General features: G+C 44.0%; 45 protein-coding genes (2 of these 45 cut by a window edge). 21 read left to right on the top strand and 24 right to left on the bottom strand.

What is annotated here, in order from left to right; genetic code table 11:
* Window positions 1–351, bottom strand: partial view of a LysE family translocator gene (locus MD536_RS11335; RefSeq protein WP_239599177.1) — the 5' portion only. 288 nt of this gene lie to the left of the window's left edge; the window shows 351 of its 639 coding nt (coding positions 1–351); it begins with the start codon at window positions 349–351; its stop codon lies off the left edge, out of view.
* Between the two features lie 238 nt (window positions 352–589).
* Between MD536_RS11335 and MD536_RS11330 the strand changes: the two genes are divergently transcribed.
* The gene (locus MD536_RS11330; protein ID WP_239599175.1) at window positions 590–1,252 is read left to right on the top strand and encodes a hypothetical protein; all 663 of its coding nucleotides are present in this window, start codon (window positions 590–592) and stop codon (window positions 1,250–1,252) included.
* 73 nt (window positions 1,253–1,325) lie between these two features.
* The gene (gene corA / locus MD536_RS11325; RefSeq protein WP_239599172.1) at window positions 1,326–2,456 is read left to right on the top strand and encodes a magnesium/cobalt transporter CorA; all 1,131 of its coding nucleotides are present in this window, start codon (window positions 1,326–1,328) and stop codon (window positions 2,454–2,456) included.
* Between the two features lie 4 nt (window positions 2,457–2,460).
* Here the strand turns inward: corA and MD536_RS11320 are convergent, their stop codons facing one another.
* Both MD536_RS11320 and MD536_RS11315 read right to left on the bottom strand, forming a co-directional pair.
* Entirely contained in the window at window positions 2,461–4,002 is a 1,542-nt protein-coding gene (locus MD536_RS11320; RefSeq protein ID WP_239599170.1) for a GH3 family acyl-acid amido synthetase, read from the bottom strand.
* 38 nt (window positions 4,003–4,040) lie between these two features.
* Complete coding sequence (locus MD536_RS11315) at window positions 4,041–5,129, bottom strand: glycosyltransferase family 2 protein (RefSeq protein ID WP_239599168.1); 1,089 nt, start codon at window positions 5,127–5,129, stop codon at window positions 4,041–4,043.
* 53 nt (window positions 5,130–5,182) lie between these two features.
* On the opposite strand from MD536_RS11315, the gene MD536_RS11310 reads away from it, so the two are divergent.
* From MD536_RS11310 to MD536_RS11295, 4 genes are read left to right on the top strand one after another with little or no spacing between them, the layout of a single operon-like run.
* Complete coding sequence (locus tag MD536_RS11310) at window positions 5,183–5,962, top strand: inositol monophosphatase family protein (protein WP_239599166.1); 780 nt, start codon at window positions 5,183–5,185, stop codon at window positions 5,960–5,962.
* A gap of 6 nt (window positions 5,963–5,968) precedes the next feature.
* Window positions 5,969–7,003 (top strand): thiamine-phosphate kinase, encoded by a 1,035-nt coding sequence (gene thiL, locus MD536_RS11305; RefSeq protein WP_239599164.1) that lies wholly within the window; start codon window positions 5,969–5,971, stop codon window positions 7,001–7,003.
* Window positions 7,004–7,024: 21 nt separating this feature from the next.
* On the top strand, window positions 7,025–8,530 hold the full coding sequence (locus tag MD536_RS11300; protein WP_239599162.1) for a S41 family peptidase: 1,506 nt from the start codon (window positions 7,025–7,027) through the stop codon (window positions 8,528–8,530).
* Window positions 8,531–8,587: 57 nt separating this feature from the next.
* Window positions 8,588–11,860: a T9SS type B sorting domain-containing protein gene (locus MD536_RS11295; RefSeq protein ID WP_239599160.1), complete on the top strand. Its 3,273-nt coding sequence runs from the start codon at window positions 8,588–8,590 to the stop codon at window positions 11,858–11,860.
* Window position 11,861: 1 nt separating this feature from the next.
* Here the strand turns inward: MD536_RS11295 and MD536_RS11290 are convergent, their stop codons facing one another.
* From MD536_RS11290 to MD536_RS11275, 4 genes are read right to left on the bottom strand one after another with little or no spacing between them, the layout of a single operon-like run.
* A complete protein-coding gene (locus tag MD536_RS11290; protein ID WP_239599159.1) occupies window positions 11,862–12,338 on the bottom strand; it encodes a Dps family protein in 477 nt (158 codons plus the stop codon).
* A gap of 12 nt (window positions 12,339–12,350) precedes the next feature.
* Window positions 12,351–13,475, bottom strand: coding sequence for an N-acetylglucosamine-6-phosphate deacetylase (gene nagA, locus MD536_RS11285; RefSeq protein WP_239599157.1), 1,125 nt, complete (start codon window positions 13,473–13,475; stop codon window positions 12,351–12,353).
* Complete coding sequence (locus MD536_RS11280) at window positions 13,456–14,319, bottom strand: nitrilase family protein (protein WP_239599143.1); 864 nt, start codon at window positions 14,317–14,319, stop codon at window positions 13,456–13,458. Before MD536_RS11280 ends, nagA begins: the two co-directional genes overlap by 20 nt.
* Before the next feature lie 13 nt (window positions 14,320–14,332).
* Window positions 14,333–14,824, bottom strand: coding sequence for a regulatory protein RecX (locus tag MD536_RS11275; RefSeq protein ID WP_239599141.1), 492 nt, complete (start codon window positions 14,822–14,824; stop codon window positions 14,333–14,335).
* A 152-nt stretch (window positions 14,825–14,976) separates the two neighbouring features.
* Here MD536_RS11275 and dnaN point away from each other — a divergent pair, with 152 nt between their 5' ends.
* From dnaN to kdsB, 4 genes are all read left to right on the top strand, one after another.
* Window positions 14,977–16,092, top strand: a complete 1,116-nt coding sequence (gene dnaN, locus MD536_RS11270; RefSeq protein ID WP_234866402.1) for a DNA polymerase III subunit beta — start codon at window positions 14,977–14,979, stop codon at window positions 16,090–16,092.
* Between the two features lie 15 nt (window positions 16,093–16,107).
* Window positions 16,108–16,509: a putative signal transducing protein gene (locus MD536_RS11265; RefSeq protein WP_239599139.1), complete on the top strand. Its 402-nt coding sequence runs from the start codon at window positions 16,108–16,110 to the stop codon at window positions 16,507–16,509.
* Between the two features lie 97 nt (window positions 16,510–16,606).
* On the top strand, window positions 16,607–17,425 hold the full coding sequence (locus tag MD536_RS11260; protein WP_239599137.1) for a sterol desaturase family protein: 819 nt from the start codon (window positions 16,607–16,609) through the stop codon (window positions 17,423–17,425).
* A gap of 28 nt (window positions 17,426–17,453) precedes the next feature.
* Window positions 17,454–18,191 (top strand): 3-deoxy-manno-octulosonate cytidylyltransferase, encoded by a 738-nt coding sequence (gene kdsB / locus MD536_RS11255; RefSeq protein ID WP_239599135.1) that lies wholly within the window; start codon window positions 17,454–17,456, stop codon window positions 18,189–18,191.
* Window positions 18,192–18,209: 18 nt separating this feature from the next.
* Here kdsB and MD536_RS11250 read toward each other — a convergent pair whose 3' ends face one another.
* Entirely contained in the window at window positions 18,210–18,716 is a 507-nt protein-coding gene (locus MD536_RS11250; protein WP_239599134.1) for a DUF2480 family protein, read from the bottom strand.
* 100 nt (window positions 18,717–18,816) lie between these two features.
* Window positions 18,817–20,928 carry a peptidylprolyl isomerase gene (locus tag MD536_RS11245; protein ID WP_239599132.1) on the bottom strand — a complete coding sequence of 704 codons (2,112 nt, stop codon included), beginning with the start codon at window positions 20,926–20,928 and terminating at the stop codon, window positions 18,817–18,819.
* Between the two features lie 657 nt (window positions 20,929–21,585).
* Between MD536_RS11245 and nadA the strand changes: the two genes are divergently transcribed.
* Together nadA and MD536_RS11235 are read left to right on the top strand one after the other, a co-directional pair.
* A complete protein-coding gene (gene nadA, locus MD536_RS11240; protein WP_239599130.1) occupies window positions 21,586–22,602 on the top strand; it encodes a quinolinate synthase NadA in 1,017 nt (338 codons plus the stop codon).
* Window positions 22,603–22,761: 159 nt separating this feature from the next.
* Window positions 22,762–23,892 carry a DEAD/DEAH box helicase gene (locus tag MD536_RS11235; protein ID WP_239599127.1) on the top strand — a complete coding sequence of 377 codons (1,131 nt, stop codon included), beginning with the start codon at window positions 22,762–22,764 and terminating at the stop codon, window positions 23,890–23,892.
* 69 nt (window positions 23,893–23,961) lie between these two features.
* On the opposite strand, the gene mnmG is transcribed toward MD536_RS11235, so the two are convergent.
* Both mnmG and ybeY read right to left on the bottom strand, forming a co-directional pair.
* A complete protein-coding gene (gene mnmG / locus MD536_RS11230; RefSeq protein ID WP_239599125.1) occupies window positions 23,962–25,830 on the bottom strand; it encodes a tRNA uridine-5-carboxymethylaminomethyl(34) synthesis enzyme MnmG in 1,869 nt (622 codons plus the stop codon).
* A gap of 551 nt (window positions 25,831–26,381) precedes the next feature.
* Window positions 26,382–26,825, bottom strand: a complete 444-nt coding sequence (gene ybeY, locus MD536_RS11225; RefSeq protein ID WP_239599123.1) for an rRNA maturation RNase YbeY — start codon at window positions 26,823–26,825, stop codon at window positions 26,382–26,384.
* 25 nt (window positions 26,826–26,850) lie between these two features.
* Here ybeY and MD536_RS11220 point away from each other — a divergent pair, with 25 nt between their 5' ends.
* From MD536_RS11220 to MD536_RS11210, 3 genes are read left to right on the top strand one after another with little or no spacing between them, the layout of a single operon-like run.
* Window positions 26,851–27,105 (top strand): FeoA family protein, encoded by a 255-nt coding sequence (locus MD536_RS11220; protein WP_239599095.1) that lies wholly within the window; start codon window positions 26,851–26,853, stop codon window positions 27,103–27,105.
* A gap of 8 nt (window positions 27,106–27,113) precedes the next feature.
* Window positions 27,114–27,683 (top strand): nicotinate (nicotinamide) nucleotide adenylyltransferase, encoded by a 570-nt coding sequence (gene nadD / locus MD536_RS11215; RefSeq protein ID WP_239599093.1) that lies wholly within the window; start codon window positions 27,114–27,116, stop codon window positions 27,681–27,683.
* A gap of 24 nt (window positions 27,684–27,707) precedes the next feature.
* Window positions 27,708–28,577, top strand: coding sequence for a serine hydrolase (locus tag MD536_RS11210; protein WP_239599091.1), 870 nt, complete (start codon window positions 27,708–27,710; stop codon window positions 28,575–28,577).
* Between the two features lie 30 nt (window positions 28,578–28,607).
* Here MD536_RS11210 and MD536_RS11205 read toward each other — a convergent pair whose 3' ends face one another.
* Complete coding sequence (locus MD536_RS11205; RefSeq protein WP_239599089.1) at window positions 28,608–29,975, bottom strand: deoxyguanosinetriphosphate triphosphohydrolase; 1,368 nt, start codon at window positions 29,973–29,975, stop codon at window positions 28,608–28,610.
* A 62-nt stretch (window positions 29,976–30,037) separates the two neighbouring features.
* Between MD536_RS11205 and MD536_RS11200 the strand changes: the two genes are divergently transcribed.
* From MD536_RS11200 to chrA, 3 genes are read left to right on the top strand one after another with little or no spacing between them, the layout of a single operon-like run.
* Complete coding sequence (locus MD536_RS11200) at window positions 30,038–33,274, top strand: UvrD-helicase domain-containing protein (protein WP_239599087.1); 3,237 nt, start codon at window positions 30,038–30,040, stop codon at window positions 33,272–33,274.
* A gap of 16 nt (window positions 33,275–33,290) precedes the next feature.
* A complete protein-coding gene (locus MD536_RS11195) occupies window positions 33,291–36,197 on the top strand; it encodes a PD-(D/E)XK nuclease family protein (RefSeq protein ID WP_239599085.1) in 2,907 nt (968 codons plus the stop codon).
* Between the two features lie 14 nt (window positions 36,198–36,211).
* Window positions 36,212–37,459: a chromate efflux transporter gene (chrA, locus tag MD536_RS11190; protein WP_239599083.1), complete on the top strand. Its 1,248-nt coding sequence runs from the start codon at window positions 36,212–36,214 to the stop codon at window positions 37,457–37,459.
* 74 nt (window positions 37,460–37,533) lie between these two features.
* On the opposite strand, the gene MD536_RS11185 is transcribed toward chrA, so the two are convergent.
* The 12 genes from MD536_RS11185 to MD536_RS11130 form a co-directional block, all read right to left on the bottom strand.
* Complete coding sequence (locus MD536_RS11185; RefSeq protein ID WP_239599081.1) at window positions 37,534–39,144, bottom strand: tetratricopeptide repeat protein; 1,611 nt, start codon at window positions 39,142–39,144, stop codon at window positions 37,534–37,536.
* Window positions 39,145–39,163: 19 nt separating this feature from the next.
* Window positions 39,164–40,003: a universal stress protein gene (locus MD536_RS11180; RefSeq protein WP_239599078.1), complete on the bottom strand. Its 840-nt coding sequence runs from the start codon at window positions 40,001–40,003 to the stop codon at window positions 39,164–39,166.
* Between the two features lie 7 nt (window positions 40,004–40,010).
* Window positions 40,011–41,387, bottom strand: a complete 1,377-nt coding sequence (locus MD536_RS11175) for an HAD-IB family phosphatase (protein WP_239599076.1) — start codon at window positions 41,385–41,387, stop codon at window positions 40,011–40,013.
* Between the two features lie 87 nt (window positions 41,388–41,474).
* The gene (locus tag MD536_RS11170; protein WP_239599074.1) at window positions 41,475–42,857 is read right to left on the bottom strand and encodes a HAMP domain-containing sensor histidine kinase; all 1,383 of its coding nucleotides are present in this window, start codon (window positions 42,855–42,857) and stop codon (window positions 41,475–41,477) included.
* Between the two features lies 1 nt (window position 42,858).
* On the bottom strand, window positions 42,859–43,548 hold the full coding sequence (locus MD536_RS11165; protein WP_239599073.1) for a response regulator transcription factor: 690 nt from the start codon (window positions 43,546–43,548) through the stop codon (window positions 42,859–42,861).
* 93 nt (window positions 43,549–43,641) lie between these two features.
* Window positions 43,642–44,991 carry a TIGR00341 family protein gene (locus MD536_RS11160; protein ID WP_239599065.1) on the bottom strand — a complete coding sequence of 450 codons (1,350 nt, stop codon included), beginning with the start codon at window positions 44,989–44,991 and terminating at the stop codon, window positions 43,642–43,644.
* A gap of 67 nt (window positions 44,992–45,058) precedes the next feature.
* Window positions 45,059–46,837, bottom strand: a complete 1,779-nt coding sequence (locus tag MD536_RS11155; RefSeq protein WP_239599064.1) for a chloride channel protein — start codon at window positions 46,835–46,837, stop codon at window positions 45,059–45,061.
* 45 nt (window positions 46,838–46,882) lie between these two features.
* Complete coding sequence (locus MD536_RS11150; RefSeq protein ID WP_239599062.1) at window positions 46,883–48,001, bottom strand: methionine aminotransferase; 1,119 nt, start codon at window positions 47,999–48,001, stop codon at window positions 46,883–46,885.
* Between the two features lie 173 nt (window positions 48,002–48,174).
* Window positions 48,175–49,098 (bottom strand): helix-turn-helix domain-containing protein, encoded by a 924-nt coding sequence (locus MD536_RS11145; protein ID WP_239599061.1) that lies wholly within the window; start codon window positions 49,096–49,098, stop codon window positions 48,175–48,177.
* A gap of 21 nt (window positions 49,099–49,119) precedes the next feature.
* Window positions 49,120–49,512 carry a RidA family protein gene (locus tag MD536_RS11140; RefSeq protein ID WP_239599059.1) on the bottom strand — a complete coding sequence of 131 codons (393 nt, stop codon included), beginning with the start codon at window positions 49,510–49,512 and terminating at the stop codon, window positions 49,120–49,122.
* Window positions 49,513–49,620: 108 nt separating this feature from the next.
* The gene (locus tag MD536_RS11135) at window positions 49,621–50,703 is read right to left on the bottom strand and encodes a mannose-1-phosphate guanylyltransferase (RefSeq protein ID WP_239599057.1); all 1,083 of its coding nucleotides are present in this window, start codon (window positions 50,701–50,703) and stop codon (window positions 49,621–49,623) included.
* Window positions 50,703–51,671, bottom strand: a complete 969-nt coding sequence (locus MD536_RS11130) for a KpsF/GutQ family sugar-phosphate isomerase (RefSeq protein WP_239599055.1) — start codon at window positions 51,669–51,671, stop codon at window positions 50,703–50,705. Before MD536_RS11130 ends, MD536_RS11135 begins: the two co-directional genes overlap by 1 nt.
* 180 nt (window positions 51,672–51,851) lie before the next feature.
* On the opposite strand from MD536_RS11130, the gene recQ reads away from it, so the two are divergent.
* The 3 genes from recQ to MD536_RS11115 all read left to right on the top strand — a co-directional run.
* Window positions 51,852–54,152 (top strand): DNA helicase RecQ, encoded by a 2,301-nt coding sequence (gene recQ / locus MD536_RS11125; protein ID WP_239599053.1) that lies wholly within the window; start codon window positions 51,852–51,854, stop codon window positions 54,150–54,152.
* Window positions 54,153–54,225: 73 nt separating this feature from the next.
* A complete protein-coding gene (locus MD536_RS11120) occupies window positions 54,226–56,895 on the top strand; it encodes an FG-GAP-like repeat-containing protein (protein ID WP_239599051.1) in 2,670 nt (889 codons plus the stop codon).
* Between the two features lie 50 nt (window positions 56,896–56,945).
* On the top strand, window positions 56,946–57,671 hold the beginning of the coding sequence (locus MD536_RS11115) for an outer membrane protein assembly factor BamB family protein (protein ID WP_239599050.1). Its footprint extends 1,428 nt past the window's final position; 726 of the gene's 2,154 nt are visible here — the first part of the coding sequence; its start codon is at window positions 56,946–56,948; its stop codon lies off the right edge, out of view.

Genomic DNA, 57,671 nt, shown 5'->3' with positions numbered 1-57,671 from the left:
AGTAAAAATCTTGGCCATGTCTCTTTTACGAAAACGTTGCTCCTCGCCATTTGCCTGCTGAGCCAGTTGCACTTTTTTAAGAAAAAGATAAAAAAGCCCCATGCCGATCAGAAATATACTGCCTATATAGCCAATAGCCTGTTTGTATTGAAGGAGCGCTTTCACCCACTCTGAAAACGCATTACTGATAACGATCAACAGGATATCACTGAGCCATACCCCCGCCACAAAACTGAACCCACCCTCTCTCCCATTGTTCAAACTTTGTTTGATAATGGTAAAAATGACAGGTCCGACGGATAATGCCAGAATGCTCCCCAGTGCCAATCCTTTAATCAGTGCGTCAATCATTGCGAATTCAGAAACGTAAAATTACTTGATCCTGTTACATTGCTCGAAACTTTATCCAAATACTAGGATATATTAAAAATTTGTATTTGCTTTGTTTCTGGGTTTATTTTACCCAGTAACCCCAGTAGGGAAATCCTATTTTGATTTTGGCATCCTGAGACAGTCGCTATCCGTTGAATACCCATCCTTCCAATAGCCTTGAGAGCTATTCTATTAAACACTCTAAACTTGTAATTTTATGCGACTATTTCCTGCTTTCATGCGCGGCGCTATTGCCCTGTTTGCCCTAACGGCTTCTATGTTATTTATTAGTTCTTGTCAGAAATCCGCAGAGCCGGATAACGGAACGGAAAGAACAAATTCTTTTGCAACTATGGAAGGGGTCGTTGGAACCGCATCCAACACAGCCAGTGCAATTACCTTCTGTAAAACCCGGGATTTTTGCCTGTGGGCCGGACAAACCATTATTACAGGAAAAGTAGTTATCGGAAATGACGACAACAATCTGTATGTAGTTATCAATTCTTTGGAAGGATTTCAGGATGTTTCTGAAAACGTGAAAATCTGGGTTGGTGACAACCTGGTGGATCTTCCTCAAACCAATAAAGGAACTCCGATCCCTGGTCAGTTTCCTTATAAGTTAAAAGTGGATCCTTCCTATACATGGTACACCGTTACTATTCCTTTCTCCTCAATCAAAACCTCTGGTAAACTGGATTGCAGTGGTAAAGGCTTGTATGTATATGTTCATGTAGACGCAATTGCAAAAAAGAAAGGCGAAACTGCATGGGGAGGAAACTGCCTTGCTGACGGACCTATCAGAACCCAGGGTCGCTGGTATTACAATATGACTTACAGCACCGGTTGTTGTGACGAGTGCACCTGCAAAGATGTAAACTGATAACGCACGATATATTGTATTTTTAAAGCGGCTCGCATGGCGGGTCGCTTTTTTATTTTGAAATCCTTGTTTCATGATACGCAAGACCATTGAAACCGCCATTACCAAGCCAACTAAAAAATACCTGCGTTATCTCGGGATTAAAAACCTGTTTGGAACAGACCGAACCAAACAGATCCTGAAAATAAATCCTACTGTGCTACCGCACCGGGAAGAAGCCCGGGAGGTTAGAACATATGTATACGATTACAATGCGCAGGCTATGGAAGAGCATGAGTTCAACAGTGTTGAACCCTGCTTCCAGTTCCTGAAAAGCAATCGAATTAGCTGGATCAATGTGGATGGAATCAGGAAATCTGATGTCGAAGCAATCTGTCAACATTTTGATATCCATCAGCTATTAATTGAAGACATTCTCAGCATTCAGCAGCGCCCCAAAATGGACGAAGTGGACAATGTACTTTTCTGTTTGCTAAACATGCTTTATTTCAATGAAATCAAAGGAACAGTAGAACAAGAACAGATCAGCATCGTACTGGGAAAGGATTTTGTTATCAGCTTCCAGGAGGATGCATCCCGGGATGTATTTAATCCCTTACGCGATAAACTCCGCATGAGCAATTCCAAGATCCGCCAGCGCTCGGCAGACTATCTCTGTTATTCTATGCTGGATATGATCGTGGACAATTACTTCATTGTAATGGAAAAACTGGGAGAACGGATTGAAGACCTGGAAGAGCAGGTAATTGCAAGTACCAATAACCGGGCACTGGCAAGAATCAGTTCGCTCAGAAAAGAACTGATAGTTCTGAAGCGGAATATTGCTCCGGTTCGGGACCTGGTGAATGGTATCATCCGGAGTGAAAGTGATTTATTGGATGACCGCACCACCAAATATTTCAAAGATGTTTACGATCATATCATGCAGGCCAATGACCTCTGCGAAAACTACCGCGATGTGATGGTGAACATGCAGGATCTCTACATTAACAATGTAAATCTGAAAATGAATGAGGTGATGAAAGTAATGGCGATTGTGACCTGTTTACTGGCGCCCGCAACCGTAATTGGAGGTATTTTCGGTATGAACTTCGACCGCATCCCCTACCTGCATCATGAAAATGGTTTTTACATTGCCGTAGTGCTGATGCTAATCGTCCCAATTTATATGTTGTGGCTTTTCCGCAAACGCGGCTGGTTCTAACCTCTCACTTCTCACGTCTGACGTCTGACGTCTCACTTACAAATAATTGCCAGTCCTGCAACATTTGTCCCTTCAGCACCCGGGGAAATTTATGTTGTCCGCCAACCTTTCCTTTCGATTTCATGAAATCAAGAAAACGATCTTCCGGTAATACATCCAGCAATACTTCTTTAAGGGCGCTTTTTCTTTCTACTGCATAATCGTCGTTGAGATCCTTTAAATACTGATCAATCTTGACCCGCAGCAGTTCTGCATCCACATGATCATCGGATGCCACATACCAGTGATGTGCAAAAAATGTTCCGTGCGGAACACCCGCCACCGTAAACTCCGGAATGGAAACATTCAGGTCCTCTGCCGCCATTTTTAGTGCCCGGTTCATGTTGTCTACGCTTAAATGCTCTCCAACCAGGCTGAGGAAGTGTTTGGTCCGGCCGGTAATTACAATTTCACAACGATCGACATCTGTAAACCGGATGGTATCTCCAATCAGGTAGCGCCAGGCTCCGGCTGCTGTGCTAAGCAGGATTGCATAATTCTTTCCCGCTTCCACCTCATGGATCATATAGGCCTTGTGATTAGGCAAGAGATTACCCTCTGAATCGAAATTGTCATCATCAAATGGTACAAACTCAAAAAAGATATGATCATTGATGCTAAGCTTCATTCCCTTTGCAAACTGCCGGTCCTGGTATGCAATAAACCCTTCTGATGCCAGGTAGGTTTCGATATACGTGAGGGGCTTTGCCAACAGTTTTTCAAATCCCTTTTTATAGGGTTCAAAAGAGACCCCACCATGTACAAAAAAGGAGAGGTTGGGCCAGATATCATGGATCGTTTTCAGCTTATACCGCTCTACGATTTTTTCCATGCACATCTGGATCCAGGCGGGTACTCCCACCACAAAACTGATATCCCAGTCCGGTGCATTTTCAACAATCTCTTCAATCTTGTCGTTCCAGTCGGTCATCTTGGCGATCTTCTTGCCTGGCTTATAAAAAGGGGTGAACCAGAAGGGAACTTTTTTGGCGGTGATGCCACTCAAATCACCAGCATAATATCCCTGTGCTTTCTGCAACTGGGTGCTGCCCCCCAGCATAAGCCAGCCTTTGCGCAAATTGCCAAAGGGGATATTATTATAATGTCTTAATGAAAACAACTGTTTGATCATGATGATCCGGTTTCCAGCCAGCAGATCTTCTGTGATCGGAATATATTTACTGGCCGATTCAGATGTGCCGGATGAAAGCGCATAATATTTGATCTTGCCCGGCCAGCAGATATCCTGCTTTCCTTCCAGCGTCTTATGCCACCATTCTTTATAGATGGAATTATAATCGTGACTCGGTACGATCTGCTGAAACTTCTTACCCGGATGTTTGCTGAGCAGGATCTCATCAAACCGGTAATGCTGGCCGAATTCCGTAAAACGGGCCTTCTTCAACAGTTTCTTCAGCACTTTAAGCTGCTGCCTGCGCGGAGAACTTTCCGGCAGGCGGAGCGCTTTGACAATCGTTTTAGGTAAGGTAATTTCAATAAGGGCCATTCGGGTGTGTCTGCAATTAGGATGAAGAACAAAAGTAGTTATTCCCGTATAATTTCCCCCTTTTCATCCGGATCATCACTTCCTATCCAAACATCGCTGTTTTTCCACTTAAATCGAATGGGTGCGCGGGGAGGTTGTCGCCTCAATGCTGTGAAAAGTTCCTCCAGCCGGATACCATCCCCCAGCACAAAAAGACAGGGTTGATCCGGGTTATAAGCAGAAAGTTCCCGGCAGATCCTATAAGCTGCCCGGGATGGAAATTCCTTTTCAGGGCGAATAGACTTTTTGCTTCTGACTTTATCTCGCAGGGTTCGGGCCGCGATTGCTGCTTCTGCCAGGGCCCGGCTCAGGAAAGATACCCGGTTCCCATATTTTTGCCGGAAGAGTAACATGGCTTCATAAAAATGCCGGGCATTCGCTGCGGTTCGAAGGGTGCTTTCTCCCTTAAAGTGAATAATCCCCGGTTCCGGTAAATAATAAGTTCGATAACCAGCACTGGCGATGGAGTAACTCAGGTCAATATCCTCCCCATACATGAAATAGCGTTCATCAAACCCTCCTACCCGTAAATAGATTTCTCTGGGGATAAACATAAAAGCCCCTGCCAACACCTCCACTTCTTGAATATAGTCCGCCGAAAGATGGCCAAGGTAATAACTGGAAATCAGCCTATGCTTTGGAAACAGGTGAATGAGTCCGCTTAATTTAAAAAAGGCAGTTGCCAATGTGGGAAAACCTCTTTTCGACTCAGGCAGGAATCGAAAATGGCCATCATACATGCGCATACCCAGAGCACCTGCATCTGGATGGGTGGCAAAAAATTCAAGGGCGGCAGTCAGGCAGTTTCCTGGTACCAGGGTATCCGGATTGAGGATCAGAACATATTTGCCCCTGGCTGCAGCCACCCCGATGTTATTCGCTTTTGAAAAACCAAGGTTGGTATCATTCCAGATAAACTGAACGGCAGGAAACCGTAGTGGAAGGTACTGGCGACTCTCATCCGTTGAAGCATTATCAACCACGATGATCTCAGCTTCCAGGTTAGCCATCGCCAATTGCAGGCTATGGAGACAAAGCTCCAGGAAATAACAAACATTGTAGTTGACGATGACCACTGATACCTGCATCCCACGAATTTATTGGTAATTTTTTTATCGGCTCAGTGGCTTAGCTTTGTCCGATGTTATTGGAAACCCTTATCAAGGCCACCCGGGCCGGAGCAGCGGAGCTCGAACGTTTTTTCAACCAGAAAGACCTGGCCATTTCCAACAAGGAAGGCGTAAATAACCTCGTAACGGAAGCAGACCACGCAGCTGAAAAAGCCATCATCGCGGTGATTCAGACACAATACCCGGATCATTTCATTTTGAGTGAAGAGTCGGGCGAAATGGCAAGTCCCTCGCCTTATAAATGGATTATTGACCCTATTGACGGTACCATCAATTTTGCCAATGGAATTCCCATTTGTTGTGTGAGTGTTGGACTGGAAGTGGATGGAATCATGACCATGGGTGCGGTTTATAATCCCATCCTGAATGAGTTTTTTCTGGCTGAAAAAGGCAAAGGTGCTACTCTCAATGGCAAGCCCATCCATGTTTCAAATAAAACTGATGTGGCAAGCAGTTGCCTGGTAACCGGTTTCCCCTATACCTTCCTGGATATGCCAAATGGTCCGCTTGAATGTTTCGAACGTTTTATACGTAGAGGCGTACCTGTTAGGCGATTGGGCTCTGCTGCAATTGATCTCTGCTGGGTGGCAGCCGGCCGGTTTGATGGTTTCTTTGAACATAAGCTGAATGCCTGGGACAGTGCAGCGGGCTTTTTGATGGTGGAAGAAGCGGGCGGAAAAGTGACGGATTTTGCAGGAACCTATTACTCTCCCTACCAGCCCTTTATTGTGGCATCCAATGGAAAACTGCATGAGGATCTTTTACGTTGGGTCAATGGCGACATAAACTAATCACAAATGGAAACAAGAACAGAAATCTCCAGTCTGGGTGAATTCGGCCTGATCGATCACCTGACGAAAAATATAGAATTTACAAATGCTTCCTCCATTTTGGGTGTGGGGGACGATGCCGCAGTCATTGATCATTTTGGAAAACAAACTGTCATCACAACCGACATGTTGTTGGAAGGCGTGCATTTTGATTTGATGTATACACCGCTGAAACACCTGGGTTATAAATCGGTAGTGGTTAACCTCAGTGATATTTATGCGATGAACGCCACTCCTACTCAAATTACCCTAAGCATTGCTGTTAGTAACCGGTTCAGTGTAGAAGCGCTGGAGGAGTTTTATGAAGGAGTATATGCAGCCTGCGAACGCTATCAGGTGGATCTGATCGGAGGCGATACTTCAACATCGCGCAGTGGTTTCGTCATCAGTGTTACTGCTCTCGGGGAAGTTAACCCGGATCAGTTTGTACAGCGTTCAACCGCTCAGAAAGGTGACCTGGTTTGTGTAAGTGGTGATTTGGGTGGCGCCTTTTTAGGGTTGACCTTATTAGAACGCGAGCGCCAGATCTACCTGGAAAATCCAAAGATTCAGCCTGATCTTGAAAATGAACAATACATTGTTGGACGTTTGCTGAAACCGGAAGCCAGAAAAGACATCATCGCGTTTCTTGCAGAGAATGAGATTCGTCCAACAGCTATGATGGATATTAGTGATGGGCTCAGCTCCGAAATACTGCATATCTGTAAGCAGAGTTCACTGGGTTGTGTATTGTATGAAGAAAAAATCCCTATTCACGAAGACAGCCGGATGGCCGCCTTTAAATTCGGGCTGGACCCAACAGCCTGTGCATTAAGTGGTGGGGAAGATTATGAACTGCTGTTTACCATCCCGCAATCCGAATACGATAAACTGGTATTAAATGAACAGATCAGTGTGGTTGGATATATGACCGATGCAGCAGAAGGATCGCATATCCTTACAAAAGGCGGAAATAAATTCCGCATCACGGCACAAGGCTGGAATGCGTTTAAAGATCAATAAACGGAATCAGTACCAGTTTGCATGCGTAACTTTTTCCTTTGGAATTTTCTGTTCTTCGGGTGTTTTGTGGCCCTGCTGCAGAGTTGTGCTGTATCAGGTACAAAATGGTCTCCATCAGAACCCTATGCGCCAGATCAATTAAAAAAGGATTATAAGTTATTCAGGTCTGTTCTGGAGGAATCTCATCCCAGTTTGTATTGGTACACTCCGAAAGACAGCATGGATTATTATTTTGACTGGGGGTATCGGCAGCTGACAGATTCCATGACTGAGCCACAGTTCAGATCAGTCTTAAGTTATGTAATCGCGAAAGTAAAATGCGGTCATACCAGTACCCGGTATTCAAGGAAGTTTCTCCGGTTTTTAGACACCGCCAGGTTACCCCAATTCCCGATTACGATTAAGGCTCTTGATAATGATACCATTGTCATCAATAACAATTTGCAGAAAGGTAACCTGCTGGTAAAAAGAGGTACCATTCTAACCAGTTTAAATAAGGTGCCGATTAAGAAAATAGTTGATAGCCTGGCCCGGCACATACCATCTGATGGAAATAATGTGCAGTACCTGATGCAGACACTCAGCAATCGTGGCGCCTTCGGGGGTTGGTTACGATTGGTGGCAGGGTATTCCAATACCTATGAGCTTGGCTACCTGGATAGTACCGGTAAAGAGGAATTAATGTCCTTTCGTTTAATTGAACCACCAAAAAAAGATTCGGTCAAAAAGCCGATTGTACCGGAAGTTGTGAAACCCTGGAAACGCAGGGAGCAAAGAGCCAGGTCATTGGACCGCGCGCGTTCATTACAAATAGATACCGGACTTTCCACTGGCTATCTTACCATTAATACGTTTAACAATGGTTATCAGTTGCGATCCTTTTTATCAGCTGCCTTTAGTACGCTAAAAAAAGAGAACATCCAACATTTGGTTGTTGATATTCGGAGCAATGGCGGGGGAAATGTGGCACACTCCACTTTCCTGACCAGAAAGATTGTAAGCGAACCCTTCAAAATTGCAGATTCTCTTTATGCAGTAACAAGAAAAAGCAGCTTTAAAAATATGATTCGTTACAATGGATTAATTGGCGGACTCATGCATTTTATCACCCGAAAAAAATCAGATGGTCATTATCATTTTGGATATTTCGAGCGGAAAACATTTAGGCCTTCAAAAAGAAATCACTATAGCGGCAATGTATATGTGCTAACCGGACCCAATTCCTTTTCTGCGGCAGCGCTGTTCGCAACCAAGGTAAAAGGGCAAAAAAATGTTACCCTGATAGGAGAAGAAACCGGTGGCGCTGCTTATGGAAACTCTGCCTGGCTGATACCTGATGTTCGGTTACCTGAAACCGGTATACGCTTTCGATTACCGAAATTCAGATTGGTGATTGATTCAACTGCTGTTAAGGATGGGCGGGGTGTACTTCCGGATATAGAAATAAAACCAACCCGCCAATCGCTTATCGAAAACCGTGACCTGAAAGTGGAAGCTGTAAGGGTCTTGATAACAAATTCTCAGTAAAACACTATGATATTTTACTCATATAGAGTACATTAGACGCTAATCGTCACGGAAATAATGAAGATCTGGATCTTTTTTCTTTTATTAACCTTATTCTATCCAATTCTAAGCAGGGCTCAATCTACAGATTGCCAGGTTATAGCTGATTTTGAAATTCAGGTAGACTCCATCACAGATTATATGGGTGGTGTATCGGTTCATCGGGTGGTAAACACGAGTAAAAACTTTACATCTTTCAAAACAAGCACTTCGCAGTACCCGGAAATATTCTATGATAATTTTCAGCCTATTGGAATTCTTAAGGCTGGATATCATTATTTTACGCTGATTGCAACCAATGGAGTGTGCAGTGACACCGTAACAAAAATGATATTCAAGCCCGGAAGGATTCCTGTCGGGAAGCCTAATATGGGTGCCTGGGTGGGAAACAATTACGGATATCATTTACCCAGGTCGATATCTAACACGGAAGAAAAAGGATATTTGCTGGCCTCCCGAAATAAAGTGGTTTTTGAACAATCCTTGCTGGTAAATATTACAAAAGAGGGCTGTGTGAATTGGGGTTATAAAACAGATCATGCTTTTGAAATTAATTATGTGAACAGCACTGGAAACGGTATAAATATGGGGGCCTATACGAGAGTTTGGGGCTTTGGGGAGAGTGGCCTTTTTAAATTACTTGATAATGGAACTAAAGTCTGGACGAAAAAGATAAGTCAAAATGGTCAATTTCTGTATCCCCTTAAAACAACCATCTTGCCCGATAATTCTTTTATCCATCTGTCAAGAAATGATGTCACCAAAGGAACAGTTATTACAAAGTTCAGCACTAATGGAGATGTTATTTGGAACAAAAAGCTCCGGTTTACAGAATTACACAATCTTACTAATACTATTATTTATGAACCCGCAGTAGTCGGCAACTCAATCTTTATTCCAATTCTCTTCGGTGGTTCTGATTTTGAATCCCCGACTTCAAGAAGTGTTTCGGTGTTGGTACGAATTAATATTTCTACCGGTGAAATAGAATGGGTTAAGCGATTTGGAAATGAAACGGACTTTCTGCAGGTTTTTAGTGTCGCGAAAATGGGTGACCGATTACTTATGACTGGAACCTACATCAAGCCTCCCGAACCCTACTACCTAACCACAATTGCTTATTTAGATACCGATGCAAACATTGAAAAATCCGTTCGCCTGCGAGATGAATATGAGAAATATTTTCCTAGTGAATTTGGGATTAGAGTAATTGATGATAACGAGTTTTATGTTCAGCTTCAAAGTATGAATATCAGCTTTCCTAATATTGATCGTACCACTTCTTTCGTATTTAAATTTGATAAAGACTTTAAACTTCTCTGGGATCGCACTAAATATAACATTGGAATCACGCAGGGAATGGGGGCAGTTGGCACAGACGGTTCCCTGATGATTATGGGCAGTTCAGCAGGAGAAGGACTGGATCCATTTGCTACCAATAATAAACTGACCATTCAGCGATTTGATCCTGATTTCAATCAGGATACCAAAATTTGTGCTTATTATGCGGGTAGATACGAAGTAGTGGAAACTGCCATTCCAAAAGCCACGGATTTTATTAACTATGAATATTCCAATTCTTCCATTTCAGTTGAAAATTCTACGTTGGATTTGATTGAAGAATATCCCCAGGTAAAATACTTTGATAAGGAATGCAGAGATTATCTGGATTCCTGCAGTTTTATTAATATTAGAGGTCCTGAAACTTTTTGTAACCTGTCAGGTATTTACACCTACACCGCAGATAGAAACGAAAATTGTGTGCAAACTGTTTCCTGGAATTTACCAGACGGTGCAGAAGAAGTAAGCCGTACAGATAACTCCATCTCAGTTCGATTCACACAACTGGCAGAACAAAAAATATTCGCTTTTTTGAAAGGAACCTGTGTTCCAATCATTGACTCTTTTATCACCAGGCCAATTGGCGAACTTCCTCCAACACTGGAACTGGGACCTGATACCAGTATTTGTGAAGGAACCACGTTGACGCTAGAAGTTCCTGGCAAGTATAAATCTATTTCCTGGTCTACAGGTGAACAATCAGCCTCTGTTTCAATTAAGTCAGGTGGAAAGTATTGGGTTACAGGAGTTGACTATTGCAATAATTATCAAACTGATACTATAATTGTAGATATCAGATCTGCAATAAGAATTGATTTTGCCAAAGACACGGTTGTATGTGTTGGAACAACTTTGAGCTTTTTTGCACCAGACAGTTTGCAACAGTTTCAGTGGCTCGATATCAATAGCAATTTGGTTGGAAACGCTGCAAATTTGTCAATAAAAGCAACCGAGCCAGCTGTATATTATTTTACTGGTATTGCCGCTGGTGGGTGCCGCTACCAGGATGAATTATCAATTGCAGTTCACCCCCAACCTGCCCTTTTCATTGGTGAGGATACCGTTTTATGTGAAGGAGAGCAAGCTGAATTTACTGCTGATAACTCATTTGATAACTATCAGTGGAACACTGGTTCTTTTGAAAAAAATATTATTGCGAAAACGGCTGGTACATATATCCTTCGTGCTTTTGATAGAAATGGTTGCGAGGTAGCAGATACTGCTACTATTTTGAATGTATTTGCCAGGCCTCGTCCTATCCTGGATAAAACTTCCATCCTTTGTGAGGGGGAAGAAAGATTACTAAGCCCGGGTGCAGGATTTTCACGATACACCTGGCAGGATAATTCCAGTTCAACTTCTTTACTGGTAAACAATCCCGGAAAATATTGGGTTTCGGTACAGGATCAGAATGGATGTTTGGGTTCTGATACAACTTTTATAACCAACATCGTATCCGTTCCAAAAGGATTTTTGGGAGAGGATAGCAGCATATGTCAATACCAGGAATTGTTTCTGTTGCCCGCTGGAGAATATAAATCCTATTCATGGAATACCGGAAGTAACAACAATAATATCACTATCAGCAAACCAGGAACTTATAGTTTAACAGTTACAGATTTTAATAATTGTACTGGCACAGATACAATTTCTATTGTTCAGAAACAGTGCATGTTTGGTTTATATGTTCCCAATGCATTCACACCTAACCGGGATGGCAGAAACGATCGTTTTCGTCCGCTACTTTATGGAGAAGTAACTTATTACTCACTTCAAATCTTTAATAGATTCGGGCAGAAAGTTTTCAGCACGAATAACCCCTCTGTCGGATGGGATGGCTCTATAAATGGAGTGGAACAAAACAGCGGGAATTATCTTTTCAATATACAATACCAGCTCAATGGCCAATCCTTGCAACAGAAAAAGGGAAGTTTTTTATTGATCCGCTAAATCAATTATTCAAAAACGCTGAGTACATCCAAACCAGTTTTTCCTGTGCCCGGATATAATCGCTCATGAGTGCGTTCGTTCCTTCATCGTTAGCATCTTCAGATACTTTCAACAGCTCACGCTGCAGGCCAATAATCGTTTGAAAAGAGCCCAGGATATTTTCCACCGCCTTCATACCATCCGCTACTTCCCTGCTTTCTTTAATCGTAGCCATCGTGTGATAATCGGAATAATTATGTGCCGGTGAAAATCCAAGCGTGAGTATACGCTCAGCGATCTCATCAATTTTTAAAAGGAGATCATTATATAATTCTTCAAATTTTACATGCAGTTCAAAGAATTTTTCGCCTCTGATATTCCAGTGATAACCTCGCGTATTCTGATAAAATATGGAATAGTTGGCGAGTAGGGTATTCAGTCTTCCGGCCAGATCAGCCGCTTTGGCTTCATCCAGACCGATTGCATTCAACTTTGCCATAGAAGTATTTTTTTAAAGTGATGGTATCCAAAACCATTCCGGCCTGTATCCTACTGCCAGTTTGCCCCACTCTTTCTCAATACCCAATACCCTGGCAGGATACAAGGAAGCCATTCGTACCGCTTCTTCTATTGAAATTCCGACTTTTTTAACACAAAACTGCACCGCTGACAGCATGGTCAATGCAGATCCTGAAAGCGTTCCATCCGGTAATGTGTAATGATCTCCACGCAACTGGTGCAAATAATTCCCGGTATTGCTCTCTGTAACCGCATCCGTAATAATGAACAATCGTTCCCCCATCAGCTGCTTGGCCATTTTGATTACCACTGCATCCACATGGTATCCATCCGGTACAATGCTGGAGGCAATGGTCGGATGTGCCAGGATGGCGCCTACCAATCCAGGGGCGCGGTGTTGCAAAGGCGACATTGCATTGAATAAATGGGTGCAGGTAGTAATCCCCAGGTCAAACCCTTTATTCGCCTCCTCAAAACTTGCATTGCTATGTCCCGCTGATAGAATAATACCGGCATCTTTCAGGTATTGAATCTGATCCGGTTGAAAGAGTTCCGGTGCGATGGTCATCATCTTAATGATACCCCGGCCAGGTTCAACCAGTGCACGTAGTTTATCCATGGAGGGCGATTGAATTTTCTCCAGTACATGCGCACCCCGCTTAACAGGATTCAGGAAGGGTCCTTCGAGGTGAAGTCCGTATACACCTTTACCTCCCTGGTTCAGATAATCCCTCACTGATTCGATGGCAGCCAGCGCAACGGTATTATCATTGGTTGCTACAGTAGGCAGGATCAGATGGGCTCCGCCTCTTCGCGAATAATCCACTGTGGCGCGGATGGCTTCCACAGAAGGATGAACACCAAAAAGCTGGCCATCACCACCATACAATTGCACATCAATAAAGGCCGGCACGAGCATACCCCCCTGCAAATCCTTGTACCGGTCGGGTGGCACCCGACCTGGCGGAGTGGCACTCCGCCGCGGCGGATGAGGGGAAATTTCCACTATTCTTTCTTCCTCAACAGATATGATTGCTTCATTTAACCAGGTTTCGCCGGTAAAAATGCGGCCATTGACAAAATGGTGGATGGTTGGTTCAGGCATCAGGTGATTCATTTAACAGAGTGAATGCGTCGGCATCGCGAAGAAAAGGTAGTTGCTGCCGGATTTTATCCAGATTGGATATGTCAAGGGTTAGCGTATGAATATCTTCTCCATGTTCCTTCTGGTAAAGGGGGGTTCCCAATGGGTCCAGGATCATTGAGTCGCCACTGTGATAGATCCCGTTTCCATCCTCTCCAACCCGGTTAACACCTACCACATAACATTGATTTTCAATAGCTCTTGCGGCGAGTAGGGTTTTCCAGGCATGATTGCGCCGCTCCGGCCAGTTCGCGACTGTAATCAGCAAATCATACTCACCCGTCCGGTGGTATTCCGCCCCGGCGGATGGCACTCCGCCGCGATGGGTGGCACCACGCCCCGGCGGGTGAGATTGTTGCCGGCTCCAGACCGGAAAACGCAGGTCGTAGCAGACTTGCAGAAATATGCGCCAACCTTTGACGGATGCAATAAAGCGTCGGCTTCCGGCACTGAAATGCTGGTCCTCACCTGCATAGGCAAAGCGATGTCGTTTGTCATAATGACCCACCTGTCCGTTTGGTAAAACCCAGAGCAGTCTGTTGAAATAGTGACCCTCTTCCTCTATAAAAACTGATCCGGTAAGGATTATTCTTTTGTGCGCAGCAAGGGATTTCATCCAGTTAACCGTGGGGCCATCCATAGTTTCGGCCAGCTTTTCGGGCTGCATGGAAAAGCCGGTGGTAAAGGCTTCCGGCAAAACAACCAGTTCCATTTTTTCAGAAACCGAATCAATTTTTTCGGCAAACATCCGGCGATTAGCCGCTGGATCCTCCCAATGCAGTGAAGATTGAATGGTGGTTATGGTAAGGGTTGACATACCTGAAATTACTTCATTCGTCGGAAGTTTGCCCGGATTGCAATCCTTTCATCACTTCTTTTATCAGGTCCCATTCGTATCCTTTATACAGCAGGTGATCCTGGGTTTTTCGTAGTCGCGAAAATTTATCCTCTCCATTTAAACTGTCCCACCGATTTCGGGCAAGTTTCTCCAGTGTTTCAAGGTATGCCGGCTCCGGAATCTCCTTCATCGCCTTTTTTATACAGTATTCACTCACCTGCCTTTGCTGCAATTCATTTTTGATCCGGCCTCTGCCCCATCCTTTCATTCGGAATTTACCACCGGCAAACTGAATGGCAAACCGCTCTTCATTCAGATAATCCTCTTCAATAAGAGTAGCAATCAGGTTTTCCACTTCCTGGCGGTTCAGGCCAAAGCTGAATAATTTATTCTTTACTTCCTGGTGGCAACGTTCCTGGTACCCACAAAAATGACGCGCCTTTGGTAAGGCCTGATCCGGAGTCAGTCTTTTTCCCTGCAACATTTTATAAAGTTCCGCATTACGGTAATGAGGAAAAAACCCAATTTGAAAGATTCCCCGAAAATAACCGGCCGCCCTTTCCAATCTTCCCCATATCCCAATCTAAGAATGGCCGGAATTCCTTAGTTTCGTCCCTTATAAATCGCAACCGTTTTATGAAGTTCATCGTTAGCTCATCGGCTTTATTGAAACAGCTCCAACAGATCAGTGGTGTTATCAATGCCAATACAGTTTTACCCATCCTGGAAGATTTCCTGTTTGAAATTGATAAGAACAAATTGAATGTGGTGGCCACCGACCTGGAAACGGTTATGCGGGTGCAGATGGATATCGAAGCGAAAGAAAATGGACGGGTTTGTATTCCCGCCAAGATTCTGATTGATTCTCTCAAGAACATACCTGATCAGCCCCTTACTTTCAATATCGATAAGAATTTTGGTATCGAAATGACCAGCGATAATGGTAAGTATAAGGTAATGGGTGAAAATCCCGACAATTTCCCGAAAGAACCATCTGCTGATGATACCACTTCTTTTGAAATGACCAGCAGCGCATTGGTTACCGGCATCAATAAAACATTGTTCGCAGTGAGCAATGATGATCTGCGTCCGGCTATGACGGGTGTGTATTTTGAGCTGGATAAAAATTTTGTTCAGTTCGTGGCTACCGATGCGCATCGCCTGGTTCGCTACAAACGCACAGATGTAAAATGCCCCAAAGGTGATTCCTTCATCGTTCCAAAAAAGCCGCTGAACATCCTGAAATCAGCATTGCCAGATAACGACGATGTGATCACAGTCAGCTATAATAGCAATCATCTGTTTGTCACACATGGTAATACTCAGATGAGCTGTCGCCTTATTGATGCCCGCTTCCCTGATTATAAAGTAGTGATCCCGGCTGACAATCCCTACAAAATGATTGTCAGCAAGTCCGATTTCCAGGGTGCCCTTCGCCGTGTAAGCGTATTCTCCAATAAAAGCACCAACCAGGTTGTTCTGAATATCTCCGGCAGTGAATTGCAACTGGCCGCGCAGGATATTGATTTCAGCTTCGAGGGCAACGAACGCATGAAATGTCAGTATGATGGCGAAGATCTTTCCATCGCTTTCAATGCCCGTTTCCTGATTGAAATGCTAAATGCTGCCGAGAGCGATGAAGTTCGGATGGAATTATCCACCCCAACCAAAGCCGGTATCATTCGCCCCATGGAGGCAGATGAATACGAAGAGCTCCTGATGCTGGTGATGCCGCTGATGCTGAATGCCTGATCCTGATTTTCCTTCATGCATTTTGTACAGATCCGGTCATACGACAATTATATCCAGGCAAATATTCAGCTGAACCTGCTCAAAGAGCATGGGATCAATTGCCATCTCAAGGATGAAAATACCGTTACTATTGACCCATTTTTGAGTCCGGCTATTGGCGGGATGAAACTCATGGTGCTGAACGATGACCTCTCCAAAGCAATCTCCCTGCTGGATGCAGCTACCGATGCCTATTTGCAAACCTTGCCCTGCCCCTCCTGTGGTGCGAAGGCACTGGAACGGCGCACCCATGTAACTTCTCTGAACTGGTGGAATCGCTGGATTGCCCGACTAAGAGGCAATGCAGAAAGCGTGTTTACTTCAGAAGTGATTTGTAGGTCCTGCGGTAACCGGGTTACGGATCTGGGTTTCAACTGAAGCAGCAAGTAGCATAAGATGATTTGAATCAAGATTCTTCTACACTTGTTCCAAACCTGTTTCCGCTTTGGTAACTTGTAAGAACAATTGCCTGCACATGGAAGCTTTTTTTACCTATTGGGAAACCATCCCTTCAGCTCATCGAATTCTGTTCCTGATGGGCGGAATGATTTTTTTCTGGTTGCTGGAAGGCTATTATCCACTTTTCAAATTTCAGTTTAACCGAACCCGGCATGCAGGCGTGAACCTGGTTTTCCTGGGTACCACCCTGGTGCTTAATCTGATTTTTGGCCTGGTAACAATCTGGTTTTGCAGTCTCGCTGTTTCCAATGAGTTTGGGTTACTGCAGTGGATTGCCATGCCTGGCTGGATGCAGATTTTTATCGGTCTGCTTTTTATGGATTTGTTTGGCCAGTACATTCCACACTGGCTGATGCACAAGGTGAAGTTCATGTGGAAGTTTCATATGGTTCACCATAGCGATACCAAAGTAGATGTTACTACCGGAACCCGGCACCATCCTGGTGAATGGTTGTTCCGGGAAACCAGTACCATTATTGGGATCTTGGTCATTGGAACTCCGGTTTGGCTGTATTTTTTATATCGCGGTTGTGCCGCACTTTTCACTCATTTTAATCATGCCAATATTCGCGTACCGCGATGGCTGGATTACCCGATCAGCCTGGTTTTTGTTTCACCCAATATGCATAAGGCACATCATCATTTTGAGCGACCGCTAACGGACACCAATTATGGGAATATTTTCTCCGTGTGGGACCGGCTTTTTGGAACCTTCCGGTATGTGGATCCCGCAAAATTAAAATATGGTTTAGATGTACTGGACGACCGTACTGATGAAGATCTCGGCTATCAGTTCAGGATTCCTTTTGATAAGAAGATCAAGACCGATTATTGATGCATCTTTGCGAACAAATTAGCAACTGATGGGGAAAACCATTGCCATGATTCCGGCTCGATACGATGCCACCAGATTTCCGGGAAAACTGATGAAGCCACTGGGTAACTCAACAGTCATCCGGAAAGTGTATGAAAATACCCTGGCTACCGGATTGTTTGATGAAGTAAGTGTGGTAACCGATAGTGATGTAATCGATGCTGAGATTGCAGCCATTGGTGGGAAGGTATATCGCAGTCAGCGTTCTCACGAAAGTGGAAGCGACCGGATTGCAGAAATCGTAGAGAACATTGAGGTGGATATCATTCTGAATGTGCAGGGAGATATGCCCTTTGTGAAAAGAGCACCGCTGGAAAAATTACTGGCCTCCTTTCAGGACCCTGCTGTTCAGGTGGGATCGCTGATGCAGGAAATGCATGATGCGGAAGCAGTGAAGAATCCGAATGTGGTGAAAGTGGTAGTGGACAAGTTCAGTAATTCTTTATTGTTCAGTCGCAGTCCGATTCCTTATCCACGTAGTACCGAGCAAGCAATAACCTGGTATGAACATGTGGGGGTGTATGCCTATCGCAAGCAGGCGCTCATGAACTTCACTGGCTGGTCAATGACGCCACTCGAAGCAGCAGAAAAAATTGAATGCCTGCGGTATCTTGAAAATGGCATTCCACTTAAAATGGTGATAACTGATTACCTGGGCGTTAATATTGATACGCCGGAAGACCTGGAGAAAGCTGCTGCATTTTTAAAACGTCAGACAGGTGTCTAGACATCTGTCTGACAGCTTTTACCGGCGCTTAAAAACTGGAACGGTGGAGCAGGGTTCCCCATACATGATCGACTTTGCATGCGGTAACAGGATCCGGGTGATTTCAAAATAGGCATACTCACCAATAGGTTGATCGCCACAACCCTTTATCACCACGCGTTTATCATTAAATTCGGTGGCATCAATTGTGGCCAGCCGATGGAGGAAAACTTGCTTGCGAAATTCTGCAGCCGATCCCTGGTAAACAGCTGAAGCTACCGGTTGGAGATAGCTAACCACCAGCATATAGGCCCACATGGGAATAATCGCATCTGCAGTGCAGGTAACTGCTACCATTTTTCCGCGGTATTGCTCCCAATCCAATTGTTTCATTGCTTCCCGGAATTCCTTTTCTTTCAGAATCAGGCCCATGTACAGGTGATTCGCCAGGTCAAATTCTACAATTATTTCGCGGGGAAGGTATACTTCCAGGTCGAGTGTAATCAATCCACTTTCAGCCACTTTATTTACAATCTGATCTGCCATCTGAATTGTTTTAGATACTAACAGCTTTGGGAGAACAAAGTTAGTAAATTAAAAAAGGGGATACCCGAAAGCATCCCCTTGTATATATTTAACGCAATGCTCAGAGCACTTTGGCACGTTCGTCTTTTACAGTAGCTGCTTTGCGAAGAGCGTCAACTGCGCGGAAACCGGCTGACTGACGCATTTGCTGCATCATCATTTTGCGCTGCTCTTCAGCATTCAATCCACCATCTGATACTGCTGAAACAGACTCGGTTTTCAAAACAAACACTGCTCCGTTTCCTGCGATGGGTGCAGAAACTGCTGATTGATAGGCCTTGTTAAAAGCAGCTCCGATCACTTTAGGTTCCTGCCCAACATTTGGAATAAAGGGAGAAGAGAATTTAACGCTATCAGCACTCAATACCGATTGTTGTGTAGCAGCGGCTACCGCATCCAGCGTATTGGAAGTTCCGATTTTCTTTTTAATAACTTCTGCTTTTTTCTGGTTGCGTACCTGGAATTCAACAAGCGCACGGGCTTTCACGGGCGACATCAAACCTTCCTTGTTGATTTCTGTAAGAACCGCAACAATATATTTATCCTCAATATTGAATGGTTCAGAAACCTCTCCGATAGATGCTTCATTTACCCAACGAACCAACTGGCGACTAGAGCCAAGTCCGGGAATCATGATATCATTTGCTTTGATTTCCTGGGCGATCAGCTTGGTTAGATTTTTTTTGTTTGCGTTCTCGTCAAAGGATTTTGCATTTCTGCTTTCTCCGGCAAACTGGTTAGCAGCACCGGAAGCTGTGTTCTCCGTTTGCTGACTGGCCATAATAGGACGGCTCAGGTATGCTACTTTGTATGCTTGTTCAAAACCTTTCTGATTTAATACCTCTATATAGTGGTAACCAAAATCAGTTTTTACAACTTTTTTCTCGCCGGTAGAACCATAGAAAATGAAATCAGCGAATTCTTTGGCAAGATTACCCATCTGCTGGCTACCAAAATCATATTCACCACCGTTGTCTTTGCTTCCAGGATCTTCGCTGAATTGTGCAGCCATGGCTGCAAAGCTGGCTCCTCCACGGATAGCTCCAACGATTGAATCAATTCGGGATTTGGCAACACTATCTGTATTGGTTTGCGTACTGATTAAGATATGGCGACATTTAACACTGTCAGGGAGACTGCGTTTACCCAGCATTTTAGCCACTACATAATTTCCACCATCTATATATGGGCCGTAAACAGCTCCATCCGGAAGCTCCCGAATGGTATCAGCATTTGGAACCTGTAATCTTGATTTCAGGACATATCCGTCAAAATAGGGAACATCGCTATTGTTCCTGGTAAGAAACTGGGCAGCATCGCTGGCATTTCTGAATTCTTCGCGAAGGTTTTCCAGGTTGGTACGAACTGCAGCTGTGTCCTCTGTTGTAGGAGCTGCACTGAAACTTACATAGCTGATGCTGCGGGAAGCTTCCTGCTTGAATTCTTCTTTTCTTTTAGAAATATATGCAGTGATATCTTCATCGGTAACTTTTACCTCGGGAAGGCTATCGCTGATTGTGTTATATGGTACAGCTACAAATTTGATAGCAGCAATCTGGCTGTTTTCAGCAGCTGTTTTTTCCGCCATCCATTTTGGAATGTAATAAGTATTGGCCAATAAGGCAGTATACTTTTCCCGAAGCCGGAAATTGGCGAGAGCAGGCAGGTATTGCTCCGTGAAATTTTTAGCCATCGGATCATTCTTCTGCTTTTTCAGAGCATCTACTGCCTGTTTGGCTTTATTCGCATCGTACTGTCCATTTTCATTGGTGAACTGCTGGCGAAAATCAGCAGGAGGATTATCTCCGAACAGAATATCATTTAATTCCTGGCTACTTACGGCCAATCCCAATTTTTTGAATTCGTTTTCCAGAACATTTTCTTCAATGAACTGATTCCAAACCTGTTCCTGGATATTTTGCCGCATCATTTCGTTGATGGGATAACCCTGCTGCTGTAATTGACTTTCCTGCAGTTGCAATCTTTTCTGAAACTCCACATAATCAATTTCCTGTCCGTTTACAGATCCAAGCGAAGTTTGATTGCCACCAAAGATTCCACGACCCCGGGCGCCTGAAACAGAATCCATTAATAAAAAGCCAAGCAAACTCAACGCGATAATGATAAATACAAGCCAGGCTGCCTTATCCCTGATGTTTTGAATGATCGACATGGTGCGATTTAATTATACTATTATATTATACTCAAAAAATGAGGAGCGAAAATAAGGAATTCCAACTTATGAACAAATTGTGGAAAAAGCCGGAAATACGCTTCAATTCTACCTTTCAGACCTATCCGGTCGTACAACCGGAATGAATTGGTCGTAATACATTAAAAACTTAATGTATATTAATTTTTCAAATTGTTTCACAGATTTTACCCCTTTTTCAACAATGAAAATGCATATCCAATCATATTTTCACCGATAAATCGTGGATCGTGAAACTAAAACTCACAGGTATTTGTGGATCTCTTTAAAAATCGGTGGAAAAGCCGGGTTTTGGAAATTTTAAATCGGGGATAGATTTTGAATAAGTAAGGGCATGGGTAAAATTGATTCGGCAGAAGTGGAACAAGTGCTTATTTATTCAATCTGAACTAACAGGAAGGTAGTAGTTTTGTTATACAGTGGTATAGAAATCCACTGTTGTGAATAAGCAGGCTAAACTGCGATGATCAACCGAATTCAGTAGGTTTGTAAGATGTGGAAAGCTGTGGATAAGCTGATGATATTGAGATTTCCAACTTATTTAAAAGATATTATCCCCATATCCACAGCCCTAATAGTAATAGGTTATTTTTTTAAAAATATTATATATTATATACTATGGCAGTTATTAACATGGAAGAAGCGAGAAAAAATGTATCCCGTGTTGGCTTTCTGGATATAGAAATTGACCCCACGCTGGATTTATTCCATGAGATTGAACGCCTTAAAAAAGAAAAGAATGCGATTCTCCTGGCGCATTATTACCAGGAGCCGGATATTCAGGATGTAGCGGATTATATTGGGGATAGCCTGGGTCTTGCGCAGCAAGCAGAAAAGACAACTGCTGATATCATCGTTTTTGCCGGGGTTCATTTTATGGCCGAAACTGCTAAAATTTTAAACCCAACAAAGAAGGTATTACTGCCTGATTTAAATGCTGGATGTTCACTGGCTGATTCAGCACCAGCTGAGAGGTTTCGTGCATTTAAAGAGCAACACCCCAATCATATCGTGATTTCTTACATCAACTGTACTGCTGATATTAAAGCGCTGAGTGACATCATTTGCACCAGCAGTAATGCAGAAAAGATCATTGAAAGTTTACCGGCTGATCAACCGATCATTTTTGCGCCTGATAAAAATTTAGGAGCTTATCTGAATAAGAAATCAGGAAGAAATATGGTTTTGTGGGATGGCGCCTGTATGGTGCATGAAATCTTTAGTTTGGAAAAAATTACCAAATTGAAAGTGCGTCATCCAGAAGCAAAGTTGATTGCACATCCGGAATGTGAGGAACCCCTGCTACAGATAGCTGATTTTATTGGAAGTACCACCCAATTGTTGAAATACACACAGCAGGATGCATCATCTGCCTATATCGTGGCCACTGAAACAGGCATCCTGCATCAGATGCAAAAAGCTAGTCCGGGTAAAACCTTTATACCTGCCCCTCCTGATAACAGTTGCGCGTGCAATGATTGTCCGTATATGAAACTTAACACCCTGGAGAAATTGTATTTGTGTATGGAATATGAAACTCCTGAAATTCTAATGGATGAGCAATTACGACTGGCTGCTAAAAAACCAATTGATCGGATGCTGGAAATCAGTAAAGCTGCCGGATTAGGGGGTTAATTTTAAATTTAACAGCTTAATCCGCTGTTAATTGATACCTTTGCATTTCTTATTCTCGTAGCCGCTATTGCGAATTCTTCTCCTACTCGTGCTGGTTGTTTCGTTTCTAAGACGCCACTGGCTTGAGTTAGCCTTCATTTTTTATTTAAAAATTTTATCGTGAGTTTTTCGCAATTAGCTATTTCAGGCTCTATTCAAAGAGCGCTGAATGATTTGGGTTATACTAACCCCACCCCTATTCAGAGTAAAGCTATTCCCATTATTCGTCAACGTAAAGACCTGTTGGGTTGTGCCCAGACGGGAACCGGGAAAACAGCAGGATTTGCCATTCCGGTTTTGGAATTAATGGAAGAAGACAGGAAGAATGCAACTAAAGCTAGGGGCATCCAGGTATTGGTTTTAACTCCTACCCGGGAATTGGCCATCCAGGTGCTGGAAAGTTTCAGGGATTATGGAAAATATCTTCCTTTCCGAAGTGTTGCCCTTTTTGGTGGGGTATCACAGGTTCCGCAGGTTCAGGAATTGAATCGTGGTGTGGATATCCTGGTTGCCACGCCAGGACGATTATTAGACCTGGTACAGCAAGGTTTACTATCATTGGATACCATCCGCTACTTTGTGCTGGATGAGGCCGACAGGATGCTGGATATGGGCTTTGTACATGATGTCAAGCGGATCGTTCGGATGTTACCTGTTAAAAGACAAACATTATTCTTCTCAGCCACCATGCCCACTGAAATCAAAAGGCTGGCTGATAGTATGCTGGTTCAACCCGAAACAGTTGCTGTTCATCCTGTATCATCAACGACGGAACTGGTTCGCCAGGAAATATTGTTCCTGGATAAGGATTCCAAGAAGGATGTTTTGATCCCTATTCTAAAAGAAGAGGATACGGACCGTGTATTGATTTTTACGCGAACAAAATACGGAGCAGATAAACTATCCAAATTCCTTCACAGATCAGGAATCAGTTCTGCTGCGATTCATGGGGATAAAACCCAGGGTGCAAGGCAACGTGCTTTGTCTGAATTCAAAGAAGGAAAAATTACTGCATTAGTCGCAACAGATATTGCGGCCCGCGGAATAGATATTGATGAACTAAGCTTTGTTGTCAATTTTGAAATCCCTAATATTCCCGAAACCTATGTACACCGCATTGGACGTACGGGCAGAGCGGGTCGTAATGGTTTTGCTTTATCTCTCTGTGATTCTACTGAACGCGCCTATTTGAAAGATATTGAGAAATTGATTGGAAAGAAAATTCCTGTCAGGAAAGCTGAATTGGTATAAACAGATGATGCATTTAAAGGGCCTAATTAATATGAAAAATAAAAATAATATTAATTAGGCCCTTTTCATTTATCTGCCCATATAGACCATCAGGATTTGTACATCACTTGGATTAATTCCACTGATTCTACTGGCCTGTCCAAGGGTTCTGGGTTTGATTCTTTTTAGTTTCTCCCGGGCTTCATTACTAATTGCTGCAACTTTTGAATAATCAAAACTATCCGGAATTTCCAGGTTTTCCATCTGGTTCATTCTACCCACCAGTTCCTTTTCTTTTTCTATATACACATCATATTTTAACTGAATCTCCGCTTGTTCGATAGCTTCAGTTCTGAAGGTAATCAGATTAGATTCAAATCTTGGTACAGCCTTGCTTAATTCTGCCAGACTGATATTTGGTCGCAGCAGCATTTGTGCTGCTTTTTGTTTTTGTTGAATGGGTGCCGATTGAATGGATTCCAGGTAAGGATTAATTTCAGCTGGTTCAAAAGAGAATTCCTGGAGTGTTTTTTTAACTTGTTCGGTTTGTTCCTTTTTCAATCGAACCGCATCCATTCTTTCCTGGCTGGCTAGTCCCATTCTGTAGCTAGCCTCAGTGAGGCGTAGGTCAGCATTATCCTGGCGTAACAAGGTTCGGAATTCTGCCCGGCTGGTAAACATGCGATAAGGTTCCTCTGTTCCTTTTGATATAAGGTCATCTATCAATACACCTATATAGGCGTCACTTCTTTTTAGAATGAACGGTTCAGAATGGTTGATTTTAAGATGCGCATTAATTCCTGCCATCAAACCCTGGCAGGCAGCTTCTTCATACCCGGTAGTTCCGTTGATTTGCCCGGCAAAAAACAGGTTCTGAATTTTTTTAGTTTCCAGGCTATAGGTTAACTGGGTTGGTGGAAAGTAATCGTATTCGATGGCATAACCCGGTCGAAACATCTTCGCCTTTTCAAAACCTGGAATTGAAGTGAGTGCTTTATACTGAACATCTTCTGGTAGAGACGTGGAGAATCCATTCACATATATCTCTACTGTATTCCATCCTTCTGGTTCAACAAAGATCTGGTGTCTTTCGCGGTCTGCGAATCGATTGATTTTATCTTCAATACTGGGACAATAGCGGGGACCAACTCCTTCAATTCTTCCCGTGAACATGGGGCTTCTGTCGAATCCTGTTTTCAACAATTCATGGGTTTGGTTATTGGTATAGGTAATAAAGCAACTTCTTTGATCGGCTGCTTTTACCAGGGGTTGAGGTAGATAGCTAAATCCAACAATCTTTTCATCTCCTTTCTGTTCTTCCATTTTAGAGTAATCCAGGCTTCTTCCATCTATCCTGGGCGGTGTTCCAGTTTTCAATCGATCTGCTTCAAAACCCAGTTCAACGAGTTGTTCGGTAATACCAGTAGCTGCTTTTTCTGCTACTCTCCCTCCACCAAAGGTTTTTTCCCCGATATGAATGATTCCATTCAGAAATGTCCCACTGGTAACAACCACGGCTTTGGCATGGATGGAATGTCCTAAACCGGTAATAACTCCAGTTGCTCTGCCATCTTTAATAAGTAAACCCTTTACCATATCCTGGTAGAAATCTACCTTTTTGGTTTGTTCGAGCAGTTCTCTCCAGGTTGCAGCAAATAGCATGCGGTCGTTCTGAGCTCGGGGACTCCACATAGCAGGACCCTTTGAACGATTCAACATTCGGAATTGAATAGTAGAGCGATCTGTTACGATGCCAGAATAACCACCCAGTGCATCTATTTCACGTACTATCTGGCCCTTTGCTATACCACCCATGGCAGGATTGCAACTCATTTGCGCAATGGTTTGCATGTTCATGGTTACCAGTAAAACCGAGCTACCCATATTAGCTGCGGCTGCAGCTGCTTCACAACCCGCATGTCCGGCTCCCACAACAATAACATCGTACTCAGGAAACATTCAAATGATTTAAGGTGCAAAAATACAGAGTTCAGGTAAGCAGTGGTTATTAATATGATGTTCCACGTGGAACGGAGGGGTAAATAGTAGAGGAAACAAAGGAAAGGGAGGATGGATAAAGGAGGAATGGAAGAGGGAAAAAGGTGGAAGGGGACGTATAATGAATGAAAAGAGAGGCTTCCTTCAAGAAAGAACTATAAAGTAAACCGTGGCAAGCTCTTATATCATGGTCAATTTATAACCTGGAACCCAGGCAATGAAATCCTTATTTTGATATGGTAAATTTCAAGGATTGGTAGAATATCTGCTAGTCAATGTTTGGTGACTAAAAGAACAGGAATTTTTACTACATGATCTGAATTAAAAAGCAGGCCTGCTTTCCAGTTAAGTGGCCCCTCAGTACCACAAGTTATTTTTGAAGTGGCCGATACTCATTCCTTAAGAATTAACGCTGCTCAAAAAAATTCACTGAAGTATGAATAAGTAAAGCAATTAACTTTCACTCAGGGAGAATAGTAACCGTCTATTCTTTATGTTCCACGTGGAACAAGTCAGTTATTAAAGTAGAGATCCAGGTACTCATTTTCCTTAGCCCTCATTAAGGTGGTCTCTTTTGCGGACTTGTCGCGGTATCCACAGAGGTGTAAGGCTCCATGAAAGATTACCCGGTGTAACTCCCGCTGAAAAGATTCTCCTATTTCCCGGGCATTTTCCTTTACCCGATCTATGCTGATATAGATTTCTCCCTGGGAGGGTTGCTTTTTTTCGGCTAATTCAAAGCTGATTATGTCCGTATAATAATCGTGCTGTAAAAAGCTCCGGTTGATCTCCAAAAGGTAATCATCGGTACAGAAGATATAATTGAGTTCCTCCAGTGCTTTTTTCTCCCGCTTGAAAAGGGTGGCCAGGAAAGTTTTTAGCTGGGTTCTATTAGAGAACTTAAATCCGGAGGCCTGGTAATGAAAGGAGATATTATCGGTAGCTTTGTGCATCATTTCCATAATTCGTAAAACAAATTTAATGGCCGATCGTAGTTTTGGAGAAGGAAATATGAAACGATTATCAGAAATAGGAATCGGCCGTACGGTCGTCATCAAGAGTTTTGAGAACAATGAAATTTTTCTCAAGTTGATGGAAATGGGATGTGTACCTGGTGAAAAAATCAGGATTGAACAGATTGCACCTTTGGGTGATCCCATAGCAATTACTGTTTCAGGTTATAACCTGAGCCTCCGCCTGGATGAGGCGCGTAATATTTTTGTAGAAGAACTTTAATACAGATCATGAAAATCGGTTTGTATTTCGGTTCCTTCAACCCCATTCATACAGGCCACTGTATCGTAGCCCATCAGATGGCCTATCAGACTGATCTTCAACAGGTCTGGCTGGTAGTATCACCTCAGAACCCTTTCAAACCTTCCAATGGTCTTTTAAATGAATATCACCGCCTGCATCTGGCAAAGCTTGCTATCCAGGGAATTGACCGGCTGCGGGCTACAGATATTGAGTTTCATTTACCAAGGCCCTCCTACACCATTGATACCCTGATCTACCTTGAAGAGAAATTTTCCCAGCATGAATTCAGCATCGTTATGGGAAGCGATGGTTTACAAAACCTGCATAAATGGAAAAATGCTGAAACCCTGGTTCAACGAACCAGTTTTTATGTTTATCCAAGGCCAGGATTCCCTATTAGTACTGTCCTTAAAGCGAATATAACAGCTGTAAATGCTCCCCTGCTGGATATCTCCGCCACTTTTATCCGAGATCAGATCAAGGCAGGAAATGATATTCACTACTTGGTTCCAGAACCCGTACGGGAAGAAATTGAGAAAAATGGTTATTATCGCTAAAGCCAGGATACTTAAACCTTTACTATGTTTAACAGATTTAGTTTCGCGTTCCTAATTATTTGTATTTCAATCAGTTCCGCAGCACAGAAAACAGACTGGAAACTGGAGGAAAAACTCCGCCAACTTACGGCGGATTTCAAAGGAGATGTTGGTATTTATGTAAAACACCTTAAAACAGGCAAAACGGTGGCCATTCAGGCAGATAGCATTTTCCCAACCGCCAGCATGGTCAAGATTCCCATATTGATTGGCATTATGGACAAGCTCAATAAAAAGGAGCTCTCCTACCACCAACCCCTGATCTACAAAGATTCTCTTCTCTATGAAGGAGAAGATATCCTGGGCTCTTTCAAGGATGGTGAAACCATTCAACTGGCGAAAGTCATGATGCTGATGATGACCACCAGCGATAATACTGCCAGTTTATGGCTGCAATCGCTGGCTGGTACCGGAACCCGGATTAATGAGCTGATGGCGCAACTTGGGTTAGAACATACCCGGGTGAATTCCAGAACTCCCGGTAGAAAAGAAAATCAGCAGGTCTATGGATGGGGACAAACCACTCCCCGCGAAATGGGTACCCTGATGGAACTGATTTATCGCGGACAAGTGATTGATAAAGCCGCTTCCGATCAGATGCTTCGCATCATGGGAAGAAATTTCTGGGATGAAGAAGCGATTTCCGTTCACCCGCCCACAGTTTTTATTGCTTCCAAAAATGGTGCGGTCAATGCCTCCAGAAGTGAAACCTTGCTGGTGATGGCGCCAAAAGGTCCTTATATCTTCTCCATTATTACCAAAAATCAGCAGGATCAGAGCTGGGAACCCGAAAACGAAGGTTGGGTGCTGGCCAGGAAAGTGGCTGCACTGCTTTGGGAGCAATATGGAAAGTGAGATGTCAGACGTGAGATGTGAGAAGACGAATCAGGTGTGGCGGGGTAAACTGATACCGCGCAGGTTTTTGTACAATTCCATCGCATAGGAATCGGTCATGCCTGCAATAAAATCTACCACATTTAATGCCTTTCCATAAGCACCCGCTCCTTCTTCCCGGTATTGATCCGGTAATAACTGCAATACTTTCTTTTCCCTGTGACTGGGTCGCTGGTTCAATACCGCCGGAATAAAATGACTTAGTAGCGAATGCATCACTTCATATCCTGCCAGTTCAATTTTTACCACCGTTTCATGATTGTAAATGCGCTTTACCGTTATATTGTTGATTTCTTTCAAAGCAGCTCCCATGGCAGGTTCTACTTCATCCAGTAAAGATCGGTTATACTTACCTGTTAGTAATACGGATTCATTTTTCATGAAATTCTGAACCGCTGTTTCCACCAGCAGGTTGATCGACATAGCCCTGAGAAAGGCCAACTGTTCACGGGAATCGCCTTTTAATTTATCCAGCGTCACATGAATGCGATCCATGCGTTCCTTTCTTCCTGTTTCCAGCAGGTTCACCAATGCTTCCACAGCAGTTTTGCTATCGAGTATGCCTAACCGATGTGCATCTTCCCAATCAATTACCCGATAACAGATATCATCGGCGGCTTCCACCAGGTACACAAAGGGATGTCTTCTGAAGACAAGTGGGTCTTCCTGTTCTGCCACCATTCCAAGGGTTTCCGCCACTTTTCTGAAACTCTCCTGCTCCGATTGAAAAAATCCATATTTCTTCCGGTGTACTGCTGAGCCATCTGCTGCCAGGGAAGCACAGGGATATTTGGCAATTGCCGCCAATGTACTATAGGTTAACTGATATCCTCCCTGCTGGCGATTCGCATAATGATGGGTGAGGATCCGGAAGGAATTGGCATTACCTTCAAAATGAGTCAGATCCTGCCATTCCGCCTCCTTGAAATGTTCAAGAAGTGAAATACCATTTAATGTTTCTGCTGCTGCATCGGTAAAATAAGCAGAGATGGCAGACTCTCCGGAATGCCCGAATGCTGGGTTCCCGATATCATGAGCCAGGCAGGCAGCAGCTATCACGCTTGACAAATCAGCCTGGTAAAATTCGCGCGCAGCTGGATCAGCCAGTTCAGCCAGTTCCAGTCCCACTAACTTACCAAGTGATCGCCCCACACTCGCTACTTCGAGGGAATGGGTCAGACGATTGTGTACGAGTACGGGTCCGGGTAATGGAAATACCTGTGTTTTATCCTGCAACCGACGGAAAGCAGCAGAAAAAATCAGGCGGTCGAAATCACGCTCATAGGCAGTTCTGGCCTGGGCCGACCGATACTCCTGACCAAATCTTGCATTTGTAAAACAGGTATTCCAATTCATCATGCTGCAAATGTAGGTTCCCTTTTAGCAATTATCGATAAGTTTGGGCAGCTTAACTACGCTTCATGTTAAACAGCGCCCCTCTCCATATTTACAGAGCTTCCGCAGGATCCGGAAAAACATTTTTACTCGCCTCTGAATACCTATGCCTCTTATTTGAGAATCCGTATAAATACCGGGAGATCCTGGCTGTTACATTTACGAATAAGGCTACGGAAGAAATGAAGGAAAGGATATTGGGAGAGTTAAAAAAAATCGCCACCGGAACTTCAACTCCCTATAGCCGCATTATCCAGGAAAGATTTCCGGAATTACAGGATACTACTGCTTTACAGGTTGCCGCCGATCGTATTTACAGAACCATCCTGCACGACTATGCGAAATTCTCTGTTTCTACTATTGATAGTTTTGTTCAACAGGTTATCCGCTCCTTTGCTTTTGAAATTGGCCTGGATGCAGGTTTTGAATTACAATTAAACCAGGATATAGTAAAAGAAGAATTGGCAGATCGCCTTTTTGAAATGTTGGAATCCAGCCAGGAATTATTAGACTGGATACGATCCATCGCCATTGATAGAATTGATGCCGGACAAAACTGGGATTTCAGATCTGAACTGTTATCCCTAGCCAGTGAAATTTTCCAGGAACGTTTTTATCGCTTTGAAGAGAATATGCGTAACCTGGATAACCCGACTGCTGCTTTCGATACGCTTAGAAAATCCATGCAGGATGTTGTGAAAAAAGTAGAGGAATCCATGCGGATTTTCGGCCAGCAGGGAAACGACATCATACAAAATGCAGGGATCGATACTTCTTTCTTTTCCAGAGGTAATAAGGGTTTCATTACCTACTTCACTAAAATTCAAAAGAAAGAGTACAAAGCCACCGTTACTGTGCAGGATGCTCGTGACAACCTCGACAAATGGACCACGGCAAAAGCAGCTCCGGAAATAAAAGAAGCAGTTGCCAACATCTACCCTGCCCTTAACACCTGCCTGGCTCAGGCGCTTGATTATTACGAAGGGCAAGCCTTCTCCTATCAGACAGCCAAAGCCATTCTTCGCAAACTGAATAACCTCAGCTTATTGCGCATACTCGCGGATCAGCTGGGTGATTACCGCCGCGATAATAATGTGCTCCTGATATCCGATACCCAGCAACTATTAAGAGAACTGGTAAAAGATAATGAGGTTCCTTTTATATATGAAAAAATCGGAAACCGCTATCAGCATTTTCTGCTTGATGAATTCCAGGATACCAGCCGCTTTCAATGGGATAATTTCAAACCCTTATTGGAACAGTCCGTTGCTGTTGGTGCCTATAACCTGGTGGTAGGTGATGTGAAACAATCCATTTATCGTTGGAGAAATGGCGACTGGCGATTGCTTCAATCACAGGTGAAACAGGATATCGGTTATCAGCTGGTGCAGGAAGCCAGTCTGCAGGAAAACTATAGGAGTCGTGCTTCTATTATTAATTTTAATAATGCTTTATTCAGCCGCATTCCTGCTTTACTTCAGCAAGACTTCTCAAATGAAATGAGCCAGGTTCAGGATTCCTCCATCCAGGAACGCCTGCACGGCAATTCCTATTTCACGATCATCGAAGAAGCATATAAAGATGTGCTGCAGGAAAAGCCGGCAAACTGCCAATCTGGTGGCAAAGTGGAAATACAATTTTTTGAAAAAGAAAATTCACAGGCACCTACCTCCTGGAAACCTGCAGCGGAAAACCGACTCTGTGAATTGATTGATGAACTGCTGCTAGAGAAAAAGCTGAAGCCGGAGCAACTGGCCATTCTTACCCGCAACAATGCGGATGCACGCAGAATCATCAACGTACTACTGGAACACAAACAAAAATCAGGCAATGTCCACGATTATAAACTGGTGTCATCTGACGCGCTGCTGATCAGCGCCTCCCCTGCTATACAATTGTTACTGGCTGCATTCCGCTATCTCCTGAATGAAAAAGATGATATCGCAAGAGTGGAGCTGGTGCAGGCTAATGCACTACGCCAGCAAATATCTATAAATGAAAAATCATTGTATCGAAGAGATATCAATCACCAGCTCTCCTTATTGCCTGCAGCATTTATTGAGGAAAAAAACCGGATTTCACAATCATCATTATACGAAGCAACAGAACTCCTGATCGCGATTTTTGAACTGGATGCATGGGAAAATGAACAGCCCTATATCCTTTCCTTCCGCGATCTGGTAAATAACTTCAGTACCAAAGGCAAACCCTCGATACGTGATTTCATACTCTGGTGGAAAGAAGATGGAGAAAAAAGAGCCTTACCGCTTTCATCCGCTTCCAACGCCATACAGATACTGACCATTCATAAATCAAAGGGACTTGCTTTTGATGTAGTGTTGTTGCCTTATACCGATTGGAAATTGAAATCGGATAAGGGTTTATTATGGTGCGATTGGAAAGACGATGCATCAGAACTGGATGTATTGCCTGTAGACATTCAATCCTCCTTAGCGGAAACAGCTTTTGCCTATGAGTATTTTGAAGAAATGCTGATGAGCAGGATGGATGCACTCAACCTGCTCTATGTAGCACTGACTCGCGCAAGACTGGGTATTTATATGCTGGCTCCACAGCCCTCTTCGAAGGCAGATAAAACAATGAATACTATTGCTGACCTGATCTACGAAGGAATCAATCACACAAACCCATTTATTATTGAAGGTGATCTTGTACGGGATGATACAGCGCCAGCAATGGAAAAGGACCTGGTGCTTCCAAAGACCCCAGGCTCCCTCAGGCAGCTTAGCGTATTGAGAGAACCTGCCAGGGAAGAACAGCTGTTGAAATTGCATCCTACAGAGCAACAGAAAATCGGACAACTGGCGCACCTGGTATTGTCCAGAATTTCAGCAGCAAAAGAATTGGCTCCCTGCCTGCAGCGAATGCAGATGGAAGGCAGTATCAATTCAGCACAACTCGAACAGGTGAAAGCCTATGTAATGGAAGTATTTGAACAGGATCAACTGGGAAAATGGTTAAGCGGAACGTATACAGTACTGAATGAAAAATCCATCCTCTTGCCCGGAGGTGCTGTGAGAAGACCCGATAAAATCCTGTCAGGAGAACAGGAAACGATTCTGCTCGATTTTAAATTCACACAGGAATCCAGTCCCTCACATGCCAGGCAGTTAAAAGAATACCGGGAGTTGCTGGAACAGATGGGCTTTCCTGCTGTACAGGCTTTTGTTTATTATGGTTATAACAATTCCCTGGTACCACTTCATGCCCTGCCCCATCAACAGGGAAAATTATTCGGTTAATGGTTAATGAATCAGTATGAGTTTTCTAAAAACAGTTGCAACCCATTTATATGAAAAATTTGGAAATAATATTGCAGATTGTGCAATCATCTTTCCGAATAAACGTCCGGCTATTTATTTCAGAAAAGAGCTCGGCCAATTGGTAGACCGCCCTATCTGGAGCCCGGATTTATTCACCATTCATGAATTTATCCAGGAATCTACCAACCGCTTACCGGCAGACCGGCTGCTTTGTTCCTTTTTATTGTATGAAGCATATTCCAAGGTTTGGTCTGATCAGCAGTTACTACCGGTTAGCTATGAACGCTTTTATCCATTGGGTGAAATCTTACTGAATGATTTTACCGAACTCGAATCAAATGCGGTATCCATAAAAGATATCTACAGCAACCTGGCAGAGCTGGCAGCCATTGACCAGGGACTCGATTACTTATCAGAAGAGCAGCTGGATTATCTGCAACGTTTCTGGAAAAACTTTTCAGTTGAACGCCTGAGTAAACAAAAGGAACGTTTTCTCCAATTGTGGAAACACCTGCCCGCTATATTTGAATTATTCCGAAACGAACTGGAGCAAAGAGGATTGATCACAACCGGTATGATCTACCGGAGCCTTGTTACTGAAGCATACGACCGAAAAGATTTTCCAACCAGATGGAAGCACCTCGTATTTGTTGGCTATAATGCATTGAACCGATCCGAGTTGCAGGTATTAAAAAAATGGGAAGAGCAGGGCCTCGCCTTGTTTTACTTTGATACCGATACACATTATATAGAGGATGAACTCCAGGAAGCCGGTCGGTTCTTAAGAAGGAATCTATCCCTTTTCAACAACCAGTTACCAACAGGTAACAACATACGAAGAACTGATCGTTCCATTCAATTGATAGCCGCAGAAGGAAATGCCGCGCAGGTTAGAATGCTTCCTGCATTGCTGGAGCATATTCCCGGTATAAAGGAAGAGCCCGAACAAACCGCGATTTTACTGGCAGATGAAAACCAGCTATTACCGGTTTTACACGCGCTTCCCGACTGGACAGACAAAGTAAATATAACCATGGGTTATGGCCTGGTGCAATCGCCCCTGTATTCTCTGATGCAAACCATCATCCGGATACAGGAATCACTCTGGCAAAACAAAGGGCGTTCAGTTTATTATCAACCGCTTTTGCAGTTGGTACAACACCCCTATCTGTACCAGCTTCCGGAAGCCGCTGAAATTGCTCAAACTGTTTTACAAAAAGCCCTTGTCAGCATTCCTTCAACAACCTGGGAAAAACTAGAAGAACCCCGCTTAAAAAAATGCCTGACGCTCATACAGCACCCGATAGAAATTATTTCCCTGATCCGGAATATACTGGAAGATCACCTGGCAAGTGTTGTGGAGGGTGAAGCCACCGACCTGCAATCACAATTGATTCATGCAGCACATGCACAATTAAACCGGCTGGAAGATTTACTCACCGAAAGAAAAGAAGAGCTAAGCCTTTCCTTTATTTCTGAGCTGATACTACAGGTAATGCGCTCCCAATCCGTACCGCTGGAAGGTGAACCACTCCGCGGTTTACAGATAATGGGTCTATTGGAGAGTCGCGCGCTCGATTTCAAACACATCATCCTGCTGAATGTAAATGAAGGCATCCTTCCAAAGAAAGCAGTTGCTCCTACCCTGATTCCTGATAGCATTCGAAGAGCCTATGGATTAAGTGTGCTTGAAAACCAGGATGCGATTTTTGCCTATGTATTTTATCGCCTCCTTCAAAGAAGTCAATCGGTTTCCTGCCTGTACAATACAGCGGTGGATGAAAGAGGCATGGCGGAGCAGAGCCGTTTTCTGACACAGATTGAATATGAAACCGGTATCCCGATCATTCGGAAATCGGTCAGGATGGATATAAACCCCAAAGCAAAAGATCCCATCGTAATTGAAAAAGATGATGCGGTCATGCGCACCTTGAATAAGTATACGGGAGAAGAAGTGATTTTAAGTCCGTCTGCACTGAACACCTACATCGATTGCCGCCTGCGCTTTTACTTTCAAAACCTGCAGGGCATTCGCGAACCAGAGGAAAGAGAAGAGGAAATTTCGCCACGTGTACTTGGTAATTTTCTGCATCGCGCCATGGAGTTTCTTTACAAAGGACTGGAAGAAAAAAAAGGAAATAAATGGGTGGAGCCCGGAGATTTTGAATGGCTCAATGGCCAGATTGACAGGTATCTCAAGGAAGCATTGGGACTGGAACTGGCAAAGGACCGCACGCATGTGATAGATTATACTGGTACCCTTCGCATCGTTGAAGAAGTGGTGAAGATTTATATTGAAGAGGTATTAAAACAGGATAAACGCTGGGCTCCTTTTGAGATGGTGGACCAGGAATGGAAAATTGCTCATCCGGTTCAACTCGAAGTGGAAGGCAGACTCATTACCATTCGATTGGGTGGATTTATTGACCGGCTTGACAAAAAGGATGGTATATACCGGATCATTGATTATAAAACCGGAAGTGATAAAAAAGAATTTCGCTCTGTGCAAGATTTGTTTACCCGGGACCGGACAGACCGAAACAAGGCAGCTTTGCAAACCCTGTTGTATGCGGAATTACTGGGAAAGCAGCTGGAACAACAGCCAAAATCAGGAACTGCCCCTGCCTGGATGCAGTCACATATTGGTGCCGCCCGCGTACAGGCTGGCCTCTATAATGTTCGCCAGATGCGTAGCGAAGGACCTGAGTTCGACTGGCGGCTTTCAGAGAATGCTTCCAAAACAAAACTGGATGATTATCGGATTAAAGAGATAGGTCCTGAACTCATGGATTCCCTCCATTCGGTATTAAGTGAAATTTTTACCAGGGATCAGCCATTTGATCAAACAGAGCGTCGGGAAAAATGCGAATATTGTCCTTATCAAAAAATCTGTGGCCGATAAAATCAATTAACTGAATGGCACTGGTTAGGCATATTCCTTTTCTAAAAGCGGTTTTACTGCACAGCCTTACGGCTTTTGGCGGACCGCAGGGCCATTTCGGGATGATGCTGAAAACCTTTGTGCATGACCGGAAGGACATCTCGCATGAAGAATTACTGGACTACAATGCGTTCTGCCAGATGCTTCCAGGCGCATCCTCCACACAGGTATTGACACTGGTAGGTTATAAACGTGGTGGCATTTCTCTGGCAATTCTGACTTTATTGGTCTGGATCCTGCCAGCCAGTTTACTAATGGGGGCACTCTCCTTTCTCCTGCGCTATTTCCATAACAAGGAACTGCAGCACGATGTATTCAAGTACGTGGCACCCATGACCATCGGCTTTCTCGCGTATGCATCTACGGTAGCGTTCAGGCTGGCTATTCACAACACGATCACCAGGGTCATTGTATTAGCCAGCGCCACCCTGAGTTTTGCTTTTTTCAAAATACCCTGGATGATTCCCCTGCTGATTGTGGTGGGTGGATTTGTTACCAATCTCAGCGATCGCCGTTATCCCCAGGCAGAGGAAAACCGAAAGAAAATCAACTGGGCCAATATCTGGTTGTTTGCACTGATATTCCTCATAGCGGGATTGCTTTCTGAAACGGCGCGTAAAAACGATTGGCAGAATCGTCGGCCCATCAACCTGTTTGAAAACACCTATCGATTTGGGAGCATTGTATTTGGAGGCGGACAGGTATTGGTGGCCATGATGTACGAACAGTTTGTGGTTCGCCCGGAGTCGGAAAAAGTGATGCAGCGAAATCCCAATGTAGTGCGCATTACAAGAGATGATTTTTATACCGGTGCAGGTATTGTTCGTGCCATGCCTGGACCCGTATTCAGCATTTCAAGTTTCATGGGAGGAATTGCCATGAGCGATCGGGGTACAGGCTGGCAGATCCTGGGTTGTATAATTGGTACAGTTGCTATTTTCTTACCCAGTTTGTTACTGGTACTGTTTTTCTTTCCTATCTGGAACAACCTGAAAAAATACGCCATTGTATTCCGCGCACTGGAAGGTATCAATGCATCGGTGGTAGGGTTCCTGATCGCTTCTACACTTTACATGTTGAAAGATATTCCCATGCCGGAATGGGCTGATCATGGCTGGATGAACCTGGCCGTTATTGTTGGCACCTGGCTGGCATTGCATTATTCAAGGCTACCATCTCCTGTGCTGGTAGTAGCCTGCCTGCTGCTTGGTATCCTGGTATAAAAAATGCCCCTCTTTGAAAAGAGGGGCCACACCCAAAAAACCAACCTTGCGGTTTGAGAAAACAGTTATACTAATTATTCAGTTTTTGTTTGTCCTTTACCTTCTTCAATCCATTTCTTAAGGATGTCTGCGAACTTTTGCGCATCGCTGTTATCAGGTTGTACTTCGAGAATTTTCTCGAACCAGCCTAAAGCAGCCTGGTAATCCTTGGAAACATTTGCTTCATAGGCACCCAGGTAACCATAAGCCTGGATGAGCAGACTCTTATTCTTTTCCTTATCAGCTGCTGCGATTTCTGCCACTTTTTTGTAATCATTCACTGCTAAGCCAAGCTCCATAGTGGTATCAATCTGGGCCAGGCTCTTTGCTTTCCAGTAGTAACCATATACCTGGTCGGGATATTTCTCTGTGTATTTGCCAAACACAGAATCAGCCTGGCTGAATTCAGATGCTGCATAGTGTGCCAATCCCCAGTTGTAGAGATCCAGGTTGTTGGGGTCTTTTTTCGTTTCGAAAATTTTCCCCAGCCATTTTGCTTCCTTGCTGCGATCTCCATTTTCTTTAAACATCTGGGCCATTTGCTGCATGTATTCCAGTTTGTAATTTTCAACTGTATCCATGGCAACTGCTTTTTCCCAGGCGATGGCAGCCAAAGAATCCTGATCCATTTTCTTGTACAATTTAGCCTGCAGATCAAAGTCTTTTGCTACCAGGTTGCTGTCAACTTCGCGGGCGAAATAGGTATTCAGCAATTCAAATGCTTTGGTTGAATCACCTTTGGCATCGTAGCTGTAAGCCAGCAATTTATACAGACGGGGTTTGGCCTGTTCACCTTCCTTTTCGAGGATGGCATTCGCTCCTGAAATTGCCTCATCATATTTTGCAGAAGCATACATCAGATCCATTTTCATATACTGATGCTCCATGCTGGGATCCGTATTCGCAATGTAGAGATCCAGGTATTCCTTAGCCTTGTTTACATCACGGAAGTAGTAATAATAGTACAGCTCATAGTAAGCAGCCGCAAATTTTGGATCCGCTTCAATGGCCTGATTGAAATATTTCAGGAACATATCGCTGTTCTGCTGGGTCATGTAAATTTTTCCCAGGTTATACGCAGCCTGTGCATATTTTTCATCCTTCAACAGCGCTTCCATATAAGCTTTGGCAGCTTCACTACCCTGGTTCAGTTTGCGATAAGCATCTCCACGAAGTGTAATGGCTTCTGCATCCAGTGCCTTTTCCTTGATCTGGCTGATCAGGTTAAGGGCCATATTGGCATCACCCGCTTTATTCTCTACCTGTGCGCGGGCAATAGCTTTGATCACATCTACTTCAGTTTTGCGATTGGCATCTTTCAGCGCCTGGTCAAACTGTGCTTTGGCTTCGGCTGGTTTGTTTTCAGCCAATAACACATTTCCATAAGCAACCTTATTCAACGGATGCGCACTTAATATATCCGAGCTTGAATTCAGCAGGGATTTTGCTTTATCAACTTTATTGTCTTCCAGGTACACTTCAGTGAGCCAGTAATAGGCTTCTTTCTCTTGCGTTAATACCTGTTGTAAAACCTGTTCTGCACTTTGCAGCCGATCATGATACAGATGTTGTTTTGCCTCTTCAATCGACTGACCCATGGCAGAGCAGGCCATAACCGTCAATCCAGCGATCAGAATAGTTCTCATTGTTACTTTGTTTTGTATTTTATACAGCCATCACGGGAATCCGGGAGGCCGAGAATAAAAAGCGTGAAAAAATATTGTTTAAAACACCCGGCAATTCAGCTTCCTTACCAGGTTGTACCACGATCAGATCGGCATTCACTTTTTCAGCGTATTGCAGTGTGGTATCTGCAATATTTTCACCCATCACAGGATGACATTCAATTGCCAGATCTGTATTATCTCTCAACAGCTGATACGATTTATAGAGATAGGAATTATCCTTTTCTGTTTCCCCTTCGGCATCCTCTTTCAACGCCACCAGGTGAATCCGCGCATCATGATATTGTGCCAGGTAACTGGCGAACATGATCTTTCGCAGTGGCAGCACATTGGTTACCGGCAATACAATATTTCTGATTTGATGAATATGCGCTGATTCCGGAATGTTTAAAACGGGGCACTGCGTTTTTCTTGCCAGCCGGTTGATATTGATCCTGCTTAAATACTTACTCCACGCGAAACGACGCCGGTGTGTTATAATTACCAGATCAATCTCATGTCGCATGGTGAAATTGCGGATGCTGCGCTCAATGCTGCCTTCCATCACATGGCTATAAATAAACCGGCCTTTCTCCATTTGTGGAATATACTCACCCTGCATGGCCATCATGCGACTCGTAGCTAGTGCTGTTTGATCAGCTTTCACTGCTATGATCTGACTAGCATTAATGGTAAATGGTAAAACAGATGGTTGTACAATATACAACAGGTGAATATCGCATTTCAGCTCATTCGCCATAGGCAGGATGCTATCCAACACCTGGCGACTTTTTTCTGAAAAGTCGACTACTACCAGTATCTGTTTTAATAATTTTTCCATGGTCTTCTTAGTTGGCAAATTGCAGCACTTTAGAGAAGGCAGGCTCAGTGATCTCTCCATCTGCCACAAAGCGTACCAATTCATTCGTAGTGCAGAAAGCGATACCCACACCCGCCTGTTCAATGATGCAGAGATCATTTTCTCCATCCGCAACTACCACGGAATTATCCAGGGGAATATCATAGCGGCTGGAAAGATGTCTAAGCGCATTGGTTTTGCAAATGGGATGCGAGCAACTGCTTTCTTCGTTGTGATAGAAATAAGAAGGAATCCGAACTTCGCCGGTAGCTTTCCCTTCAAAATATTCCAGTTGATTGGAGAGATGAAAATCTGCACCAATCTTGTTTTTTACATACTCCGTAATCAGGTGATAACTTTCACTTACAATACCCACCAGGTAACCTCTTTGTTTCAGCATGGCTACTACCGACTGGATATCATCAATCATGGGAATTTCTGCAGCTGTATGCAATAAATCATCCATGCTGATACCTTTCAACAGCAAGGATACCCGCTTGGTAAAAGCGGAAGCATCTTTTTCATGCAGGCGGATCTGATCATATTCTTTTCTGAACCCGTATTTATCTGCACAGGTTTCAATAAAACTTCCTTTGAAAATGGTATGATCCATATCAAAAACCACCATTTTTTTCATCTGATTCACCTGGTCCTCCATTACGGATTTCATTTCAGATGAAATAAGGTTAACCAGTTCCAGCTCATTCAGATTCACGAGTTCATTCTTCTGGCGCATGGCTTTCATGATGATCGCCCGGGTCACTTCCCGGCTCATTTTACCAAGGGCATGCCAGGGTTTGCTTTTATTCTCAATATGCCCGATGGCCACTTCACTGATCCGGGCCCTCATCAGGAACATATCAATCAGGATACCTATATCAACACCATAATCCTGGAAAAACTCAATTCTCGAAAAGAATTGTTTACGCCCGGCGATCATCCCACTGAGTGGCTGACTGAAATGCGCCAGTCCCGGATAAAAAATACTCAGCAAAGGTTTGGCAACCAGCTCTGTTACCCTTCCTGCGTTTCTTGAAAAAGTAGCTTTTACAAAATCAGCTTCATTTTCAAGTAAAGGTTTCGCAAGCAGCGCGATGGTGTCTTCCGGATACTCAATATCTCCGTCGAGAAAAATCAGGCTTTCATTTCGGGCCGCCTGGATGCCTTCTTTCATGGAGATTCCTTTTCCGCGGCTTGCACTGATAATGATCTCTGCACCAGCCTCTCTCGCAATGGCAACCGTATCATCCACAGACTGATCGTCTACCACGATCACCTGTGACACAACCGGCTGGGAGAGACAATAGGCTACTACCTGGCCGATTGTTTGTGCTTCGTTTAAAGCAGGGATAATAACTGTTACCATATTCACACAATTCTAGTCTTCAAATATGGACAGTGGGTATTAAGACCCGATTAAACACAGATTAAAAGGATATTAAAAGGCATTTTCTCAGCGGAACTGAGCTGCTGCGGGCAGGATTACCCGGAAAATCGTACCCTCTTTTTCATTGCTGTTTACCTCTAGTTGCCCCTTGTGCAGGCTGATAATACGCTTTGCAAGCGCCAGCCCGAGTCCGAATCCTTTCTGATGGGCATTGTGCGGAGAGCGATAAAAGGGAAGAAAAATATGTTCAATTTCTTCCTGCGCAATGATATCACCCTGGTTGGATATTTCAGTTATTAATTCTTTATCGGTAAATTTCAGTTGCACATGGCTGGTATGGTCGGGAGAATATTTACATCCGTTTTCAACAATGTTTTTCAATGCACTGAACAACAGATCTGCATTACCGAAGACCATACATTTACTCTCATCATCCGGGAATTCTTCAAAGTTCAATTGTACCTGGTAGGTGGATGAAAGTTTCTGTACCGCGCCTGTCACTTTCAGTACTACTTCATCCAGGCGGATTTCATCTAACTCGATACTTCCTTTATGTCCTGTTTTGGCAATCTCCAGCAAACTTTTTGTGAGGTGGCGCATTTGCTGCACATCTTCCTGAATAGATAACATCACTTTCCTGTATTCTTCATCCGACCTCGGCTTTTGCAGTGCCACTTCTAATTGCGAGGAGATAGAAGTAAGCGGTGTTGATAATTCATGAGACGCATTTGAAATAAATCTCCGCTGAATCGTGAAGGATTCCTGCATGCGATCCAGCAATTCATTAAAGGTGCGCGCAAGTTGAAAGAGCTCATCCTGTCCGCTTCCGGCATCAATGCGTTGAGAGAGATTATGGGTAGAAATATTATCTACTTCTTCAATGATATTGGAAATGGGTTTGACAAGTTGCTTGGAGAAAACAGATCCGATCAGAATGCTGAAAAGTATACCCGCCACCATCGTAAGTGCCAGAATTTTTTTCAAATCAGATAACCACTTATGTCCGTCCGCATCATAAGCAGTTACAATGATTATTATAGGTTGCCTCACTGATTTTACATATTGACCAAATGCATCCCGGTCACCAATTTTGAAGGAGAATTCGTTTTTTGTGATGATTGTATTTATTATATCGTTGCCGACAATAAATTCATCCTCCGGATTTGTATTAAATACATAGAGCGGTTTTTTATCAACTGAAAAGATCCGGATGGATTTGCGGGAAAAAAACCGTGCATTACTCGCATCAATTTTTTTCAGGAGTGCCTGGCTGGTATCACCTAAAATAGAAAACAGTTGAGATGCATTGTGTGCTCTTCCGGATAAACGTTGTTTGAAAACAGAGGAACGCTCTAATGCCGAAAAATAATAAACAGAAAAGGAGGTTGCCAATAACAATACTGTTACCAGGATCGAAAACAGCAGGGTTATTTTGGTGCGAATGGTCAAATCAGGAATTTTCTTTTAACACATAGCCCATACCCACCTGGGTGTGAATGAGTTTCTGTTCATAGTCGCGGTCAATCTTTTTACGAAGGAAATTTACATAAACATCTATAACATTGGTGCCGGTATCAAAATCAATATCCCACACATTGAGTGCGATATCTGCCCTGGATACCACCCGGTTCTTATTCCGGATCATGTATTCCAGCAACTGGAATTCCTTGGCAGTTAGCTGGATGGGCTTTCCGGCCCGCGAAACTTCTTTACTGTCGAGATTGATCACCAGGTCGTTTACCCGCAGACTTTTACCAACAGGAGCTGCCTGTTGCGCCCGCTTGATCAATGCCCGGATGCGGACCACCAGTTCTGCAAAATCAAAGGGCTTTACGAGATAATCATCCGCTCCGGTATTGAATCCTTCAATCTTATCTTCTGTACTGCTGAGCGCGGTTAACATCAGGACGGGCACCTGCTGGTTGACACCCCTTATATGTTGCAGCAATTCGTATCCATTCATGCCGGGAAGATTAACATCCAGGATGACCAGGTCGTAGGTTTTATTATCGAAAAACAGCCTCCCGGTATCTCCATCTGCGGCGATTTCAACCTCATATTGTTGTTCCTCGAGGCCTTTTTTCAGGGTCTCGGCTATTTTCTTTTCATCTTCAACCAATAGAATACTGATGTCATGCATAATCCTTGCGGAACTTGTTCACCTGTAAAATTAGGCAGAAACAGGGGCCGCGACCGGCGGAGTCTAATTATAAATTGATTAAAAAGAGTTATCTCAGGGCAGATCCGGTTCAGTGATCAACTTGAACTTCTTGGTTTTCAACCTTGCTTCTACCCAGGTTCTGAGTTGTTTGGCTTCGGTTGCTGATAGCTTCCGCCTAAACTCCAGGTAAATAAGTTGCAGGGTATCCGTTTTGTTACCGGCTCTTTCGAAAATCGTGTTTTCCAGTGCCAGGCTGGTGATTTTAGGTTGGATGGCCTGCGCCTCTAAAAACATATTCTTCCGTTCCAGTTCCGTTTCCTGGTAACGTTTAACCTGGTTTTCCAGTTCCTGGATCCGTTCTGCATTGGCCTTGGTAAGCTCAGTGCCCTGTTCTTCCTTTGTTATACTGGCTTTTAACTGTGCAATCCGGGCACTGTCAGTAATTCCAATCTGACGGATGCGGATATCTGTACCAGCCAGTTGATATTTTGGAAGCTCCAGTTTGCGCACTTCAATCAAACTATCCGGTACCATGATGCCCACATACACTAATTCAAGTGTACGTTGGTTGGGATCAATTTTCTGTCGAAGCAGGGTCGCCTCATTGAACTGCATTTCCGTGTCAATAAATCGTTGTGCATTTTTCTGGTAGATGTTTTTCTGAACCTGGCGGTAGGCAAAATAGATGCTGGGCAGCAGGGTTAAGAGGGTAATGATCCAGATATAATTGCGGACGCGGATTCTTTCTTTGTCATTGATATAGCTAACCCTTGGAAAATTCAGGAAGCGCACAATCAGGAGAACCGACAGACTGATGAAAACACTGTTGATAATAAACAGGTAAAAAGCACCCAGGAAGTAGCTCCATTGTCCGGATGCTATTCCATATCCCGCTGTACAAAGTGGCGGCATCAATGCTGTGGCGATGGCAACTCCTGGAATTACATTACTCTTTTCTTTGCGCGTACCTGCCACAACTCCAGCCAGTCCGCCAAAGAAAGCAATCAGTACATCATAGAGGTTGGGTGAAGTTCTGGCCAGTAATTCGGATTGGGCATCACTAAGTGGACTCAACCAGAAATAAAGAGTTGAAGTGCAGATACTGATAAAGACCGCTACTGCTAAATTGCGCAATGCTCTTTTTACCAGTTGAAAATCATTGATGCTGATACCCAGCCCAAAACCCATGATGGGCCCCATCAATGGCGATATCAACATCGCTCCAATGATTACTGCAGTAGAGTTGACATTCAATCCGATGGAGGCAATGAAAATGGCGAAGATGAGGATCCAGAGATTGGTCCCCTTGAAATCCACATTCCGTTTAAAGGATTCAATGCTTTCATCTGGGCTCGCCGCATCTCCATGCAGATTAAACCGATCCCACAGAAACCATTTTACAAACCTCGTCGCCTTATTCATGTTGCCAGATTTTTATTAGAATGTTCGACCTTAGGGATCCCTCTTCTCACGTCTCACGTCTCACATCTCACGTATACAAATCCGCCTGATTCGCCAACGCCTCCCTGTACTTCTCAAATATGATCGCCTTGGATAAAAAGCCGATAAACTCTTTTTCACTGTTCACTACAGGAAGGTACCAGCTCTGTGTAATATCCATTTTTTCCATTACTTTCTTCATGGGCTCCTCCGGCGTGATCACTGCCGGAGCTTTCTTTACATAGGTCTGGATTTTTGCCTGCGCTAATCCACTTGGATCAAACAAGCGCCCTTTCAAATCATTCAAGTCTACTATACCTACAAATCGGTTGTCCTTATCTGTTACTGCAAACAGATTTTTATTTACACTACTAATCAGGTTGACCAGGTCTGCCAGGCTTTGATCATTTCGTATGGTAGCATATTGTTCCAGTCTGAAATCAGCTACCCGGAGCTGGCTGAGAATATTATCTTCTTTGCGGTGCGTGAAGATGGACCCCTCCATGGCCAGTTGTTTGGTCTCCATTGAGTAAGGTTCAAAATGTTTTACAATAAAAAAGGAAATGGCAGATACCAGCATCAGCGGGATAAAGAGTTCATAACCATTGGTGATCTCAGCAATGAGAAAGATGGCGGTAAGCGGACAATACATCACACCACTCAGCACACCCGCCATACCAACCAGGCTGAAATTTGCTTCGGGCAGTGTTAGCCATTTTGTATTGTTCGCCAGGCGAGATACAAAGAAGCCAAGGTATGCGCCCACAAACAGTGAGGGTGCAAAATTTCCTCCATTACCCCCACCTCCCAACGTAATACCCGCTGCTACAGGTTTGAGTAAAAAGATAGCGCCGGCAAACAGGAGCAGTCCCCATTCATTGATATACTCGCGTCCGATGAACTTTTCCACCACGCCCTGTGGGTTTCCATTCGCCAGCAAACTGATGGTGTTATAGCCTTCACCAAAAAGTGGAGGAAAAACTGCCATGAGCAACACCAGAAAAACACCAGCAACAATAGCCCGTTGATAAGGGCGCTGGGTAATCCCAACTATTTTTTTCTCTGTGCTTTTAAACACCCGGGCATAGTAGAGAGAAACAAATCCGGAGGCGAAACCCAGTAAAATATAAAACGGAACATTATAGTAATCAAAAGCTTCCCGCAACCTGAAATTGAAAAGTATCGATTCCTGTAAAATGATGCGGGAACAGAGTGCCCCGGTAACAGCAGCAATCATCAGGGGTATGAAATAGCTGACTATGGTTTCCGTGAGCAAAATTTCAATCGCAAAAATTACACCTGCGATGGGTGCATTAAAGACCGCAGCAATGCCTGCTGCTGCTCCACAGGCAATCAGCAGGGTTCTTTCTCTGTATTCCATCCCATGGATGCGGCCTGTATTGGAACCGATGGCAGCACCAGTTGAAACAATCGGTGCTTCCAATCCCGCAGAACCTCCAAGGCCAACTGTAAAAGCACTGGTGAGCATATGTTTGTAGGTATCCGAAAGTGGGATGAAGGAACTTTTACCTGCAATACTTCTGAGTACCATGGCAACCCCTTTCTCGATATAACCATGAAAGAAACGCTTTTTCAGAAGCACAACAATCAGCAATCCAATGATCGGGAATAACAGGTATATATAGTCGTTTTTAACCGGACGGTTAATCCACTCCTGCAGAAAATGAACAAAGGTTTTCAGCAGAACAGCAGCCAGACCAGCAATCAATCCGGTGATTACAGCTACAAACATCATGTACTGTAATCGATTGAGCCGCTGCCGCAAATAGCTCAACAGGAATTTATATAGTTCTACAACTTTTTTCATGTCTCTTTTTTCTCGTCTCACGTCTCACGTCTGACGTCTCACATCTCACACCTTCCTCAGCTTCTCCACCGCCGCTTCCAGTGTTTCTTTTTTCTTCGCAAAGCAAAAGCGGATATAGGGGCTCGGTTGTGCATCCTGGTAGAAAGCGGAAACAGGTATTGTAGCCACTCCATGTTCGCGTGTGAGGTGGAGTGCAAAATCAAGATCAGGCAATTCGCTGATCTGCTCATAGCCTGCACAACAAAAATAACTTCCTTTTGAAGGAAGCAAATTAAATCGCGTTAATCTCATCAATTCTATGAAATAATCTCTTTTCTCCTGCAGAAAGGAAGCCAGCTCGAGGTAGGAGGATCGATCTTTTAAATACTCGGTTATACCAACCTGAGAGGGTGTATGTACACTGAAACAATTGTACTGGTGGATCTTTCTAAATCCCTGCATGAGTTCCTTGGGTGCAACACAGTATCCGATTTTCCAACCCGTGCAGTGAAAGGTTTTTCCAAAAGAGAAACAGGCAAAACTACGCTGAAACAAATCGGGATATCGTAGTACAGACTGATGTGTTTCCCCATCATACACCAGGTGTTCATACACTTCATCACTGATTACATATAGCTTGTTTGTAACTACCAGTTGCTGCAACTTTTGCATATCTGCTGCAGACCAGATTGTTCCGCTCGGATTATGAGGGGTGTTGATGATGATGGCCCGCGTCTTTGAATTTACAGCCGCGTTAATCTTTTCCCAGGGAATGGAAAAATGAGGTTGATTCAGTGAAATCAATACAGGCTTTGCATGATTGGCCAGGATATTGGGAACATAGCTGTCGTAAGCAGGTTCCAGCACCAGCACTTCATCACCCGGGCTAAGTATGGAAGTTAATGCGGTATAGATAGCATAGGTTCCACCCGGAGTAATTGTAATTTCAGTATCCGGATGAACCGACTGCCCATACAGGTAGTCAATTTTTTCTGCAAGTACTTCGCGTAAGGGCAGCCATCCCGCCATGGGCGCATATTGATTATACCCCGACCGCATCGCATGGTTGACTGCTTCAGTCAACACCGGGCTCATGGGGAAATCCGGAAAACCCTGGCCCAGATTAATGGCATTATGTTCCTGCGCCAACGCGCTCATGGTGGTAAATATGGTGGTGCCCTGCATGCGTCAAAGATAGGGTACAAAAAAAATAGAGTCCCGTTAAGGACTCTATAAGGACCACCCTAAAACCTGCATGAAGAAGAGGTTTTGCAATCCGCTGCTAACAGACTGCATAATGAAGATACTATGTCATCCTGTACAGCGTAGGGTAGTAGTATGAGTTTGTGTGGTAGTTTTTATTCATTTGGCATTTTTGCTTTTTCGCGGTAGTCAGAGGGGCTGATTCCCACCTGGTGCCTGAAAAATTTCGCAAAATTGGAATTGTCTTTGAAATGCAGATAATACGCCACTTCTGCTACTGTCATATCTGTATTTTTCAAAAGAGACTGTGCTTCCAGGATCAGCCGTTCCCGAACCAGCTGGGCAGCCGTTTTACCGGTTTGCTGTTTCAGCAGGTTGCTCAGATAGGTGGGGTGCAGGTGCAATTCATTCGCCACATATTTCAGTGTTAGCGGCTTGTCCATCTTTCCCTTGTTCAGCTCTATAAAATAGGTGTTGAGTGCCTGCAGGAAATTATTGATGGTAGTATCCTTAGGACCGCTGCGCGGAACAGTCATCTCAGACATGGCATCCTTACACTCGTACAAAAAGATATTCAGATAATGGTAGAGCATCTTGAATCTTTCCGGATGATTGGTACGGAGAAGTTCATACATAGCTTCCAATTGGCCATGCAATTTGGCCAGTTGCTCAGGTGAAGGAGAGAATAACATCCCGTTCTCCGTATGGAAATAACGAAACTCTCTGAAAATGTATTCTCCCTGCGGGTATTGAAAAATAAAATCCGGGGTAAAGAATAACAGATACCCATTCCAATTATCAATGTTCATGTACTGCCGGATATGCCAGGGAGATGTGAAATAAAGCTGGTTACCGGTAATCTCATACACTTCATTGGAAATGCTCAGCTTGAAATTCCCTTTGGTAACAAGCCCAACTACAAATGCGTTTAAGCGGAAAGGATTTCCCGTGTTGTCCTGCATCCGAAGAGGGATTTCTTCAAATCGTAAAATATCAAAGTAGGGTGAATTCGGTTCCAGTGTACTGTTATCAGGAAAAGAATCTACCAGGTTTTCGTAATAGGCAACCTGCTTTTGCATTTCTCTAGAGGTTTATTGGTTCTAATTTGAGGCTAGTATCGCTGTGGCTTCAATTTCAATCAGGTATTCGGGGGCGATCAAAGAACTTACTTCCACCATCGTGGTGCAAGGTTTGATGCTTCCGAAAAACTCTCCATGAGCTCTTCCATATTCTTCCCAGCGACTGATATCAGTTACATACAAACGGGTGCGCACTACGTCCTTAAGCCCGGCTCCGGCCTGCTCGAGAATGCGTGCAATCTTTTGAATGATGAAACTGGTTTGCGCATAGGCATCATCTGCTCCCACCAGTTCATTGTGTTCATTAATGGCAACCGTTCCGGTTACCTCTATTATATTGCCGACCTTCACAGCCCGGCTATACCCAACAATGTCTTCCCAGGGAGCGCCTGAGGCATAATTAAATCTTGTCATTGGATGCGGTTTATGGATAGTCCAACTGCAATGTTACTGGTAAAACAAAAATGCCAGGACTTTAACTGTCATGGCATTTTGTTAATTTTTATGAGTGGTCGAAATCGATTACAGGAATTTTTCCCCCTTCTTTCTTTTTACCTCATTCACATATTCCTTGATTTCCTGCTCTTTATTTTTCTTACAAATCAGTAATACGTCCTTTGTGTCAACAATGATATGATCATCCAGTCCCTGCAATAGCACCAGTTTATCATCCGGTACATGCACCATACATTTGGTGGCATCAATTACCACCACGTTGTTTCCGGCTACTGCATTTTCCAGGTAGTCTTTCTCAAAATTCTCGTAGGCACTGTTCCAGGTACCAAGGTCGCTCCAGCCGAAAGATGATGGTATAACATACACATTATCAGCCTTTTCCATAATTCCAAAATCAATTGATATATTGGTACACTGGGGATAAATGGCTTCCAGCGCTTCGGCTTCTTCCGGGGTGTTGAATTTTTCCTTTTCAGCCGCAAATACCTCATACATTTCCGGAAGGTATTTTTCAAAGGCGGGCAGAATATTTTTTACCTGCCAGATAAAGATGCCGGCATTCCAGAGAAACTCCCCACTGGCTACAAAGGTTTTCGCTAGCTCCAGGTTGGGTTTTTCTGTGAAGGTTTTCACCTTATATACATTGTCCGTAATAGCATGTTGCTCAAACTGGATGTAACCATACCCGGTATTGGGATGCGTTGGTTTGATACCCAGCGTAATGAATGCATTGTGTTTATTCACAAAACTCAGCGCTTCCAGGCAAACTTTGCGAAAGGCGATGGTATCCAGGATCAGGTGATCGGAAGGCGCCACAATCAGGCTGGCCTGAGGATCCATCTGCTGGAGTTTGAAGGAAATATAGGCAATACAGGGCGCTGTATTCTTTCGGGAAGGTTCACCCAGGATATTGGCGACCGGCAAATCAGGCAATTGGGTGGCCACGATCTCCGCATATTCATCTGAAGTAACAACGAAAATATTCTCTTTGGGAATAAATTCTGCAAAGCGCTCATAGGTCCATTGGATCAGGGTTTTACCCGTATTCAGGATATCCAGGAACTGTTTCGGGTAATTGGTACGGCTCATGGGCCAGAATCGACTTCCGATTCCTCCGGCCATTATGGCTACGTAGTGATGTTTGTTCATTATAAAAGGCCTTCTTTTATTAGGTCGTGTAAATGTAAAACGCCAAGATACTCCTGATTGGTGTCAACAACAACCAATTGCGTGATATCGTGTTTGCGAAGCAGGTCCAGGGCTTCAATGGCCATGGCATCCGGACCGATCTGTTTGGGGTTGCGGGTCATGATTTTTTCTGCACGCACACTGGTTAATTCAGATTCCCTTTCCAGCATCCGGCGAAGGTCACCATCGGTGATAACTCCCAATACTTTTTGAGTTGAATCCGTTACCACTGTTACTCCCAGCCTACTGCCCGAGATGGATATGATAATTTCTTTCAATACGGCATCCGGTGCAATTGCCGGCCGCTGGTTCTGCACATATAAATCCTTGACTCTGAGGTACAAACGCTTTCCCAGATTGCCTCCGGGGTGGAATTTGGCAAAGTCCTGCCCGTTGAATCCTTTCATTTCCATCAGGCAAACGGCCAGCGCATCGCCCATCACCATTTGTGCTGTAGTACTGCTGGTGGGAGCCAGGTTATTGGGACAAGCTTCTTTCGAAACCGTGGTATTGAGCACAAAATCAGCCTGGTGAGCCAGGAAGGACTGTGTTTGTCCGACCATGCCAATCAGTTGATTACCAAAGTTTTTTATCAATGGCACCAGCACTTTGATCTCCGGGCTCTCCCCGCTTTTACTGATGATTAGCACGATATCATCTTCCTGGACCATACCCAGATCGCCATGGATGGCATCTGCTGCATGGAGAAAAAGAGCCGGGGTGCCGGTTGAATTCAGGGTGGCTACAATCTTTTGGGCTACAATCGCGCTTTTGCCAATACCGCTGACTACCAGCCTGCCCTTGCAGTGGAAGATTGCCTGAACCGCCTGAGCAAAATCCTCGTTCAGATAGGCCTGTAACCCTTCCACAGAGCGGGTTTCCAGTTCAACAGTGCGACGGCCAACAGCCAGTATTTGTTCTGTATTCATATCAGGCGGCACAAAAATAGGAGATTTGGCTAAGGAGCGTTCGGTATTAACATTTTCGGGTGCTTTTCCCCCCTTATTTTCAGTAATTTCGCATCCCCCTGAAAAAAAGGGCCAAATCCACTGCTAGTTTTTCGTTAACTTATGAGAGTTCCGCTTCAAGTGAGATTGAAACTTTAAGACATGTCAACAACATCAAAATCCCGGAAAACCACCACTGCCAAGGCAGATGCTGCAAAACCGGCCAAAGCCGCCACCAAAAAAAAGGTTGCCACTACTAATAATGGAGGTCTCTCCCTTTCCGACTCATTACAGGAGTATTTCGGATTCAACGGATTTAAAGGACAACAGGAGGCCATCATTGAAAACCTGATGGCGGGTCGCGATACATTTGTAATCATGCCCACGGGCGGAGGTAAAAGTCTTTGTTACCAGTTGCCCGCTATGCTGATGCCGGGCGTTGCCATTATTGTATCTCCCCTGATTGCCCTGATGAAAAACCAGGTAGACCTGGTGAGAGGCTATAGCAGCAAGGACGATGTAGCGCATTTTCTAAACTCCACCCTCACAAAAAAGGAGATTCGCGAAGTGCATGAGGACCTGCAGCAGGGCCATACCAAGATGTTGTACGTAGCCCCGGAAACCCTGACCAAGGCCGAAAACCTGGAACTGTTCCGCGACCTGGAGATCAGTTTTTTCGCGGTGGATGAGGCACACTGTATTTCGGAGTGGGGCCATGATTTCAGACCCGAATACCGAAGACTGCGGGAAATGATGGACGAGATCAATGATAAGATCCCCGTCATCGCACTAACAGCAACGGCTACCCCAAAAGTGCAGAGTGATATTGTGAAGAACCTCGGACTTCGGGATCCGGAGATTTTCATTTCTTCTTTCAACCGAAGCAATCTTTACTACGAGATCCAGCCCAAAATCAAAAAGGATCAGACCATTCGTAGCATCGTAAAATATATTGTACAGAATAAAGGCAAGAGTGGCATCATTTATACCCTGAACCGCAAGACCACAGAAGAACTGGCGGATGTGCTGGTGGCCAATGGCATCAAGGCAGTTGCCTATCATGCTGGCCTGGATTCCAAACTGCGGGCTGAACGCCAGGATAAATTCCTCAATGAGGATACACAGGTAATTGTAGCAACCATCGCCTTTGGTATGGGTATCGACAAGCCCGATGTGCGTTTTGTGATTCATTATAATATTCCCAAGAGTATTGAAAACTATTACCAGGAAACCGGTCGCGCTGGCCGGGATGGACTGGAAGGGCATTGTATCCTCTATTATTCGCATAAGGATGTAGCCAAGCTGGAGCACCTGATGCGGGATAAGCCTTTGAGTGAACGGGAAGTGGGTGCGCAATTGATCAATGAAACCGTGGCCTATGCAGAGAGTGGTGTTTGTCGACGGAAGATTTTATTGAGTTATTTCGGAGAAGAATGGACGGTTGAAAATTGTGGCGGTTGCGATAACTGTAAACATCCGAAAGAGCAGGTGGAAGCCAAAGACAATGCGGTGAAAGTGCTCAAGCTGGTGAAGAAACTTAATGAAAGTTTTGCTACCGATTATACGGTGAATGTGATGATTGGCCGGATGACCCCCCAGATTCAGATGTACCGTCACAATGGCCTCGATGAATTTGGTGCGGGCAAGGATCAGCCCGATCATTACTGGAGCACGTTAATTCGCCAGCTCTTGCTGGGTGGATACCTCACCAAGGATATTGAAGAATATGGGGTGCTGAAACTCTCCAAAGCGGGAGAAGCATTCATCAAAAAGCCAAAGAGCTTTAAGATCGTGTTGAACAATCTCTATGAGGAAGCGAATGAGGATGATGAAGAAGGTGGAGTAGAAACTGGTGGTGCGGTATCTGCTGTGGATGAGAAGCTGTTTGAAATGCTGAAGGAATTGCGTCAGAAGGAAGCCAAGAAAAAAGGCCTGCCTCCATTTGTGATTTTTCTTGAAACCTCGCTGCAGGATATGGCAACACTTTATCCTACCTCAGTAGCGGAACTGGATAAATGCCAGGGCGTGAGTAAGGGAAAAGCAATCCGTTATGGTAAACCCTTTGTTGAACTGATTGCCAAATATGTAGAGGATAATAATATCGAGAAGCCGGATGAGTTTGTGATGAAGAGTGTGGTGAACAAGAGCGGCCTGAAAGTTTATATCATTCAACAGACAGATAAACGCATTCCGCTGGAGACCATCGCCAAGAACAAAGAGCTGCGGCTCGATGCCTTGCTGGAAGAGATGGAAACTATCGCGGCCAGCGGTACCAAGCTCAATCTGGATTACGCCATTGACGAAATGCTGGATGAATACGAACAGGAAGAGATCCTCGATTATTTTAAGAGCTGCGAAACCTCCTCTCTGCAGGTAGCGCAGGAAGAAATGTCCGACAGCAATTTCTCCTGGGAGCAGCTAAAGATCATGCGCATTAAATTTCTTGCGCAATACGGGATGTAATCTCTCCCCACCCGTCCGGTGCCACCGGACGGGTGGATTTGAAATCCTCGTAAAAAGTTGTTTCTTGTGCGGCATGAGTTTACATGTCCGCACATTTTTATTTTCACTGCTTGTTTTTTGTTTCCACTTGCCTTTGCTGGCGCAGGATTCTCTTAAGCTTTCCGAACGCGTTCCTGTAGTTACCGGCATATCACCAGTAGCCGGACCCATAGGTACGATAGTAACGATTCAGGGTAAAAATTTCTCTCCTGTACCTGCAGAAAATTTTGTTCGCATGGGCGGGATCGTTTGTCCGGTTTTATCTGCAACCAGTACGGAATTAACCATCCGGATTCCTATTGGTATGAATAGCCAGCGATTGGTAGTTATGAGTAAGGACGGACTGATAACAATGACGGATTACATATTCAAAGTAACATTTGAGAGTTTGGGTAAAACATTAGGGAAGAGGTCGGTTCAATTGGCAAGGAGTTATACTGCGGCCGGGAATCCCTATTCAGTAGTTACTGCTGATTTAAACAACGATGGAGTCCTGGATGTTTTTGCGCTACAAGGGGTACAAAATTTCTATGCGGGTTTATTACTAGCGAGAGATAAAAACAATAAAAAGCTTGGCTATGAAATAATAAAAAGGCTCGAAAATAACAAAGGTGGATATAGTACTACCGGAGACCTTGATGGGGATGGTGTAGAGGAAATATTAGTCAATACGGGTCTAATACAAATTCTCCAGAATAAATCCAATCCCGACTCATTTGATTATAATCTCATTGCAAATATAAGTCACAGTGTTTTTAGTTTCTATGATACTGTTCATAGACTGATGGATTTGAACGCTGACGGGAAACCGGATCTTGTATGTAGAATAATCCGGGGATTGATTTTGTTTGAGAATAACAGTACCTATGGCGAACCTTCCTTTAAAAAAGGAATTATCAAAATGATTGGAGACCAGTCAGACAGAAATTATGTTTTATTGAATGGAGACCTGGATGGGGATGGGAAACAGGAGATTATTATGAATGGAGGGGAAAATAATGATTCCATCTATATTGTAAGAAATCTCCATGAACAAGGCCAATTGCTGGATCCGAATAGATTGGAGATTGCTCAACGATTTTCGATTTCGATGCAACCTAATGTGGTAGGAAATATCGAAGATATAGATGGAGACGGAAAGCTGGATTTGTATTTTCTTGGTTCTAAAGATTCTATGTTAACGGTGTTCAGGAACCGTAGCGAAAATGGCAGCTTCCTGTTTGAAAAGCCGGCTCAGCTATCAATAAAGAGTTATAATTATGAATCCATATTTGCGGATATAGATGGAGATGGGCGCCGTGATTTAGTTTTTTCCAGAAATCCCCAGTATGATCCTCCGGCAACTGCTTTCAGCAGTTATTACATGAAAAACACCAGTAATCCGGGAAACATACAATTTGATCCTCCGGTTGGATTAAACTTAAATGGTTCTCTTATTACTGTTTTTGATGGCGACCTGGATGAAAATGGAACTCCGGATCTGATTTTTGGAAATATATCTCCGGGCCAGGTTCAAATTGTAAAAAATACCAGTAATGACGCAGGTGTAAAAGTAGCGCCAGACTCCCCTCCTGCTGGCTATATCGATCAATCTATGTTTCTGGATGATTCCATCCGAACCCATAATAATGCCCCCTTTGTTCGCCGGCATTATGAAATTAACCCCGAGCAAAATGGCTCAACTGTAAAAGCAACCATAACCTTATATTTTACGCAACAGGATTTCACAGAATTTAATGCATACAGACCGGATGATCAGAATTTACCAACAGGTCCGGAGGATACTATTGGTAAAGCAAACCTGCGCGTGTACAAATACGGAGGGCTTTCAATTGGTTCTCATCATCCTTCTGAATATACAGGTGAGGGTATTGAAATCAACCCGGATGATAACAAGATTGTATGGAATGATATAGAAGAGTTATGGGAAGTGAGTTTTGATGTAACCGGATTCAGTGGATTTTTTGTAGCTCCACAGAATGATGCCATGATTGCAAAGCCACAGGCACCTGCTGTACCTGTAATTGTTGCTAAACCCGCTCAGGAAGTTTGTTCCGGTACATCCATTCGGTTGGTTGCATCTTCAGCTGGTTGTACCGATTGTACCTATTCCTGGAATACCAATCCGGTTACGGTTGATTCGGTAGTAACGGTTACCAGTTCTGGTACCTATACCGTTAGTGCAACCAATAAAGTAGGAACGGCTACAGCCTCCTTGCAGGTTCAGGTTTTTCAAACACCCCCCAAACCAGAAATTACAGTGCAGAGTAATTTGCTCACCTCTTCGGCTGTTACAGGCAATCAATGGTATTTTAATGGCCAGGCAATTACAGGAGCAACACAACAAAAGCTGACTGTATTTGAATCGGGCACATATGCTGTGCAGGTGAAGGCTGGTGCCTGTACAAGTGAACTGTCAGAAACGAAGCAGGTGGTTATTACATCTATTGATCAATTGGAATTGCAAGGAGGAATTAGCATACACCCCAATCCGGTTCAATCCAGCTTGTTCATTAAGAACTCTCAACTCTTGCAGTTGTCGATTTCCGTTTTTGATCTTTCCGGAAAAAGAATCACATCTATCCGTACCAACAGAACCAGTAATAGAATTGACCTGCAGCAGCTCCGGTCCGGAATTTACATTCTCCAGCTTTTTGATGAACGAAACGATCGGTTTTTCATTCGCAAGTTTGTCAAAGAATAATCCCCCCCCGTCCGGTGCCACCGGACGGGTGAATGGAGTAAATTAGAAGGATGAAGAAATCCCTGGGAGCTATTTGCCTGGTAGCAATTTTAGCAGGCGCCTGTTCACAGCAGTCCTCCAACCTTGATTGGCCGGTGTATGGCGGCTCAAAGGAAAACACCCGCTATTCGGCGGCAACTCAAATTGATACCTCCAATGTGCACTTACTACAACAGGCCTGGGATTACCGGACGGGTGATGCGGATTCCTCTACCCAAATCCAGGTGAATCCCCTGGTGGTAGATGGCGTGCTCTATGGTATAAGTCCCAAACTGAAACTCTTTGCGCTGGATGCGGCCTCCGGCCAACAACAATGGTTCTATGATCCGGTAACGGATAGCATGGGAGAAGAAGTCAAAGGGGAAGGCTATTTTTCGTTCAACATAGCACGCGGACTGGCCATGTATACCAACGCAGCAGAAAAACTCCTCTTCTATTCCGCCAATTCCAAACTCTATTGTATTGATGCCCTAACGGGAAAGCCTGTCCGCAGTTTTGGTAAGGCTGGAAAAATTGATTTGCGTGAAGGCCTGGACCGCGATGCGGCTGATCTCTATGTAGCAGGAACAAGTCCGGGTATCATATACAAAGACCTGATCATTGTAGGCATGCGGGTGGCTGAGGAATCAAAAGCGGCACCCGGACATATACGCGCTTATGATGTGCACACCGGTAAGCGGCGCTGGATCTTTCATACCATTCCACAACCGGGTGAACCGGGATTTGAAACCTGGGAA

This window comes from Flavihumibacter cheonanensis, assembly GCF_022352215.1.
GTDB classification, from domain to species: Bacteria; Bacteroidota; Bacteroidia; order Chitinophagales; family Chitinophagaceae; genus Flavihumibacter; species Flavihumibacter cheonanensis.
The sequence above is the reverse complement of the archived record's forward strand: the minus strand, read 5'-3'. Positions and strand labels throughout refer to the sequence as shown.

What these genes read in the sequence shown, in the direction of transcription:
- MD536_RS11330 (WP_239599175.1), top strand. Translation starts at nt 590, where the DNA reads ATGCGACTATTTCCTGCTTTCATGCGCGGCGCTATTGCCCTGTTTGCC.
- corA (WP_239599172.1), top strand. Translation starts at nt 1,326, where the DNA reads ATGATACGCAAGACCATTGAAACCGCCATTACCAAGCCAACTAAAAAA.
- MD536_RS11320 (WP_239599170.1), bottom strand. Translation starts at nt 4,002, where the DNA reads ATGGCCCTTATTGAAATTACCTTACCTAAAACGATTGTCAAAGCGCTC.
- MD536_RS11315 (WP_239599168.1), bottom strand. Translation starts at nt 5,129, where the DNA reads ATGCAGGTATCAGTGGTCATCGTCAACTACAATGTTTGTTATTTCCTG.
- MD536_RS11310 (WP_239599166.1), top strand. Translation starts at nt 5,183, where the DNA reads ATGTTATTGGAAACCCTTATCAAGGCCACCCGGGCCGGAGCAGCGGAG.
- thiL (WP_239599164.1), top strand. Translation starts at nt 5,969, where the DNA reads ATGGAAACAAGAACAGAAATCTCCAGTCTGGGTGAATTCGGCCTGATC.
- MD536_RS11300 (WP_239599162.1), top strand. Translation starts at nt 7,025, where the DNA reads ATGCGTAACTTTTTCCTTTGGAATTTTCTGTTCTTCGGGTGTTTTGTG.
- MD536_RS11295 (WP_239599160.1), top strand. Translation starts at nt 8,588, where the DNA reads ATGAAGATCTGGATCTTTTTTCTTTTATTAACCTTATTCTATCCAATT.
- MD536_RS11290 (WP_239599159.1), bottom strand. Translation starts at nt 12,338, where the DNA reads ATGGCAAAGTTGAATGCAATCGGTCTGGATGAAGCCAAAGCGGCTGAT.
- nagA (WP_239599157.1), bottom strand. Translation starts at nt 13,475, where the DNA reads ATGAATCACCTGATGCCTGAACCAACCATCCACCATTTTGTCAATGGC.
- MD536_RS11280 (WP_239599143.1), bottom strand. Translation starts at nt 14,319, where the DNA reads ATGTCAACCCTTACCATAACCACCATTCAATCTTCACTGCATTGGGAG.
- MD536_RS11275 (WP_239599141.1), bottom strand. Translation starts at nt 14,824, where the DNA reads ATGTTGCAGGGAAAAAGACTGACTCCGGATCAGGCCTTACCAAAGGCG.
- dnaN (WP_234866402.1), top strand. Translation starts at nt 14,977, where the DNA reads ATGAAGTTCATCGTTAGCTCATCGGCTTTATTGAAACAGCTCCAACAG.
- MD536_RS11265 (WP_239599139.1), top strand. Translation starts at nt 16,108, where the DNA reads ATGCATTTTGTACAGATCCGGTCATACGACAATTATATCCAGGCAAAT.
- MD536_RS11260 (WP_239599137.1), top strand. Translation starts at nt 16,607, where the DNA reads ATGGAAGCTTTTTTTACCTATTGGGAAACCATCCCTTCAGCTCATCGA.
- kdsB (WP_239599135.1), top strand. Translation starts at nt 17,454, where the DNA reads ATGGGGAAAACCATTGCCATGATTCCGGCTCGATACGATGCCACCAGA.
- MD536_RS11250 (WP_239599134.1), bottom strand. Translation starts at nt 18,716, where the DNA reads ATGGCAGATCAGATTGTAAATAAAGTGGCTGAAAGTGGATTGATTACA.
- MD536_RS11245 (WP_239599132.1), bottom strand. Translation starts at nt 20,928, where the DNA reads ATGTCGATCATTCAAAACATCAGGGATAAGGCAGCCTGGCTTGTATTT.
- nadA (WP_239599130.1), top strand. Translation starts at nt 21,586, where the DNA reads ATGGCAGTTATTAACATGGAAGAAGCGAGAAAAAATGTATCCCGTGTT.
- mnmG (WP_239599125.1), bottom strand. Translation starts at nt 25,830, where the DNA reads ATGTTTCCTGAGTACGATGTTATTGTTGTGGGAGCCGGACATGCGGGT.
- ybeY (WP_239599123.1), bottom strand. Translation starts at nt 26,825, where the DNA reads ATGATGCACAAAGCTACCGATAATATCTCCTTTCATTACCAGGCCTCC.
- MD536_RS11220 (WP_239599095.1), top strand. Translation starts at nt 26,851, where the DNA reads ATGGCCGATCGTAGTTTTGGAGAAGGAAATATGAAACGATTATCAGAA.
- nadD (WP_239599093.1), top strand. Translation starts at nt 27,114, where the DNA reads ATGAAAATCGGTTTGTATTTCGGTTCCTTCAACCCCATTCATACAGGC.
- MD536_RS11210 (WP_239599091.1), top strand. Translation starts at nt 27,708, where the DNA reads ATGTTTAACAGATTTAGTTTCGCGTTCCTAATTATTTGTATTTCAATC.
- MD536_RS11205 (WP_239599089.1), bottom strand. Translation starts at nt 29,975, where the DNA reads ATGATGAATTGGAATACCTGTTTTACAAATGCAAGATTTGGTCAGGAG.
- MD536_RS11200 (WP_239599087.1), top strand. Translation starts at nt 30,038, where the DNA reads ATGTTAAACAGCGCCCCTCTCCATATTTACAGAGCTTCCGCAGGATCC.
- MD536_RS11195 (WP_239599085.1), top strand. Translation starts at nt 33,291, where the DNA reads ATGAGTTTTCTAAAAACAGTTGCAACCCATTTATATGAAAAATTTGGA.
- chrA (WP_239599083.1), top strand. Translation starts at nt 36,212, where the DNA reads ATGGCACTGGTTAGGCATATTCCTTTTCTAAAAGCGGTTTTACTGCAC.
- MD536_RS11185 (WP_239599081.1), bottom strand. Translation starts at nt 39,144, where the DNA reads ATGAGAACTATTCTGATCGCTGGATTGACGGTTATGGCCTGCTCTGCC.
- MD536_RS11180 (WP_239599078.1), bottom strand. Translation starts at nt 40,003, where the DNA reads ATGGAAAAATTATTAAAACAGATACTGGTAGTAGTCGACTTTTCAGAA.
- MD536_RS11175 (WP_239599076.1), bottom strand. Translation starts at nt 41,387, where the DNA reads ATGGTAACAGTTATTATCCCTGCTTTAAACGAAGCACAAACAATCGGC.
- MD536_RS11165 (WP_239599073.1), bottom strand. Translation starts at nt 43,548, where the DNA reads ATGCATGACATCAGTATTCTATTGGTTGAAGATGAAAAGAAAATAGCC.
- MD536_RS11160 (WP_239599065.1), bottom strand. Translation starts at nt 44,991, where the DNA reads ATGAATAAGGCGACGAGGTTTGTAAAATGGTTTCTGTGGGATCGGTTT.
- MD536_RS11155 (WP_239599064.1), bottom strand. Translation starts at nt 46,837, where the DNA reads ATGAAAAAAGTTGTAGAACTATATAAATTCCTGTTGAGCTATTTGCGG.
- MD536_RS11150 (WP_239599062.1), bottom strand. Translation starts at nt 48,001, where the DNA reads ATGCAGGGCACCACCATATTTACCACCATGAGCGCGTTGGCGCAGGAA.
- MD536_RS11145 (WP_239599061.1), bottom strand. Translation starts at nt 49,098, where the DNA reads ATGCAAAAGCAGGTTGCCTATTACGAAAACCTGGTAGATTCTTTTCCT.
- MD536_RS11140 (WP_239599059.1), bottom strand. Translation starts at nt 49,512, where the DNA reads ATGACAAGATTTAATTATGCCTCAGGCGCTCCCTGGGAAGACATTGTT.
- MD536_RS11135 (WP_239599057.1), bottom strand. Translation starts at nt 50,703, where the DNA reads ATGAACAAACATCACTACGTAGCCATAATGGCCGGAGGAATCGGAAGT.
- MD536_RS11130 (WP_239599055.1), bottom strand. Translation starts at nt 51,671, where the DNA reads ATGAATACAGAACAAATACTGGCTGTTGGCCGTCGCACTGTTGAACTG.
- recQ (WP_239599053.1), top strand. Translation starts at nt 51,852, where the DNA reads ATGTCAACAACATCAAAATCCCGGAAAACCACCACTGCCAAGGCAGAT.
- MD536_RS11120 (WP_239599051.1), top strand. Translation starts at nt 54,226, where the DNA reads ATGAGTTTACATGTCCGCACATTTTTATTTTCACTGCTTGTTTTTTGT.